Origin of the sequence: Flavobacterium sp. MR2016-29 (assembly GCF_015350695.1) — a bacterium.
In the GTDB taxonomy this organism is placed as follows: domain Bacteria; phylum Bacteroidota; class Bacteroidia; order Flavobacteriales; family Flavobacteriaceae; genus Flavobacterium.
Map to the genome: position 1 here is coordinate 519,042 of NZ_JADKPU010000002.1, position 57,671 is coordinate 576,712.

Consider the following 57,671-nt stretch of genomic DNA (forward strand, 5'->3'; position numbering starts at 1 on the left):
ATCATACGATTTAAAATAGGGATTTTGCAGCGAATCTTTTTGGGCAAAACACCCAAAAACGCTTGCAAAAAATACTATATAAATCAGTTTTAGATCCATTCGCGCGGATTTTCTAATACATTAACTAATTTTTCTTCCTTACTTCCTTTTTCGGCATGATGATCATAAACCCATTGCACATGCGGAGGCAGACTCATTAAAATACTTTCGATTCTTCCATTTGTTTTTAAACCGAATAAAGTGCCTTTATCATGAACCAGATTAAACTCAACATAACGTCCACGGCGGATTTCTTGCCAATTTCTGTTTTCTGAGGTATATTCTAAATTCTTTCTTTTCTCTACAATTGGAACATAAGCTTCAAGAAAACTATTTCCAACTTCAGATACAAAATTAAACCAATTTTCCATTGACATTGTTTCATTTGCTTTGCAATAATCAAAGAACAAACCGCCAATGCCACGTGCTTCGTTACGATGCGCATTCCAAAAATACGAATCACATTGTTTTTTATATTTGGGATAAAATTCCGGATTATGTTTGTCACAAGCTGTTTTACACGTTTTGTGAAAGTGGGTTGCATCTTCTTCAAACAAATAATAAGGCGTTAAATCTTGTCCGCCGCCAAACCATTGTTCTATTACTTTTCCGTGTTCATCATACATTTCGAAATATCGCCAATTGGCGTGCACAGTAGGAACCATCGGATTTTTAGGATGAATTACTAAACTTAATCCGCAGGCAAAAAAATCAGCTTCGCCAACGCCAAACATTTTTTGCATTGCTTCTGGCAGTTTACCGTGAACGGCAGAAATGTTTACACCGCCTTTTTCAAAAACTCCTGAGCCTTCGGGGCCGTTTTCAATAACGCGAGTTCTTCCGCCTCCGCCTTCAGGACGTTTCCAAAGATCTTCACGGAATTTTGTACTTCCGTCAACAGCTTCTAATCCGGCACAGATCTGGTCTTGTAATTTTTGTATGTAGGCGTAAAATTTATCTTTCATGAGTATTATATTCTGATTTAAGCAATCCGAAATAGACCGTGTTTTGCAATTCGCCATCACCATTTCTAAATTCGTCTCTTAAAATTCCTTCTTGTTTAAAATTGTGTTTTAATGCAATTCGCTGGCTTGCCATATTAATTTCTGAAGTGCAGATAAAAACTTTGTTCATTTTTAATTCGTTGAAACAAAAGTCCAGCGCATCAGAAACCATTTTTGATGTTACCCCTTTTCCCTGGTAATCTTCATCTGCAAAATAGCCCAATTCACATTTTAAAATGCGGTAATCAATCGTTTTTACACACAAATAACCAATTAAATCGTTGGTTTTAATGTCTCTTGCATAAAAATAAAATCCTTCATTGTTTTTTTCTTTATCAAGACTCACTGCCAGAAAATCTTCAGCTTTCTTTAATGAATCGGAATTGGCAAGTGTTACGGGGAAAGTTTTTCCAATATGATTCCTATTCTTATTGACTAGTTTATAAAACGCTTCGGGATGAACATGTTCAATTCGGTCTATTTTCCAAGCTGTAAAACTCATGTTATCTGTTTTTGGCCGAAGCAATTTTTGCGTTTATTCCAAATGAAAAAACCTTGCTTTCCTGTTGAATATATTGGTAAATAGCCAAAGCTTTATTTTTAAAATTATAATTTTCGACATGGGAAAAATCCATTAAAAAATCAGCAAATTGTTCCAATTGATTAAAATCTAAATGACATCGAATTAATAATGTTATCAATTCTTCATTTTGATAATCAACGAGAGTTTGAATATTTAAACCAAATTCTTTTAACTGATTTTCAATATCTAATTTTGTATCATCTGTCAAGGGATGAGGTACAAAGTCAAGCGAGCGCAATGTTTTCAGTACATTGTCAATTCTGATGCTTTCCTCGTCTCTTAAGCCTTTGTTTAGCATTATTTTTTGAGTTTTGAGTCCCAGTTTTCAGTTTTAAAGTGACCGAAAACTAAGACTGAATGCTTGTATACTATTGTCCGTATTCCTTAACCGCGTCAATAAACGCTTTTGCGTGATCTACAGGGATATTTGGCAAAATTCCGTGACCTAAATTTACAACATATTTATCTTTTCCGAACTCGTTTATCATTTCGTGAACCATTTTTTTGATGGTTGGAATTGGAGAAAGCAATCTTGACGGATCGAAATTTCCTTGTAAAGTAATATTTCCGCCAGACAAATAACGTGCATTTCTAGCCGAACAAGTCCAGTCTACACCTAAAGCAGAAGCCCTACTTTTACCCATTTCACCTAAAGCAAACCAACATCCTTTTCCGAAAACAATAACCGGAGCGTGATCTGCTAAAGCTTCAACGATTTGGTTGATGTATTTCCATGAAAACTCCTGATAATCAACCGGTGAAAGCATTCCGCCCCAAGAATCAAAAATCTGAACAGCATCAACTCCAGCTTTTACTTTTTCTTTTAAATATAAAATAGTAGTATCTGTGATTTTTTGTAATAATGTATGTGCTGCAACAGGATTTGAAAAACAGAAGCCTTTTGCGGTATCAAAACTCTTAGAACCTTTTCCTTCAACAGCATAACAAAAAATTGTCCATGGCGAACCGGCGAAACCTATTAACGGTACTTCGTCGTTCAGCATTTCTTTGGTTAATTTAATAGCATCCATTACATAACCAAGACTTTCCTGAATATCCGGAACATAAACGCGCTCAACATCTTCTAATGAACGAATCGGATTTGGTAAAAACGGGCCAAAATTCTCTTTCATTAAAACTTCGATTCCCATTGCTTGTGGCACAACTAAAATGTCTGAGAACAAAATCGCTGCATCTGGAGCAATTCTGCGAATTGGCTGAACAGTAATTTCTGCTGCCAATTCTGGCGTTTGACAACGTGTGAAGAAATCGTATTTATCACGTAAAGCGATAAATTCTGGCAAATATCTTCCGGCTTGGCGCATCATCCATACTGGCGGACGTTGAACAGTTTCTCCTTTTAATGCTTTTAAAAATAGGTCGTTTTTTAACATTTCTTATTTGTTTATCCTGCAAGTTTCAAAAACCTTGTAGGTATTGTTGTTGATTAATATATACCTACAAGGTTTTTGAAACTTTGCAGGAAACGTTTCTTATTATTTATATTCTTCTAAAACAGCTTCTAAAACATCTTCAACCGTTGGCTGATCTGCAATGAGTATGTTTTTTGTAATTTTATGTAAAACTTCGGCAGTGGTTTCTCCAATGCAAAAGCATTTTTCTTTCTTAATAGTGTTCTCTTTTAAATAACTTTCAACGCCAGACGGACTAAAAAATAGTATTGCATCAACTGCAGTTTTTATTTTTTGAGGTGTTAATGAAGTATTGTAAACCTGAATTTCGTTGAATTTTATATTGGCATCTTTTAGGGCTTTTGGCAAAGTTTCTCTACGAAGATTTCCGCTAAAAAAAGTATAGTTTTCGTTACGGTAAATCAAAGTGATAATTTCTGCCAAATCTGAAGCGTAACCGGTGTAAGCCACAACATTAAAACCGCTTTCAGATAAAAGGATTTTAGTTTTTAAGCCAACACAAAAAACATTCTTGCTTTTTAGCTCCTCTGATTTTGGATCTGCTAAAACGCTGTGAACGGCATTTTGGCTCGTAAAAATTAGATTCTCGTTAATATCTTTTAATTCGAAAGATTTATTTTGAGTTTGGATAAAATCTGCTTCAAGAACTTCAATGTTGGATTTTACCAATGCTTGTTTTTGTTCGCCTGAAAGCTTTTTTGTAGATAATATTTGAATTGATTTTGCCATTTATTTTTTTAAAGATTCTTTAATAGATGCCATCAATTCCGTTCCGCCGTTGTTCAGAATTTCCTGAGCCGAATGAAAACCTAATTTTTTCCATTCTGAAATATCAACAGTTTTATTGATTTCTAGTTTTTGTTTTCCATCAACAGAAAGCAAAACACCCTGAAAATGCAAAGTGTCTTCGTCTTCATTATATGTTACTAAAGCTCCAATTGGTGCAGTACAACCGCCTTCGAGTGTTCTTAAAAACTGGCGTTCTATATAAGTACAAATTTCAGTCTCAATATGATTTAGCTGCGAAAGTGCGTCAAGTGTATAATTGTCATTTTCCATTGCTACAACAAGCATTGCTCCTTGTGCCGGGGCGGGAATCATCCAGTCTAAATTAATGTAATTTTCTGGTTTTATGTTAATGCGCTCCAAACCTGCCGCGGCAAAAACAGCTCCGTCCCAATTATTGTCTTGTAATTTTTGCATGCGTGTGTTTACATTTCCACGTAAGTCAACCACAGTATGATTTGGATATTTATTAAACCAAAGTGCCTGGCGTCGTAAACTTCCGGTTGCAATGGTGCTTGGATTCGCAAAATCTGGATTTCCTTTATGAACTAAAATATCTAAAACATTTGCTCTTTCTAAAACAGCAGCCTGAACAATTCCTTTTGGCAATGCTGTTGGAACATCTTTCATCGAATGAACCGCAATGTCAACATCGCCATTAATCATGGCAATGTCTAAGGTTTTGGTAAAAATTCCGGTAATTCCCAATTCGTAAAGTGGTTTGTCCAAAATAATATCACCTTGAGATTTTACTGCAACAATTTCAGTTTTGTAACCTAAATCATTGAGTTTTTTTTCTACATTATGCGCTTGCCAAAGTGCTAGTTCGCTATCGCGAGTTCCAATTCTGATTGTTTTTTCAGCCATGTTTTGTTTTAAAACCAAGGTTTTTGTTTTTTACCATTAAGCTTAATTAGCTTAATATCTTAATGGTAAAATAAATTTAGGATGCTTTTATTTTGAAGACTTTTTCGATCCATTCGATGCTTTCATCTACCATGGTGTCGTCGTCTTTTAAGTGATTAGCAAAATGTGTAGTGATTTTTTGAATAATTCTGTTGCTGATGATTTCAGCTTGAGCTTCATTAAAATCTGCAATTTTTCTGCTTTGAAAATCCAATTCTGAAATTTTAATGGCATTCAGTTTTTCTTTTAAAGCATTAATTGTCGGTGCAAATTTTCGGCCTTTCATCCAAACTAAAAATTCTTCTTTGATTTCTTCGATGATAGCTTCAGCTGCTGGAATATGCAGTTTTCTATTTTCCAAGGTTTCATCTGTCAACTGAGACAAATAATCCATGTGAATTAAAGTTACGCCTTCTAATTCTTCTACGTTTTCGTGAACGTTTTTCGGAATCGATAAATCTAAAATCAATAAAGGTTTTTTTAGATTTAAAATCGCTTTGTCTACCGTTGGGTTTTGTGCGCCAGTTGCAACAACCACAACATCCGCTTTCTGAAGTTCTAAGTGTAATTCTGAATAATCTTTAACAATTAAATTCAGTTTTCCTGCTAATTTTTCAGCTTTATCCTTAGTTCGGTTGATTAAAGTAATATGTTCATTTTTAGTATGTTTTACTAAATTCTCACATGTGTTTCTTCCGATTTTTCCTGTTCCGAAAAGCAAAATATTTTTATTGCTGATGTCTTCTACATTTTTAAGAATGTATTGTACCGATGCAAAAGAAACTGAAGTCGCCCCAGAACTGATTTCTGTTTCGTTTTTGATTTTTTTGCTCGCCTGAATCACTGCATTCACCAATCTTTCCATAAAAGTATTGGCTAAATTCATTGATTTTGAATGGATAAAACTGGTTTTGATTTGAGAAATAATTTCAAAATCGCCTAAAATTTGGCTATCTAAACCTGTTCCTACACGAAACAAATGATTAATTGCTTCTTGATTTTTATACACGAAACCAACTTTCTGAAAAGCATCGACTGAACCGTTGCTGTTATCACAAATTAGTTTTATTAATTGAAATGGGTGTTCTGCAAAACCGTAGATCTCAGTTCTGTTGCATGTCGAAGTGACAATCAAACTTTCTATTCCTTCAGTTTTAGCTTGTTCCAGCAAACGCGTTTTGGCAATTGCATCCAAACTAAATTGACCTCTTACCTCAGCATCAGCTTTTTTATAACTCAGACCAACTGAGTAAAAATAAAGGTGTTTCGGTACGTTATTGTTTTCCATAAATTCACTTTCATAAAAGTGGAACAAAATTATCATTATAGTGTTTATAAAAGTAACGCTCAAAGTACTTTTTGTATCGCTGCATGTTTTTTTGATTCTAAAGAGCTGTTTTTATGCAAAAAGAAGTACTTTTGTAGCAAAATCAACTCGTTAGAAACTATTTGTTTAGAGTCATTCTAAATAACATTTCCAATTTGCATCGATTTTATTTTTAAAAAAACATCGCTATGAGTTCTCAAGAAATTATAAAAATTGAAGACGACTTTACGCTAATCCGTTTTCAAAACGACAGTTCAGAATCTTTTTATGCGCAACATGAAGTAGGTAGTGGCCTGATACAGTTTCACTTCGGAATAAAAGGCAATGCAAAATTTCTGTTTAATCAGGGTACTTATGCCTTAGATTTGAAGGAAGAAAAATCACTGCTTTTGTACAATCCGCAAAAAGAATTACCGCTCAATTTAGAGTTGGCTCCAAATTCATGGGTGATTTCTGTAATTGTTTCCATTAAAAAATTTCACGCGTTATTTTCTGCAGAAGCCGATTATATTACGTTTTTAAGTCCTGATAATAAGGATAAAAAGTATTATAACGAAGGAAATATTAGTCCGTCAATGGCGATTGTTTTGAGTCAGTTGTTTCATTACAATCTTCATCCATCCATAAAAAATCTTTATTATAAAGGAAAAGGGTACGAATTGTTGAGTTTATATTTTAACAGAACCGAAGATCCAAATGCAGAACAATGTCCGTTTTTGATTGATGAAGATAACGTTTTAAAGATCCGAAAAGCAAAAGAAATTATCATCGCTAATATGGCTGAACCGCCAGGATTACAAGAACTGGCAGATGAAATTGGTTTGAATTTGAAGAAACTCAAAATGGGTTTCAAACAAATTTACGGCGACACGGTTTATGGTTTTCTTTTCGACTACAAAATGGATTTCGCCCGAAAACTTCTAGACAGCGGATCTTATAATGTAAACGAAGTTGGATTGAAAATTGGCTACAGCACCGGAAGTCACTTTATCGCGGCATTCAAAAAGAAATTTGCTACAACTCCGAAAAAGTATTTGATGTCAATTAATACGAATGTTTAAACACAAATTTCACAAATTAACACCAATTAAAAATCTGCAAAATCTGCGGGAGAATTTTAAAAGAGATGTTTGCAAATCAATTTTCGATATTCAGCAATAAATAAAAAGTAATAATTATCATATTTCTAAAAAGCAGTAAATTCTACTTTTGACGAAAATTAAAATAAACAAAATGCTTAAAGCCTAAAGCTTAAAGCCTAAAGCAAAAAACAATAATGAAAGGCGTATTATTAGTAAACTTAGGATCTCCAGAAAGTCCAACACCAAAAGATGTAAAACCCTATTTAGACGAATTTTTAATGGATAAATACGTGATCGACGTTCCGTATTTATTAAGAGCGTTATTGGTTCGTGGAATCATTTTAAGAAAGAGACCAGAAGAATCAGCACACGCTTACGCGAAAATTTGGTGGGATGAAGGTTCTCCATTAGTAGTTCTTTCTGAAAGAATGCAGAAAAAAGTACAGCCTTTGGTAAATGTTCCGGTTGCGTTAGCAATGCGTTACGGAAGCATGACAATCGAAAAAGGACTTCAGGAATTGCACGATAAAGGTGTAGATGAAGTAATGCTTTTTCCTTTATATCCACAATATGCCATGGCTTCGACTTTGACGATTTTAGTAAAAGCAGAAGAAATCCGTAAAAAGAAATTTCCAAACATGAAATTTACAGATGTTCCGGCATTTTACAACAAACCAGATTACATCAAGAATTTAGCAGATTCGATTCAGAAACATTTAGTTGGATTTGATTACGATCATTTATTGTTCTCATATCACGGAATTCCAGAGCGTCATATTCGCAAAACAGATGTAACCAAATCACATTGCAAAATTGACGGTTCTTGCTGTAACACGCCTTCTGCGGCGCATGATTTTTGCTACCGCCACCAATGTTATGAAACTACAAAACAAGTTATTAAGTTATTAGGACTTCCAGAAGATAAATACAGTCTGACTTTTCAATCGCGTTTAGCGGGAGACAAATGGTTAGAGCCTTATACGGATGTTGAAATTGAAAATATGCCGGCTAAAGGAATCAAGAAATTGGCGGTTGTAACGCCAGCTTTCGTTTCTGACTGTTTAGAAACTTTAGAGGAAATCGCGATGCGCGCCAAAGAAGATTTCGAAAAAAATGGAGGAGAAGAGTTTTTAGCCATTCCATGTTTGAATGACGATGATGAATGGTGCCAGACAGTTTCTAATTGGATTAATGATTGGGCTAAATAAATTTTTGTTTCAGGTTTAAAGTTTCAAGTTATGTTCCACTGTGAGAAATAACCTGAAACCTGAAACCTGAAACCTGAAACTAAATATTAATGGAATATTATAACTACTTAAAATCACTGCATCTTATCTTTGTAATAACCTGGTTTGCTGGTTTGTTTTATATTGTGCGTTTGTTTGTGTATCAAATAGAAGCCAACGAAAAACCTTCCCCGGAAAAAGAGATTTTACAGGCGCAATACAAAATAATGGCCTACCGTTTGTGGTACATCATTACATGGCCGTCGGCGGTTTTGGCGAGTATTTTTGCTTTTTGGATGCTGTTTTTTACAGATGCAGGTCATGTATGGATGAAAATGCCATGGATGCACGTAAAATTATGCTTCGTTTTCCTTTTATATTTATATCACGGAAAATGCCATCAAATTTTTAAACAATTACAAAACGATGAGGTAAAATATACCAATAATTTTATGCGTTTGTGGAATGAAGGCGCAACGATTATTTTGTTTGCAGTTGTCTTTTTAGTAGTTTTAAAAAGTGCTATCAACTGGATTTTCGGTGTAATCGGAATTATTTTATTCTCGGTTTTAATAATGCTGGGATTTCGTTTTTATAAAAGAATTAGAGAAAAGAAATAGTTTTTAGTTTCAGGTTTCAAGTTTCAAGTTGCCAAAACGCAACCTAAACTGAACTTGAAACCTGAAACAAATAAAACAAAAACAGATGCAGAACTTCAAAATGTCAATGCTTTCACTTCGTACCAGGATTTTCCTGTCGATGATTGTATTGATTGTTGTAGCATCATTTTTATTAGCTTCGATTTCGATTATTCAGTTTAAAACGGAGGCCAAAGAATATCATCAGGAACGTTTAGAACGAAAAGAAAACGCGGTAAAAGAGCACATCAATTATGTGCTTTCAACTACAACTTATCCTTTAAAAACAGCAAATCTTGACCTGATTTTTAAAGACAAAATCCACGAGCTGGCACAAATTCATAAAATCGAAATCAATATTTACGGTCTTGACGGTAAATTATTAAAATCTTCAAAAGAATCTTTTGCAGTTGATAAGGTTGCACCGCCAATTCCGGAATACATTTTGAAATTGGTTCGGTCTTCAATCGAAAAGCGCTTCGTAGATATTAAAACGATCGATGGCGTTAAAAACAGATCGTCTTACAGTTTAATAAAAGATGAAAAATTCAAACCTCTTGGTGTTTTAAATCTCCCATATTTAGAAGACGACGGCTATTATGACAACGAGTTGAATACTTTTTTGATTCGGTTAAGCCAAGTTTACTCATTTATGCTGGTTGTGGCTTTTGCTTTGGCTTATTTTCTGTCAACTTATATTACGAAATCGCTAAAAACCATTTCAGACCGATTAGAAGAAACCAATTTAGATCAGAAGAACGAGAAAATTGTTTTAGAAGCCAACAGTAAAGAAGTCAACTTCCTGATAAAAGCGTATAACGGAATGGTGGACAAGCTCGAAACCAGCGCCATAAAACTGGCTCAAAGTGAGCGTGAAGAAGCTTGGCGCGAAATGGCAAAACAAGTAGCACACGAAATTAAAAATCCGCTTACGCCGATGCGATTGACGGTGCAGAGTTTTCAGCGAAAGTTTGACCCGACAGCGCCGGATGTTAAACAGAAATTAAATGATTATTCTGAAACTTTAATTCAGCAAATTGATACAATGACAGCCGTGGCTTCGGCATTTTCGAATTTTGCTTCGATGCCGGCACAGCAAAATGAAACGCTGAATGTTGTTGAGGTTGTAGAATTGGCGTTGGATATTTTCAACGAAGATTATATTGTTTTTGAAAAAGACGAAGAAGAAATCATTTCGAAAATGGACCGTACGCAGTTAATCCGAGTCATTACCAACTTGGTTAAAAATGCAACTCAGGCCATTCCGGAAAGCCAGTTTCAAAAATCAATTGTCGTTACGGTAAAGAGACGAAACAATAATGTTGAGATTGCTGTAAAAGACAACGGAATCGGGATTCAGAAACTAGATATCGGACGAATCTTCGAGCCAAAATTTACCACAAAAACAAGTGGAATGGGACTTGGCCTCGGAATTATAAAAAACATCATCGAAAATTACAAAGGAACAATTACCTTTGAATCAACTTACGGAAAAGGAACCACTTTTAGAGTTTCTTTGCCTATCACAAACTCATAAAACCAGCGTCATGAACTACGAAAATCTTTTAATCTCGATTGAAGAAAAAATTGCAACCGTAACCATAAACCGACCTACAAAACTGAATGCGTTAAACAAAGCAACCATCAGTGATCTTAATAAAGCAATTAAATTATTAGGTAAAAATGATGATGTACGCGTTATTATCCTGACCGGAAGCGGTGAGAAAGCTTTTGTGGCTGGAGCCGATATTTCGGAATTTGCAAATTATACTATTGTCGAAGGCGCACAATTAGCAGCCGAAGGTCAAGAAACAGTATTTGATTATATCGAAAATTTAAAGAAACCCGTTATTGCGGCCGTTAACGGTTTTGCACTTGGCGGTGGATTAGAATTGGCAATGGCGTGTCATTTTAGAGTAGCTTCGGATAATGCTAAAATGGGTTTGCCAGAAGTAACTTTAGGATTGATTCCGGGTTATGGAGGAACACAGCGTCTGCCGCAATTAGTGGGTAAAGGCCGTGCAATGGAAATGATCATGACCGCAGCAATGATTTCTGCAGAAGAAGCAAAAGAATATGGTTTAGTAAATCATGTTGTGCCACAAACAGAACTTATGTCATTCACGAATGTAATTGCTCAAAAAATAATCAAAAATGCGCCATTTGCAATCGGTAAAGCTATAAAAGCGATCAATGCCAACTTTGAAGACGGTAAAAACGGATTTGATACTGAGATAAAATCGTTCGGAAAATGTTTCGGAACTCAGGATTTTAAAGAAGGGACAACAGCATTTTTAGAAAAACGTAAAGCTGAATTTACAGGGAAATAATTTTCTTAACCGCAAAGTTCGCAAGGGATTGCGCAAAGCACACAAGGAAAGTTGAGAAATTTTGTGAACCTTGCGTAAATCTTTGCGAACTTTGCGGTTAAATTATAATACAAACATCATGTCCTACGAACCAATATTTGCCCTTTTTTGTGAACGAGTTAAAGAAAGTATTCAAGCTGGAACTTTCGCAAAATTGACTTTGGCCAAAACCATTGGCGATACTGAAATTAAAAACATTTATTTTCGTTTGGTTTTGAATGAAGATAATACCTTTTCGATTTCATTAACTTCACGTTATAAAACCGAAGAAATAGAAAGCATTCACACTCTTGATGAAGCTTTGATGGTTTTAGGAACTTATATCAAAAATCCTTTTTTAACAGCACTTTTGTTTACAACAGATAATGATGTAACTTTTAAAGTAAACAAGAAAAATGCAGGAAGTATTATCGAACAAGAACCAACGTTTAAAAATGCTTCTCCAGTAATGCTGGAAATGATAGAGAAAGGATTGCTGTAAAATTGTTAAAATTTATCATTTTTATTTTTTGTGAAGCACTTTAATTTTGTGATTATGTTTTAAAAACTCAATATAGTCAATAAATTTAAGCTTAATAAAATTTTGTTCTTTTGTCTTATCTTGTTGCTTTTAAGTTCTTTTCTGGTATGTTTCTTTTAAAGAGCTATAGTACTTTTACACTTTATAGTAAAAAAAATTAGCTTAAAATGAAAGTGTATAGAATATCTAAGACATGGAGGATAATTATTTATAGTATTTGCTCATTCACTTCTTTGTTTTATGGAATATTTGGAATAATATTACTTCTTCCCGCAGAATTAGCGCCCTTTCAAAACAATGAGGAACCATTAGTGAATAATTTGTTGGCAGTACTATTTCTTTTTGTAGTACCGTGTATGGTATTTTTAATTTTTAAAACATATAAAACAAGAATTGTAATTACACAAGATAGTTTTCAGCTCATAGGCGTGTTTAAAAAAAAAGAACTAAAGTTTAAGGATATAAAAGGTTTTGAGGTAAGCACCAATCCAAAACTTAATTTACAGAAATTTTTAGGCGTCGAATCCAAAACCAAAGGGGAAAAAGCGATTGTTGTTAGTAATTTATTTGAAAAATTTGACGAAATAAGATCTCAGTTAAGTTTTAAAGTCGCAGATCTAAATGCTGAAAAGATAAAAGTAATTGAAGAGAAGATCACGCAAGAAAAAAATGAAATTTTAAAAAATACTAATTTTGGATTTACAATTGAAGAACGGGAAGATAAATTAAAAAAAGCACAATTATTTGCCAAACTATTAAATGGTGTAACAGCTGTTGTTATTGCCTGGTTGTTTTTTTATCCAAGGCCTTATAAATATTTAGTAATTACTTGTGTTTGTCTGCCTTTAATTGGTCTTTTAACAGTAAAACTTTCGAAAGGTTTAATTAAAGTTGATGCTGAAAAAGAGAGTGTATATCCAACAGCAGTATTTCCTCTAATGTTTCCCGGCATGATACTTTTTTTAAGAGGAATTATAGATTTTTCAATAGATGACTATTCTAATGTATGGCTGCCTGCAATATTGATCTCAGTGATTTTTGTTGGTGTAATAATAGCATTAAGCAAAAAAAAGACTGTAAAAAAAGCTAAAGACTATTTTGAAATAGTAAGTTATGTCATTTTTGGATTTATTTATGGATATAGTACCGTTGTGGCGACAAATTGCGTATTTGATAATTCAAAACCAGAAATCTTTGCTTCAGAGGTTTTGAGTAAATCTATAAGTGGAGGCAGTAAAGGCAAATTTTATAATTTAAATTTATCTTCATGGGGAAAAAACAAAGAAGCGAAAAAAATTACCGTTGAAAGTGATTTATATAATAATGTTCAAGTTGGTGATGAAGTTTCAGTTTATCGATTTAAAGGAAGATTCGATATTCCTTGGGTTGTTGTTGATTATCCGAATTAAATTTGTAGATAAAACATCCGCTAAATGCAATGCACTTAGTGGATGTTTTTTTTAGGTTAATAATTTCTAAATCAGCTTCACAAACAAATTAGAAGCAATTTTATTAGAAATAGATAATTCTCTGCCATCAATTTTAATCTTAACAGATAAATCAAAAGACTCTTTGGATAGAAATTCAATTCTTGAACCCAAAGCGATTTCTTGTTTGTCTAGATATTTCAGAAACTCTGAAGAAGTATCTTTTACGCCCACGCAAACCCCAATTTGATTTTCTGTTAATTCAGAAAGTAAATATTTTTCGATTTTAATAATTCGGCCATTTGCATCCGGAATTGGATCGCCGTGAGGGTCTTCTGTAGGATTTCCCAAAAAGTCATCTAAACGGTTAATTAACTGTTCAGATTTGATATGTTCTAACTGCTCGGCAATATCGTGAACCTCATCCCAGCTGAAATTTAGTTTTTCTACTAAAAAAACTTCCCACAATCGATGCTTGCGAACAATCATTTTTGCGGCAAGTTTTCCATTTTCAGTCAATGAAACACCTTGATATTTTTTATAATTCACCAAATCTTTATCTGCCAGCTTTTTTAGCATATCCGTTACGGAAGAAGCTTTGGTCTCCATCATTTCAGCAATAGCGTTAGTGCTTACTTCAGTTTCCAAAGAAGCTGTAAGATGATATATTGATTTAAGATAGTTTTCTTCTGAAAAAGTCATTTTTTTATTTTTTGAGGCTCGAAGGTAGAAAGTGACAAAGGTTTAGAGTTATCAAAACTTTGTCCCTTTGTATCTCTGAACCTTTGTCCCTATTTTTTAACAATCAACAAAGGTATCGAAATTTTATGTCTCAATTTATCTACGGTTGTGCCAAAAAGAAGATCTTTTAATCCAGTATGGCCGTGGGTTCCCATTACGAGAATATCGAATTTCCCTGTGTTGATAATCTTTGGGATCACGGTGTTTGGTTTTCCAAACCCAAGTTCAGTTTCTATATTGAATCCCTTCTGCGAAAGCATTTCTTTATATTCTAATAATAATTTTTCGTCGATAGTTGTTTCATGATCATCTACATGACCTCCGTACATTAATGCGCCAACGGTTTCAACAATGTGAATTAAGGTGTATTGCGCTTCAATTCCGCCCAATTCGAAGGCATTATTTAATGCAGCTTCATCGGCTTTAGAAAAATCGACAGAAATCGCTATGTTTTTCTTGCTGTATGTTTCCTTTGGGGCATATTGTAATTTTAAATGATGAGGTGAATGATTTTCAATATGCGATTTTGCTCTTGCAATAAAGGGCTTGAATACGATATAAAGCAATAAACCTAAAAAGCCAAAAGCAATGGGAACCACGGTAACCCAAAGAAAGATAGGATGACTAGAGCTTACTAGCCAGGAAGTGATTTCGTCATAAACCAATTTGGCGTTAAGTGAAACAATGATCAAAGCGATAATCCAAGCAACGACTTGAGTGGTTTTTGAAATATGAAATCCCTTCATTTTGGTTTTATCACTTACAAAATGAATTAGCGGGATAATGGCAAATCCCAATTGCAGGCTCAAAATAACCTGACTTAAAATCAATAGCTTTCCTGTTACGCTTTCTCCGTAAATTAAAATTACAACCACGGCTGGAATAATCGCGATCAATCGTGTTATGATGCGACGAACCCAAGGTTGAATTCTTAAGTTCAAATAACCTTCCATAACGATCTGTCCTGCAAGAGTTCCCGTTACTGTCGAACTCTGTCCTGCAGCAATAAGGGCAACGGCAAAGAGAACTGGTGCCCATTTGGTTCCTAGTAATGGTTCTAAAAATTTGTGAGCATCTTGAATTTCAGCAACTTCAAACATTCCGTTTCTGTAAAACGTGGCTGCTGCTAAAATTAAAATGGCTGCATTTACAAAAAATGCTAGATTTAAGGCAATTGTTGAATCTATAAAATTGTATTTTAATGCTTGTTTAATGCCAGCTGGAGTTCTGTCGAATTTTCTAGTTTGTACTAAAGAAGAATGTAAATACAAATTGTGAGGCATTACCGTAGCACCAATAATTCCGATTGCGATGTATAATGCTGCAGAACTCGGTATAGACGGAACCAATCCGTAAATGACTTTATCAAGTTCTGGTTCTGCAAAAATCATTTCAAAAATAAAAGAAAAACCGATAATGGCTACCAATACAATAATAAAAGCTTCCATTTTGCGAATGCCTTTATTGATTAAGAAAAGCAAAAGAAAAGTATCTAAAACAGTAATTAAAACGCCTTCAATTAACGGAATATCAAAAAGAAGATTAATCCCAATTGCCATTCCCAAAACTTCGGCTAAATCACAAGCGGCGATAGCAATCTCTGCCAAAAAATATAAAACGTAATTGATGTATTTAGAATAGGTTTCTCTCGAAGCCTGCGCCAAATCGCGTTGTGTTACGATTCCAAGGCGCGCACTCAAGCTTTGAAGCAGTAAAGCCATTAAGTTGCTCATAAGCAAAACCCAAAGCAAAGAATATCCAAACTGACTTCCACCCGCGATATCTGTTGCCCAATTTCCGGGATCCATATAACCAACGCTGACTAAATAGGCTGGGCCTAAAAAGGCTAATATTTTTCTGAATCCTGTTTTTTTATGCTCTGTAGCAACCGATTGATGAACTTCTTCTAAAGAGTTGGTCATTGTAAAAAATGTTGTTTTAACAAATATAGCGATAAATTATATTCGCACAACAATATTTTTAGGCAAGTCTAAATCTTAAATGTTAGAATTTAAACAATTCGGGCATAATCCAGATAATGTAAAATTTATTTCCTTCACTTTATAATTATGTGGCATAATATAACTTGGCTTTACATTTTCGAGACAAGTAATTTCATGACAATTTTCACAGCTGAAATGCGCATGATTATGTATATGAACTCGATTCACATGATGGCATTTTGCGTACTTAACTGTTCCGTCAAGATTTGAAATTTTGTGAATTATATCATCATTTAATAAGCGATCAAGTATTCTGTAAATGGTGACACGGTCACAAACATCTTGCAATTGCTTTTGAATTTCGGTGTGTGAAAGTGCTGTTCTTGATTTCTCAAAAACCTCTAAAACGGCTGTCTTTGCTGTAGTGTTTCGTGATGTTTTCATTTTTTTAAATAAAAAATATTAAAGCAACAATGTTGCAATTGAAATTTAAATGTGTATTTGCAACAAAAGTGCATTAAGTAAATATACAAGAAATTAAACAACAACAACATCTTTTTACGATATTTTAGAATTTCGATCAAGGCTGTTTGTCTGGTGTATTTTATATTTTCCCTTATTGAAGATGATGCCTTTTAGTTAAGTAATAATCTATATTGATTTGCCTTTTGCACTTCTTTAGTCTTTTTGAAATTTTTAAAATTATTAAAAAATCGAGTCTTTTTTAATAGCTGCATTTTTATTATTAAATATTGGTTTTTTAAATCTTTTTTGAATAGACCCTAGCTTCAGCTAGGGGATGAAGATTGGATCGAAATGGCTTCAGCCAAATCTAAATCTGTCTGAAGCCATTAATTTTTCCCTATGTTCATCCAGATAAAGCTGAACGCTATTCACTCTTGTGTTTAATAAAGTCTAACATATTGAATTTAATGAGTTTGAAAATTTTTAGTTTTACAATCATTATTTGTCAAATTTAATTTTTAGTTTTGTCTAAATTTAATTTTATAATAATGAAAATCTCTTTTTTAATATTGATGTTGTTCTGTTTACAAAGTTCGTTTGCACAAGAAACAACTTCTGTTTCTGGTTTTGTTTCGGGTGAAGGCCAAAAAATAAACTTCGCTAACATTCATTTGTTGGGTACAAAACATAAAGCGGTTACTGATAGTTTGGGATATTTCAGATTAGAAAATGTCGCGGTTGGAAATTATACAATTCAAGTTTCTCAAATGGGGTTTCAAACCTTGAAAAGGAAAATTCAAATTATAAGAGATTCAATTCAAACTTTTGATTTAGAATTAACAGACAATCAAAATCAGCTTAATGAAGTGGTGGTTTCTGGAACTTTAAAAGCAGTAAAACGATTAGAAAGCGCTGTTCCGGTTGAGGTTTACTCGCCAGTTTTCTTCAAAAAGAATCCAACTGCCAGTATTTATGAGGCACTGCAAAATATAAATGGCGTTCGGCCTCAGCTGAATTGCGGGGTTTGCAATACGGGTGATATTCATATTAACGGTTTAGAAGGTCCGTACACTTTGGTTTTAATTGACGGAATGCCAATTGTCAGCAGTCTTTCTACAGTTTACGGTTTATCTGGAATTCCAAATTCTCTTGTTGAGCGAATTGAAATCGTAAAAGGTCCGGCTTCTTCTCTTTACGGAAGCGAGGCAGTTGGCGGTTTGATCAATATTATTACTAAAAATCCAACGAACGCACCTTTGTTTTCTGCAGACATTTTTACGACTTCGTATTTAGAAACCAATGTCGATTTGGGAATGAAATTTAATCCGAGTAAAAAGGCAACAACACTTTTGGGTCTGAATTATTTTAATTACAATCAAGTTATCGATAAAGACAAAGATAATTTTACGGATGTTACACTTTCTGAACGAATTTCAATTTTTAATAAATGGAATTTCAAACGAAATAATAATCGTCTCTTTACGATCGCAGCACGCGGTATGTATGAAGATCGTTGGGGCGGAGATGTGCGCTGGGAGAAAAAATTCCGCGGAGGCGATGAAATTTATGGTGAAAGTATTTATACCAAAAGAGGCGAATTAATTGGAAGTTATCAATTGCCTTTTGAAGAAAAATTAATGATTTCGTTTTCTGGAAATGTGCATTATCAAGACAGCCGTTACGGGACAACATCGTATATCGCGAATCAAAAAATTGGTTTTCTGCAACTGACTTGGGATAAAAAGCTTGGTCGAAATGATTTGCTAGCAGGAATTGCCAATCGATATTCGTATTACGACGACAATACAACCGCAACAAAAGAAGCTGAAAGTACTTGGTTGCCTGGGATTTTTGTTCAGGATGAGATAACGCTTTCGCCTAAAAGTCAGGTTTTGCTAGGAATGCGATACGATTATAACTCGATTCACGGCTCAATTTATACACCGCGAGTGGCATATCGATGGAAGAAAAATGAAAACACGATTTTCCGTTTGAATGCCGGAACCGGATTTCGAGTTGTAAATTTATTTACCGAAGATCACGCGGCGCTTACAGGTTCGCGAGATGTTGTAATCAAAAACGATTTGAAACCAGAACAATCTGTAAATGCGAATCTGAATTACATTCAAAAGATAAACTTTACAAATGGCACTTTTATCGGAATTGAAACAACGGCTTTTTATACTCGTTTCAGTAATAAAATCATCTCTGATTACGAAACGGATCCAAACAAAATCATTTACGACAATATCAACGGTTATGCTATAAGTCAAGGAATCAGTACAAATATTGACGTTAATTTCACAAACGGATTAAAAATGATTTTAGGTGCGACTTTCTTAGATAATAAAAATGTTGAAAACGGAATTTCAGAAAGACCTTTTCTAACAGAAAATTTTACCGCAACTTGGAGCATCTCTTATAAAATAGAAGCACTAAATTTAGTTTTGGATTATACTGGAAATGTTTACAGTCCGATGAAACTTCCTTTATTGAGCGATTTAGACCCGAGAAGTCCGAAATCGCCTTGGCACAGTATTCAGAATATTCAATTTACTTATCTCGGATGGAAGAATTTTGAGCTTTACGGCGGAATCAAGAATCTTTTGAATTTTACGCCTAAGCAAAATAATCCGTTTTTGATTTCGAGAACAAATGATCCCTTTGATAAAAATGTGCAATACGATTCGGCTGGAAAAGTCGTGGTAACGCCTGATAATCCCTATGGTTTGACTTTTGATACGACTTACGTTTATGGGCAAAATCAAACTATTCGTGGATTTTTTGGGTTGAGATACACTTTGAGATAATAACCCAACTAAAATTAAAATGAAAAAGCTAATTCTAATTTTCTTCTTCTTCTTATTAACTTCAACCGGATTTTCTCAGTTGAAAGGAATTTCTTTTGAAGAAATCGATAGTTTACAGCAAATTCAAAAACGAAAAATCATCATTTTTATTCATACCGATTGGTGTCAGTTTTGCCAAAGCATGAAAAATACAACTTTCAAAAGCCAAGAAATCATCGAAAAATTGAACTCTGATTTCTATTTTTTAGATTTGAATGCAGAAGAAAAACGTGATATTGCGTTTAATAATCAGGTTTTTAAATATCAGCCTTCTGGAAATAATGTTGGTGTTCATGAATTGGCTTTGCAGTTGGGAACATTGCACAATCAAATCGTGTATCCGGTTTTATGTGTTTTGAATGAAAAGAACGAAATCATTCTTCAGTACAGCAGTTATTTGAGTCCAAAGGATTTTAAACTGCTTTTAGAAAAATTGAAAGAATAAAATTCATTATTTTTGAGAATGAATTCTGCACAAATAAAACACTTCGATTACATTTTTACCGGAACAGGTTTAGCGTCTTTAATGACAGTTTATAAGATGTTGTTGTCTGGAAAATTTTCAGACAAAGCCATTTTGCTGTTAGATGAGAATTTAAAAAAAACAAACGACAGAACTTGGTGTTTTTGGGGAATAGAAGAATCAATATGGAATTCTGTAATCTCAAAAAAATGGGATTCGGCTTTGTTTGCCAACGAAAACTTTAAACGCGATTTGGCGTTGAAGCCTTATGAATACAATCAAATTCGCGGAGTAGAGTTTTACAATTTTGTTTTTGCAGAAATTTCAAAACATCAAAATATTACTTTTTTAAATGAAAAAGTAACAGATATCAATGAATTAGAAACCCATGTTTTTGTGGGAACAGAGTCGAATCGATATACTGGAGATTATTTGTTAAATAGTATTTACACGAAAGCTTTAGCCGAAAGGCAAACCAAATATCCTGTTTTGCAACAGCATTTTATCGGTTGGTTTGTAAAAACAACAAATGAAATCTTCAATCCAGAACAGGCAACTTTCATGGATTTTTCGATAGAACAGAGAAGCAACACAAGATTTATGTATGTTTTGCCAACTTCTAAAACTGAAGCATTGGTTGAATACACACTCTTTTCTGAAAATTTGCTCACAAAAGAAGAATACGAAAATGAAATTCAAATTTACCTTAAAAATTTAGGAGCAGCCCAGTATGAAATTATCGAAAAAGAGCAGGGAAGTATCCCGATGACATGCTATCCTTTTTGGAAAAAAAACACGAAAAGAGTTTTAAATATTGGCACTGCCGGAGGATGGACAAAGGCAAGTACGGGTTATACTTTTAAAAGCTCGGATAAAAAATCTTCTAAATTAGTTGAGTTTCTTCACTCTTCTTCTGAAAATTCTAAATTGCTCAGTATGTCTTCTTTTCATAAAAAAAGCCGATTTTGGTTTTATGATTTACTTCTTCTAGACATTCTTCATCGTCATAATGAATTGGGAAGTTCTATTTTTTCTTCATTATTCAAAAAAGGAAATCCTGCTTTGATTTTCAAATTTTTAGATGAAGAAACAAATTTGCTTGAAGATCTCCAAGTGATTTTAAAATGTCCGAAAATGCCATTTATTAAAGCATTGTTTCGAGCTTTATTCAATTAAATTATATTTTGATCGCTATTATTTAAATCTTGAACATCTGCCGAAGCCATATAGTCTGTGGGCAATGTTCATTTTGCGATCAGATGCTAATCAATTTTACTATTAAAATGTCTTATTCTTTTATTTTAATAATTTTTTGCGGCAGTTAGAAAGATGTTGCAATATTTAGATTTGCCTGCTATAATCGATCTTTTACGATAATAATTAATTGGCAAATTTATGGGAATGACAAAACGTTTAAATTTTGATACAGAAACTGAAGCAATAGGAAAAATTTGCAAAGCTCTCGGACATCCTACACGAATTGAGATTATGACGCTTTTATGGAAGAGAGACAATAGAACTTGTGGGGAAATTGTCGAATTAATTCCGTTGGCACAATCAACAATCTCTAAGCATTTATTAGAATTAAAAAAAGCAAATTTGGTCAATATTAAAAACGAAGGAAAAAAAACAATTTACTCTATTGATGTTGACAACATACAAATACTTAAAAAATATTTGACAAGTTATCTTTCAACCATTGAAATTTCAGAACAAAGCAAGTCAACTGTTTTAACAACCAAGCATAAAGCAGGAGGCAGAAATAGTCATTTGAAAAAATACAATTATCAATTTCCAGATAAAAAAATGGCAGTTTAAAGTTTTTCAAATTATTTTTAAAGATTGCTTTTCTGTTTGGTTCAAAATTTTATATCGAACTATAACAAAACTTTATACTTCAAATTAAGTTGTTGCGAGTAAACTTTGTAACTTTGCAGTTCAAAAGTAAAATTTAAAAATAAACAATATGTATCCAGAAGAAATGGTAAAACCAATGCAAGCTGAATTGACTGCTGCAGGTTTTCAAGATTTACATAGTGCTGACGCTGTAGATAATGCTATCAAAGCTGAAGGTACCACTTTAGTTGTTGTAAATTCAGTTTGCGGTTGTGCTGCTAGAAATGCACGTCCGGGAGCTAAAATGAGTTTAGAAGGCGCTAAAAAACCAGATCACTTAATTACAGTTTTCGCAGGTGTTGACAAAGAAGCTGTTGATGCCGCAAGACAACATATGTTTCCTTTTCCTCCATCATCGCCATCTATGGCTTTGTTCAAAAACGGAGAATTGGTTCACATGCTTGAGCGTCACCATATCGAAGGGCGCCCAGCTGAATTAATCGCTGAGAATTTGCAAGATGCGTTTAACGAGTATTGTTAATTAGGTTCAAAGAAGCAAAGGTACAGAGGTACAAAGATTAAGAGGGCTATTTCATTTTTTTGAAACAGCCCTCTTTTTATTTTTTATATTCTATGTTCCGGTGGAACATCTTCTGTAGAAAATTAAATTTAAAATCATACGATACTGCTTATATTATTTAATATTCCATGATTTTTATCATTTTTAAAATTGAATAGAAAAACTTATCTTTGCGCCCGAATTCAGTAAGATAAAAGAATTCAATACCCATTTATTTCTAAACTTAAAAACTGTTTATAGCATGCAACTGTATAACACTTTAAGCGCAGAAGAAAGAGCCATCATGATCGATGATGCCGGTAAACAACGACTAACGTTGTCTTTCTATGCGTATGCCAAAATTCAAGATCCCAAAAAATTTCGCGATGATTTATTTGTAGCCTGGAATAAGCTCGATGCTTTAGGCCGAATTTATGTTGCTAACGAAGGAATAAATGCTCAAATGAGTATTCCTGAAGAAAATTTGGAGGCTTTTAGAGCAACTCTTGAAGTTTATGATTTCATGAAAGGCATTCGTTTGAATGAAGCCGTAGAACATGATGACCATTCCTTTTTAAAATTAACAATTAAAGTACGTCACAAAATCGTTGCTGATGGTTTAAACGATGATACTTTTGATGTAACAGATATCGGTGTTCACTTAAAAGCCAAAGAGTTTAATGAAATATTAGATGATCCGAATACGATTGTGGTTGATTTTAGAAATCACTACGAAAGTGAAGTGGGGCACTTTAAAAATGCGATTACTCCAGACGTTGAAACGTTTAGAGAAAGTTTGCCAATTATCAATGAACAGCTTCAAAATCATAAAGAAGATAAAAACCTTGTAATGTACTGCACCGGCGGAATTCGCTGCGAAAAAGCAAGTGCTTATTTCAAACATCAAGGCTTTAAAAATGTTTTTCAATTAGAAGGCGGTATTATTAATTATGCGAAACAATTGAAAGAAGAAGGTTTAGAAAGTAAATTCATTGGTAAAAACTTCGTATTCGACAATCGCCTTGGCGAAAGAATTACCGAAGATATTATTTCGCAATGTCACCAATGTGGCAAACCTTGTGACAATCATACCAACTGCGAAAATGACGGATGCCATTTGTTGTTTATTCAATGTGATGAATGTAAGGCAGCTATGGAAAACTGCTGTTCTACTGAATGTCTGGAAATAGTACACATGCCTTTGGTTGATCAGGTAAGATTAAGAACCGGAAAACAAGTTGGAAACAAAGTGTTTAGAAAAGGAAAATCAGATAGTTTGAAATTCAAACATTCTGGAGAACTGCCAAACAGTGCTTTGGCTACAGCCGAAAAATCAGCAGATATCCGTCAAAAAATAAAAGTAAAAAAAGCATTGCTTGGAAAAGCGGAGCATTATTATGTAAAAGCAAAAGTGGGTCAATTTACTGTTGAAAATCAAGAGTTATCCATTGGCGATAAAATCTTAATCTCCGGACCAACAACAGGCGAGCAAGAATTGGTTTTAGATAGAATGATTGTAGACGGAGCAGAAACTGCAACAGCAAAAATTGGCGATAAAGTTACTTTTGAAGTGCCTTTTAGAATAAGATTGTCTGATAAAATTTATAAAATTTTGGGATAAATCCTTTTAAATAAAGTTAAAAAAGCAGATTTTGTGTCAAACAAAATCTGCTTTTTTTATTTAACAAGCCTTTAGTTTTAATCCATAAAAAGCAAACTAAAAAAAATACTATCTTTACCGATCAAACGTTTATGAACTTAAGTTGCTTTTATGCAACACTACATATATAATTATGGCATGTACAAGTTGTTCAACCTCAGATGGTGGTGCACCAAAAGGTTGTAAAAATAATGGGACTTGCGGCACCGATAGCTGCAATAAATTGACGGTTTTTGACTGGCTTGCGAACATGAGTCCGTCTAATGGAGAAGCAATTTTTGATTGTGTTGAGGTTCGTTTTAAAAACGGACGCAAGGAATTTTTTAGAAATTCAGAGAAATTAACTTTAAGTATTGGCGATATTGTAGCAACTGTTGCATCGCCAGGGCATGATATTGGAATCGTAACTTTGACAGGAGAATTGGTAAAAATTCAAATGAAGAAAAAAGGTGTAAATCACGAAAGCAATGAAGTGCCAAAAATTTACAGAAAAGCATCTCAAAAAGATATCGATATTTGGTCTGTAGCGCGTGATCGCGAAGAACCAATGAAAGTTCGAGCTCGAGAATTAGCGATTCAGCATAAATTAGAAATGAAAATTTCGGATATTGAATTTCAAGGAGACGGGTCAAAAGCTACGTTTTACTACACGGCAAATGACAGAGTCGATTTTAGGCTTTTAATTAAAGATTTTGCTAAAGAATTCAGTACAAGAGTCGAAATGAAACAAGTTGGTTTCCGTCAGGAAGCAGCTCGTTTAGGCGGCATTGGTTCGTGCGGAAGAGAACTTTGCTGTTCGACTTGGCTTACCGATTTTAGAAGTGTAAATACTTCGGCAGCTCGTTACCAACAGCTTTCGCTGAATCCACAAAAATTAGCAGGACAATGCGGAAAATTAAAGTGCTGCTTAAACTACGAGCTTGACACCTACATGGATGCATTGAAAGATTTTCCAGATTACGATACTAAATTAGTAACTGAAAAAGGTGATGCAATCTGCCAGAAACAAGATATTTTTAAAGGTTTAATGTGGTTTGCATACACAAATAATTTTGCAAACTGGCACGTTTTAAAAATTGATCAGGTAAAAGAAATTATTGCCGAAAATAAACAGAAAAACAAAGTGTCTTCACTTGAAGATTTTGCTATTGAAGTAGTTTCAGAACCTGAAAAAGACTTTAATAATGCAATGGGTCAAGAGAGCTTAACTCGTTTTGATCAGCCTAAAAGAAAGAAAAAACCAAACCGCAAACGCAAACCAAATGCAGAGGGCGCGGTTGTCGCAGCTCCGGCTCCAAATAAACCGCAACAAGGAAATAACAATAATAATAAACCAGCTGGAGGAAATCCGAATAAATCGAATAAACCGAACAACAAGCAAAATCAATCGAATAAACCAAATAATTCGAATGAAAACAAACCAGCTGAACCAAGAAAACCTATAATTATTACTAAAAATGAGAATAAAAAATAGCGGGATTCTTCTTTTGGTGGCAATACTTCTTTTTTCTTGTGATAAAAAAAGAGTATTTGATGAGTACAAATCTGTTGGAAGTGCTTGGCACAAAGACAGTGTTGTAACCTTTGATCTGCCAGTTTTAGATTCTACCAAAAAATACAATTTATTTGTAAATTTGAGAGACAATAACAATTATCCTTTCAATAATTTGTTTTTAATTGTTGCTATTGAAACGCCAAGCGGTTTCACGAAAGTGGATACTTTAGAATACCAAATGGCAAATCCTGACGGGACTTTATTAGGAAACGGTTTTACAGATATTAAAGAAAGTAAATTGTATTATAAAGAAGACGTTAAGTTTAAAGGAAAATACAAAGTACACATAAAACAAGCCGTTAGAGAAACAGGTAAAATTCCTGGTGTCGAGGCTTTAGAAGGTATTACAGACGTTGGTTTTAGAATAGAACAAAAAGATTAGAAAATAGTTATGGCTGCTAAAAAAAACAATCAAACAAATAGCGTTAAAGATATTAATTACTATAAAAAGAAGTTCTGGCGTGTTTTTGCGTACACACTGCTAGGTATTTTAGCTTTCTTTTTATTCGCCTCTTGGGGGTTATTCGGTTCAATGCCTTCTTTTGAAGATTTAGAAAATCCGGATTCTAACTTAGCTACCGAAATTATTTCTTCTGATGGAGTAGTTATTGGTAAATATTTTAAGACTAATAGATCGCAGCTTAAATATTCGGATTTGCCAAAAAGTTTGGTAGAAGCTTTGGTTGCCACCGAAGATGCCCGTTTTTACGAACATTCAGGAATTGACGGACGCGGAACTCTAAGAGCTGTTTTTACTTTAGGAACCAACGGTGGAGCAAGTACATTAACACAGCAATTAGCAAAACAATTATTTCACGGAGAAGGTTCTAAATTCCTTCCTTTCAGAATTGTACAAAAAATAAAAGAATGGATTATCGCCATTCGACTCGAAAGACAATATACGAAAAATGAAATTTTGGCAATGTATTGCAACGTTTATGATTTCGGAAATTATTCTGTTGGAGTAAGTTCTGCTGCTCAAACGTATTTCTCTAAAGATCCAAAAGATTTAACAATGGACGAATCGGCTATTTTAGTCGGGATGTTCAAAAATTCAGGTTTATACAATCCAGTTCGTAATCCGGAGGGAGTTAAAAACCGTAGAAATGTCGTGCTTTCTCAAATGGAAAAAGCAAAGATGATTTCTACTGCAGAGAAATTAAGATTACAGGCTTTGCCAATTGCTTTGAAATTTAAATTAGAAAGCCACCGCGAAGGAACTGCAACTTATTTTAGAGAATATCTTCGTGATTACATGAAAAAATGGGTAGCAGAAAACAAAAAACCAGACGGTTCTGATTATGATATATACAAAGATGGTCTGAAGATTTACACTACTATCGATTCTAGAATGCAGCAATATGCAGAAGAAGCAGTTTCAGAACACATGAAAAACTTACAGCAACAGTTTTTCATTGAAATGAAAACCAATAAAAATGCACCTTTCGTAAATATTACTCAAGCTGAGACAGAAAGAATTATGATGCAAGCCATGAAAAATTCTACGCGCTGGGCAATCATGAAAGATTTAGATAAAAGCGAAGATGAGATTATTGCTTCATTCAAAGTAAAAACACAAATGCGTGTATTTACTTGGAAAGGGGAACGCGATACCATTATGACGCCGTTAGATTCTATCCGTTATTACAAACACTTTTTGCAGTCAGGTTTAATGGCAATGGAGCCTCAAACCGGAAATATTAAAGCGTGGGTTGGAGGAATTAATTACAAATACTTTCAGTACGATCACGTAGGCCAGGGAGCAAGACAAGTAGGTTCTACCTTCAAGCCTTTTGTTTATGCAACTGCTATCGAACAACTAAATATGTCTCCTTGTGATTCAATTTTAGATGGACCTTTCATGATTCATAAAGGACGTCACCACGTTACGGAAGATTGGGAACCAAGAAACTCTGATAACAGATACCGCGGAATGGTAACATTAAAACAAGGTTTGGCAAACTCTATTAATACAGTTTCGGCTAAATTAATTGACAGAACTGGTCCAGAAGCTGTTGTAGAGTTAACGCAAAAGTTAGGAGTTAAAACTGAAATTCCGGTTCAGCCATCAATTGCTTTAGGAGCTGTTGATATTACAGTTGAAGATATGGTTGCTGCTTACAGCACTTTTGCAAATCAAGGAGTTTATGTAAAACCGCAATTTTTAAGCCGTATCGAGAATAAAAGCGGAGAGGTTATTTACGAACCAATTCCAGAATCGCACGACGTTTTAAATAAAGATATTGCTTTTGCTGTAATCAAATTATTAGAAGGAGTTACAGAAACTGGTTCTGGTGCACGTTTGCGTACGCAGGGCGGAGGAAGCGGTGATAACCGTTGGACAGGATATCCATACATGTTCAAAAATCCGATTGCGGGTAAAACAGGAACAACACAAAACCAGTCAGACGGTTGGTTTATGGGAATGGTTCCAAATTTAGTTACAGGAGTTTGGGTTGGTTGTGAAGACCGTTCAGCTCGTTTTAAAAGTTTAACCTACGGACAGGGAGCTACGGCAGCATTGCCAGTTTGGGCTTATTTTATGAAACTATGTTATGGAGATCCAGGACTTCAAGTTTCTAAATCAGAATTTGAGCGTCCGGCAAATCTTTCTATCAAGGTAGATTGTTACAGTCGACCAGCTGTTGTAAAAGATACTACTCAAACAGAACAAAATACAGACGAATTCGAATTATAAAGCGTAATTCAGGTTTAAATTAAAAATATCCCTTTATGCACTTCTCATTATGAAGTCATAAAGGGATCTTTTTTTGAAGTCAATTTTATTTTTTACGAAATCGTTATAATTTAATCTAAAAATCTTATTTTTATCAAAATTATACGGTAATAAAGACAGTTTGTTATGATAACAAAAAAAGTAAATAACGTGCAGGAAGCGATTAACGGAATCGAAAACAGCATGACCATTATGTTTGGCGGTTTCGGATTATGCGGTATTCCTGAAAATACGATTGCGGCATTGGTAAATACCTCAATTTCAGATTTAACTTGTATCTCAAATAATGCAGGTGTTGATGATTTTGGTTTGGGATTGCTGTTGAAGAAAAAACAAATAAGAAAAATGATTTCATCTTATGTGGGTGAAAATGCCGAGTTTGAACGCCAAATGCTTTCAGGAGAATTAGAAGTAGAGTTAACGCCACAAGGAACTTTAGCAGAACGCTGCCGTGCGGCTCAAGCGGGAATTCCTGCTTTCTTCACGCCAGCCGGTTACGGAACTGAAGTTGCTGAAGGAAAAGAAGCTCGTGAATTCAATGGGAAAATGCATATTATGGAACATGCTTTCAAAGCTGATTTTGCTATTGTCAAAGCATGGAAAGGCGACGAAGCGGGAAATCTTATTTTTAAAGGAACCGCCAGAAACTTTAATGCATGTATGGCAGGCGCAGCAAAAATTACAATTGCTGAGGTCGAAGAATTAGTTCCGGTTGGCACTTTAGATCCAAATCAAATTCACATTCCGGGAATTATGGTGCAGCGAATTTTTCAAGGAGAGAAATTCGAAAAGAGAATCGAGCAACGAACAGTAAGACAGAGAGCGTAAGTAGATAAGTAGAAAATGTGATAATTAGATAATTAATTTAGATTGTGCTGAAGCATTATCCAATTATCTAATTTCCAAATTGACACATTATAAATATGTTAACAAAAGAAGATATAGCAAAACGAATTGCTAAAGAAGTTAAAGACCGATATTTTGTCAATCTTGGAATCGGGATACCGACTTTGGTTGCGAATTACGTGAGAGAAGATATTGCGGTAGAGTTTCAAAGTGAAAACGGAGTTTTAGGCATGGGGCCTTTTCCTTTTGCGGGAGAAGAAGATGCCGATATTATTAACGCAGGAAAGCAAACGATTACTACACTTCCGGGTGCGAGTTTTTTTGATTCGGCTTTTAGTTTCGGAATGATCCGAAGTCAAAAAGTAGATTTGACGATTTTGGGTGCAATGGAAGTTTCAGAAAATGGAGATATCGCCAACTGGAAAATTCCAGGTAAAATGGTTAAAGGAATGGGAGGCGCAATGGATTTAGTGGCTTCCGCTGAAAATATCATTGTTGCGATGATGCATGTTAATAAAGCAGGAGAATCTAAAATTCTTAAAAAATGTACCTTACCATTAACAGGCGTAGGATGCGTAAAAAAGGTTGTAACGGAGTTAGCAGTTCTGGAAGTGACAGAAAACGGCTTTAAGCTCTTAGAACGTGCGCCAGGTGTTTCTGTTGAGCATATTATAGCTTCAACTGAAGCTGATCTAATAATTGAAGGAGAAATTCCAGAAATGAATATATAGTTAGTTTCTTTTTTAACTAACAACACGTCTTTAGGCTGGCTTTTAAAGCTAGCCTTTTTTTGTAAGATAAATCGAGATCGTGCTTTTTTAGGATTTTTAAATGATAGTTTTATTTGTAAGTATTAAATAAGTTTAAAATATTAAATATCAATAGTATAATTGGTTTTATGTGGTATTTATTGTAGGATTATTACAATTTGTTAAATAAAAGTAAATTTAGAATAAAAAGTGTTGCATTTTATCGATTAAAGGCAAATTTAATCGACTATCTGACAAATTTAAAATACTTTTATCCAAAAATAAAGTATTTACTTACTTTTAAATACTTTGTTGTAATCCAATTTAACCAATCTTAAACCAAACTTATTATGAAAAGAAAATTACCTAAAATTTTATTGGCCACAACTGTTATCCTTATTTCGCTCAATGTGTCTGCACAAGAAACAGACAAAAGAGTAAGCAAGAAAGATCTCTCCGAAAATGGTTTGCCTAGTTTAATTACATTTAATGATAAATCAGCCTACAAGGGTTCTGATTCACAAAAAGTTTTTAAAGAACAATTAGGCTTAAAAGACAATCAGTCTTTTTCAAAAATTAAAATAGAATCGGATAAGGAAGGTTTTACTCATGAAAAATTTCAATTGTACGAACAAGGAATTAAAGTGGAGTTTGCCAATTACACCTTACACTCAAAAGGCGGGAAATTAGTTTCGATGAATGGAGAATTTTATGCTCTTGAGAATGTCAATGTAACTCCAAAATTATCAAGTCAAGCTGCATTTGATAAAGCAATAGCCTACACAGGAGCAAAACAATATTTATGGGAAAAACCAGCAGATGCAGCTGCAATGGATTATGAAAAACCAACAGGCGAACTGGTTTTATTGCCAGCGATGGAAGAGCAGGGGCAATTAAGAAAAAGTGATAAAGTGCGATTGGCGTATAAATTTGATATTTATGCTACTGTACCTTTAAGTCGCGGCGATCTTTATATTGATGCTGAAACTGGAAAAGTTTTGTTTTACAATGCCACAATTAAACATCTTGGAGAATACAGTCACGGCAAATCGAATGCTGATGGAATTCAAAAGCAAAAAAATAATGTGTCTTCAAAAATGGCAGTTGTAGCAGCAAACGCAGCAACTCGTTACAGCGGCACTCAAACTATTCAAACTAGTTTAAGTGGCTCATCGTATATTTTGTCAGATGTTACTCGTGGAAATGGAGTTCAAACTTATAATTCTGCAAGAACGGCAACTTATCCAACAACAAATTTTACCGATGCTGATAACAACTGGACTGCTGCTGAATATAATAATACAAATAAAGATAACGGAGCACTTGATGCACATTGGGGAGCTGAAATGACGTATGATTATTGGTCGGCTGTTCACGGCAGAAACAGCTATGATAATGCTGGAGCAAAAATCAAAAGTTATGTGCATTATAATTTAATTGCAGCCGGATATTCAAGTAATAATAATGCTTTCTGGAACGGAAGTGTTATGACTTACGGAGACGGAAGCGGAACTGGAGGTTTTGATATCTTAACTTCTATAGATGTTGCAGGACACGAGATTGGGCATGCAGTATGTACATACACAGCAAATTTAGCATACCAAAAAGAATCTGGAGCGATGAACGAAGCTTTTTCGGATATTTGGGCAGCCTGTATTGAATATCGCGCAGCACCAACAAAATCAACATGGTTAGTAGGTGAAGATATTGAAAGAAGAACTGGACATTTGGCTTTACGTTCTATGAGCGATCCAAACTCTGAGGGTCAGCCAGATACTTATGGAGGAACGTATTGGGTAAATGTAAGCTGTACACCAACAAGCAACAATGATTATTGCGGTGTTCACACCAATTCAGGAGTATTAAACCATTGGTTTTATATTTTATCTGTTGGTAAATCAGGAACAAACGACATAGGAAGTGTTTATAACGTTACAGGAATTACAATCGATAAAGCGGCTAAAATTGCTTTCCGTTTAGAAAGCGTTTATTTAACCTCAAACTCGACTTATGCAAATGCGAGAACTTCAGGTATACAGTCTGCTATTGACTTATATGGCGCTGGTTCTGCAGAAGTTATTGCTACAACAAATGCATTTTATGCCGTTGGTATTGGAGCCGCTTATTCAGGACCTACAGATGCAGTGGCACCATCAGCACCAACCGCACTTGCTGCTTCTGGAACAACAGGAACAACAACAAATTTATCGTGGACGGCCTCTACAGATAATGTGGCAGTAACAGGATATGATATTTACCAAGGAACAACTTTAAAAGGTTCATCTACAACTACAAGTTACACGGTTACTGGATTAACTGCTTCAACTGCCTATACTTTTACGGTAAAGGCTAAAGATGCAGCAGGAAATGTTTCTGCAGCTAGTAATGCTGTAAATGTTACCACTACTGCGACTACAATAACGTATTGTACTTCTAAAGGAAATAGTGCAGCAGACGAAAGAATTGGCAAAGTAGTTTTGGGTACAATTAATAATACTTCTACTGGAACTACTGGGTACGAAAATTATACTTCAATTTCTACAAATGCAACAAGAGGAACAGCGTATACAATTACAATTACGCCAAGTTGGACTTCTTCTGTTTACAGTGAAGGATATGCTGTTTTTATAGATTACAATCAAGATGGCGATTTTGCAGATTCTGGTGAAACTGTATTTACAAAAGCCACATCAACTGCAACTCCAGCAACAGGTACAATTACAATTCCATCAACTGCAACACTTGGAACAACGAGATTAAGGGTTTCTATGAAGTATAACGGAACTCCAACATCTTGTGAGACTTTCTCATACGGTCAAGTGGAAGATTATTCTATAAATATAACGGCTTCTGGCGCAGTTGTCGATGAGGAAATTGTAGCAGGATTAGTTGAAACTACTGAAGCTTCAAGTTTTGCATTATATCCAAATCCAGTAGAAAATGAATTAAATGTTTCTTTTTCTAACAGCAGCGGTTATTCGTATAAAATTACAAATACATTAGGTCAGCAGCTTAGTTCTGGAGAAATCTCTGGAAGTGCTATCGATGTAAGCAAGTTGGCTACAGGATTTTATATTATTGAATTAAATAACGGCAACAAAAAGATTATCAAGAAATTCGTTAAAAAATAAATTGTAATTTTAGAAAAGGAAAAGCCTTGCAATTGCAAGGCTTTTTTTTATGAGAATTTATAAAATTTACAAATTAAAAGAAGCTCCCAAACTAAAAGTCGCCTGATTGTTTAGGTGGTCAAAATAATCATTTTTGTCACTGTATTTTGCAATTGGAAAACCAATTTCTGTAAAAACACCAAATCCTTCAGTAAAAAAATAACGACCGCCAACGTGACCGCCAAAATTGCGTAATCCTAAACTCAAACCAGGATAAATATCTAATTGATCAACACCAATAACACTGCTTAAGTTAGCATTGATTCTGGCTTTGGCATCAAAACGGTCACCAAAATCCGGAGATACTGTTCTAATTTGGTTATTAACAAAAACATTACGGTCTTCTACTCCTAATAAATAATTTGAAACAAATCCGAAAGAGAAATTTTCTCCCAAACCAAAATCTACAGAACCTTGAATTCCTGAACCACCATCTTGTATATTAGCACCAATATTAACTTTGACATCTCCTTTTCCTGTATAGGCATGCTGTGCATGAGTGAATCCAAATGATACTAAAAACAAAAGCGTAATTACTTTTTTCATAAACTTAAATATTAATTGTTTTAAAATGCAAAAATATATTTTTATACATTAATTCCTACCTTTTTCGTTGGCATATAATTCGTTTAAAGGATCACTTTGCCAGAATTCCTTGGTGTCAACATTCAAAATTGTCAAAGGACCTTTGAATGCTGCGCCTGTATCGACATTCCAGACACATGCTTTTTGAACCGGGACCGTTTTTCCAATTCTTGTAACCGGAGTATGCCCAATATAGATTTCTTTATACAATGTAAAACGTTTTGGGTAATAAGGATCATCTACACTTAAATTTGGATCTAAAGAAAGAGCGGTTTCCCAAAGTGTTCTGTCCCAATAAAACAGTTTCGGAAAATATTCCCACATTACACCACTTAAATTGGTAAAACCTGCGTGAACAAAAAGTCGGTTTTCATCGTCAAGATGATAATCCTGCAAAGATTCGAGAAAGGCAATATGCGTTTTCTTTTTTTCTTCAGAAAGTTTCGAATACCCTTCAACAGTAGCGCGTCCGCCATGTTTGTACCACATTTCTTCGTCAAAATTTTCATGTCTGTTCTCAAGCCAATCTAAGGCAAGCTGATCATGATTTCCTCTAATGCAAATACAGTTTTGTTTGCTTTTTAAATCAATAAGGTAATCGATAACTTCTGCAGACTGACTCCAACCGTCAACGTAATCGCCTAAAAATATAAGAGTATCTTTTGTAGTAATTTCGGCTTTTTTCATCACTTGTTCAAGCGCGAGTAATCCGCCGTGTATGTCGCCTATAACAAATGTTCGCATTTTATTTTATTTCGAGTAGAAGTACAAAAATAAAGAAAATGATTTGTTTGAGATCATTAAGTTGCTAATCTTTGCGAAACTGAAGATCGTTTTTGTTTTGAAGATCTTTAGAGCAAATCAATTGTATTAACTAAATCAAAACCAAAAAACCAATTTAACATGAAAAAAAATTTTACTATTTTATTTTTAATTCTTACGCTGGCGGGCTATTCGCAACAACTCTCTTATAAAAGTGGCGGAACAGTTTATAATGCTGAAAACAAACGACTTAATTCTAATGAAGTTCGAAGTTTGCTAGCCAATAATTCTGAAGCGTTAGCACTTTATAATGCAGGAAGAAGTAAAAAAACTTTTGGAAATGTTTTCTTTTATGGTGGTTTGGGACTTGTAACAGCTAATTTACTTTTTGGAATGAATAGTGACCCCAATTATTCATCAGGAGGCTATAATCCGAATCCTTCTGAAAAAACAAATATGACAGCTGCAATTATTGGTGGCGCTTTAATTGTCGCTTCAATACCAATAAAAATAGGATATCCAAAGAAAATCAAATCGGCTCTGGAAAAATACAACAGCGGTTTGGCCACTACTTATAAGCCAGCGCCTAAAACAACTTTAGTTGCAAGTGCAAATCAAATTGGTTTTAGAGTTGAATTTTAAGAATTTCAAAAGATAAAAAACAGAAAGCTATAATTGTAAAATTGTAGCTTTTTTTATGACTATTTTGATCCCATTTTGGTGTTTTCCTATTTAAATTTGTAACATGTCTGAATCGCCTACATATCGAAAAATTATCCATATTGATATGGATGCTTTTTACGCGTCTGTAGAACAGATGGACAATCCTGAATTACGCGGAAAACCTGTTGCTGTTGGAGGTTCAGAAAACAGAGGAGTAGTTTCGGCGGCGAGTTATGAAGCAAGAAAGTTTGGTGTTCGCAGTGCTTTGAGCGGGACATTGGCCAAAAAATACTGCCCAGAAATTATTTTTGTGCGTCCGCGTTTTGATCGCTATAAAGAGATTTCGTCTAAAATTCATAAAATCTTTCACGACTATACTGATTTGGTTGAACCGCTTTCGCTAGACGAAGCGTATCTCGATGTCACGCAAAATAAAAAAGGAAACCCAAGTGCCAGTTTGCTTGCACAGGAAATTAGACTCCGTATATTGAATGAAGTTGGGTTGACGGCTTCAGCGGGAATTTCTGTCAATAAATTTGTCGCTAAAATTGCGAGCGACATCAATAAACCCAACGGACAAAAAACAGTAAATCCAGATGAAGTTGAAGCTTTTTTAGAAGAATTGCCTATTCGAAAGTTTTATGGCGTTGGAAAAGTAACAACTGAAAAAATGTATCAGCTCGGAATATTTACCGGAACAGATTTAAAAAGCAAATCGTTAGAATTTCTAGAAAAACATTTCGGAAAGTCGGGCGCTTTTTATTATAAAGTGGTTCGAGGTATTCACAACAGCGAAGTAAAATCGCACCGAATCACCAAATCAGTTGCAGCAGAACATACTTTTGATGTAAATTTATCATCAGAAATTTTTATGCTAGAACAACTTGAAAGAATTGCAACATCACTAGAAAAACGACTGCAAAAGCATAAAATTTCTGGAAAAACAGTAACGCTTAAAATCAAATACAGCGATTTTACGCAACAGACCAGAAGTAAAACTTTACCTTATTTTATTTCAGATAAAAGCTTGATTTTAGAAACGGTTGAAGAATTATTGTATCAAGAAAAAATGAAGGATTCTGTTCGGTTACTCGGAATTTCATTAAATAATTTGAATACAGAAGAAAAAAAAGCGGTTGTTGTACAGCTGAAATTTTCGTTTTAATAAACTTCAACATACGTTAAATGAGGGTTTACGTAATTAAGTTTCCAATTTTCTCGCTATCTTTGAGATAACTGCAGTCTTTAAACTCTTTCAAAATGAAAAATACTAACTCTGAAGAAGCTTTGTTTCGTAATTCAGTACCAATTATGGCCTGGGATTTTCATTATGAATATGTAAATGAATTGAAAGCTGTTTTTGCTGATTTGAAAAAAGTAAATAAAATTTCAAGCCAGTTTTCCTGGGATGAAGAAGATTTGAAAATTGAGGAAAGAATTAAAGCCGAGGTTGTTGTGGTTACAGATTTGAATCTCAAAATCGTTTTTGCCTCTAACCGAATTAAAAGCATGACAGGTTATACAGAAGCTGAAATATTAGGGAAAACCCCAAGAATATTTCAAGGACCCACAACATGTCAGACTGTTTTAAAAGAGATAAGAGAAGCAATAAAAAGCCAAGTTCCGTTTGAAAAAATAATCGAAAATTATAAAAAAAATGGCAAACCGTACAGTTGTAAAATCAATGGTTTTCCTATTTATAATTTAAAAGGAGAAGTGTCGCATTTTATAGCTTTTGAGCAAAATGCCCTAAGCGCTTAATTAACGGCGGCAGTAAACAAGTTTTATATACAAAAAACCGCCCAAAAGGCGGTTTTTTGTATATAAAACTTAGAAACTCAAATTATAAATTTTCGAAAAAGTCATTTCCTTTATCGTCTGTAATAATAAACGCAGGGAAATCTTTAACCGTGATTTTGCGCACAGCTTCCATTCCTAATTCTTCAAAATCTACAACTTCAACTTTCAGGATGTTGTCTTGTGCTAAAATTGCTGCAGGACCACCAATAGAACCTAAATAAAATCCGCCATATTTGTTGCAGGCATCGGTAACTTGTTTGGTACGGTTTCCTTTGGCAAGCATAATCATACTGCCGCCATGTTTTTGAAATTCATCTACATAAACATCCATACGTCCAGCAGTTGTTGGTCCAAAACTTCCTGAAGCCATTCCCTCTGGCGTTTTTGCTGGACCTGCGTAATAAACAGGGTGATTTTTAAAGTATTCCGGCATTGGTTTGCCTGCTTCTAATAATTCCATGATTTTTGCATGCGCAATATCGCGGGCAACAATCACAGTTCCGTTCAATTTTAAACGTGTTTTAATAGGATATTGCGTTAATTTAGCTAAAATATCAGCCATTGGCATGTTCAAATCAATTTCAACTGGCGCTTCTAAATGCGGTGCGGTTTCTGGTAAAAATTGTTTTGGATTTACTTCTAACTGCTCAACGAAAATTCCATCTTTCGTAATTTTTCCTTTAATATTTCTGTCTGCAGAACAAGAAACTCCCAGTCCAACCGGGCAAGAAGCTGCATGGCGTGGCAAACGAATTACACGAACATCATGCGTGAAATATTTTCCGCCAAACTGAGCTCCAATAGCACTTTCCTGGCAAATTTGCTGTACGCGCTGTTCCCATTCGATATCACGGAAAGCCTGACCAGACATATTTCCAGTAGTTGGCAAATGATCGTAATATCCGGCAGACGCTTTTTTAACGGCGCTTAAGTTCGCTTCCGCAGAAGTTCCGCCAATTACTAAAGCCAAATGATAAGGAGGACAAGCCGAAGTTCCTAAATCTTTAATTTTTGCACGAACGAAAGCATCCATAGATTTTTCATTCAGCAACGATTTTGTCTGCTGGTATAAATAGGTTTTGTTTGCAGATCCACCGCCTTTTGCCATAAATAAGAACTCGTACGAACTTCCTTTTTTAGCATAAATATCAATTTGAGCCGGAAGATTCGAACCTGAATTTTTTTCTTCAAACATCGAAATCGGAACAATTTGCGAATATCTTAAATTACGTTTTTGATAGGTATTAAAAATTCCTCTGCTAAGCCATTCTGCATCATCAACACCTGTAAATATACTTTCGCCTTTTTTTGCCATTACAATCGCTGTTCCGGTATCCTGACAGCTTGGTAATTGTCCTTCGGCTGCGACCGAAGCATTTTGAAGTAAATTGTAAGCCACAAAACGATCGTTGTCTGTTGCTTCTGGATCGTCAAGAATCTTTCGTAGTTTTTGCAAATGTGATGTTCTTAGCATAAACGAAACATCTGTTAAAGCTTCTTCAGCTAATAATTCTAAACCTTTAGGATCAACGGTTAAAACTTCACGTTCTCCAAATTGCTCCACTTTTACAAAATCAGAGGTGATTTTGCGGTACTGCGTATCATCCTTTAAAATAGGATAAGGGTCTTGGTATATAAAATCAATCATTTCTTTGTTTTTGGCAAAGTTAAAAATTATTTACCTAAGAAAGAATTTGAATAAGGGCTATTAAAAGGGTTTAATTTTGTTTGTAAAAGTCATCAAAACTCATTTTCTTTTGGAAATAAGGCTTGTCTTTTGCAGAAAGTAATTGCTTTTCCCAATGATTTCCGCTTAAGCGAAAGACAATTGAGTCTGAGTATGTAACAGTTCCCATATTCTCATCATTATCATCAGGTCCAAAAGCAACTGTCTTGCAATAAAAAGATTCAGGATTGGCTTTCGCCGAAGGATTTTCGAATTCAACCCAGCTTCCCCAGCCACTATCAGACATCGTGTACCAATCGTAAACCAATTGTATATCATTGTTTTTTAAATAATACAAATAATGGCTCTGATTGTAACCACAGGCAGGATATCCAAAACTAATTTGGATAAAAGGAGAGCTGCTTTTGGTACTTTGTTCACCCAATCCGTAAACAACACTCCATTCTGATCCTTCTTCAATGCCTTTGATGGTAATTTTTGTTTCAGCAGTTTTAGTTTTATCAAAATAAAAATCAAGTCGGTATTTTCCCGTTATAACGCTGTCTTTATCCATTTTTTGATCTAACAGATATGCTAAAATATAATTACTCTTTGAAGTTTCTTCCTCAGTATTTACAATAACTGTGTCCACCTTTAAGAAGTTTTTTTCTATAGCAATTTTTTCTGTTTTTTCTTTAGAAAGAGAACTTGCTATTTGGGATTGATGTTTCGGTTTTTGGCAGCTTATCAACAGAAATAAAAAGAAAAGAGAGGAGATTTTCATAATGTAAAGATGCTTCTTATTTTAATTTTACAACGCTTAGTTTCTTTTGTTTGTAAAGTTCAGCAAGTGATATTTTTTCTCCATTCAAATAAAAAAGCTGATTCTCAAATTTAACTTCGTTAGGATCAATTAGAAAATAATAATTATCACGATCGTTAAGAATGCTCAAATTTTCATAGTTTAATGTTATCATTTCAACATAATTTATGATATTCAGTTTATAAGCTTCTTCTAGTGTTATTGGATTATCATTGTATCTAAGAGAGAGTTTGTCTCCTTCTCCGGGCATTCCAAACCACGGAATTGCTTTTGCAGAAACTAATGAAATATATTCAGGAAATTTATTAAAGACAAATAATTTCTTTTCAAAGTTTTCAAAAAACTCAGGCAAAGATTTTTTCTCAAACGGTTCGTTGTAATCCCAAAAAAAGATACCCTGATTTTGCCAGGACGGATCTTGAAGGTTTTTTTCAGTATTGCTATCCCAATAATGCATGTACAATTCGCGGGGCAGAAAAGTGAGGATCGAATCGTTAATCAACCAATCAATTCTATTAGGTTCGAATTTATTTTCTTCATGTTCAATTTTTTCAATAGGTTTAGTTTCCTCAGTAAATTGAACATTTTCAGTATTATTAACGATTTCAATTTCCTCTTTTTTACTAAAAAAGCTTTTAAATATATTCACGTTTTTTATTTTGATTAGATAAATTTAAAAAAACCAAGTCGCCACAAAAATTGCCGTTATCACACAAATAAGATCTACCAAAAGCATTGTTCCCAGTGCATAACGCGTATTTTTGATATTAATCGAACCAAAATAAACCGCAATTACATAAAAAGTACTTTCGGCACTGCACTGAAAAATACTGCTTAATCTTGCCGTTAAAGAATCTGCTCCAAACGTATTCATCGAATCGATTAAAAATCCGCGGGATCCGGCAGAACTAAAAGGACGAAGCATAGCAACCGGCAACGCATTTGTAATTTCTTTATTTACTCCCAAATTCGAAAAAACAAAAGCAATTCCGTCGCTGATAATTTCGAATAAACCACTGTTTCTGAAGAGCGAAATAGCAACTAACATTCCCAATACATAAGGAAAAATAGTAACTCCGGTTTTTACGCCATTATTAGCGCCTACCACAAATGTTTCAAAAACTGTCGTATTTGCCTCAGTAAATTTCTTTTCGTTTATGAATGAAAAAATCAAGGTGAAGGCAATAATTCCAATTAATATTAGTCCAGAAAGATTAGAGGTAAAGTAATTTTTTCCAATTAAATCCAAATGATTTACATACATCAAAAGCCCAACAATTGCAGCTATTAATCCCATTAAAACGATAAGAAGAGAAGCACTTTTGAAGTTGATTTTTTGTTTAATTCCCACAATTAAAAAAGCAGCAATAGTACCAATAAAAGAAGTAATGATACATGGAAGCATAACATCGGCAGGATTACTTGCGTTTGCAGCCGCGCGATATCCAATAATTGAAGTTGCGATTAAGGTTAAACCAGAGGCATGAAGACACATAAACATAATTTGCGCATCACTTGCCCTGTCTTTGTCCGGATTTATTTCCTGTAAACTTTCCATAGCTTTTAGTCCAAATGGCGTTGCAGCCGAATCCAATCCCAAGAAATTGGCAGCAAAGTTTAAAGTCATGTACGATATCGAAGGATGATTTTCTGGAATACTTGGAAAAACCTTTACAAAAACGGGACTCAAAGCTTTAGCTAATTTTCCAGATGCTCCAGAAATAATTAAAAGTTCCATTAAGCCACAGAAAAAGGCTAAATAAGCAATAAGCGGTAAAATTAAATCGAGTAAAGTTGTTTTGCAGGTAGGTAATAAACCATCAGATTTTTGAAGCCCGCTGTAAACTTTTACGGTTTTGTTTTTAAAAACATAAGTTGTGTCAGCATTAAGAGTATCACGATTGATAGTCATGCTCTGATCTGGTGCTTTTTTAATACTGTCTTTAATAAATGCAGGAAGCTGATCAATGTATTTTTCTGAGACTAAAACAGGATCATCTTTCTTGCCATTTAGTACAGAATCAATAGTATAAGTGTTGGCAGTAAATAAACTGACAGCAATAAAGAAAATTGAAGATATAAAAATCACTAACCAAAATCTGCTTAATACCATAATGCTAATATTTTTTGTAAATATAATTATTTAGCGATAGTATGCGCAAAGATTTTATTGATCAAACTAGAAGTATCTATTAGAAAACACAACATTTTAATGAAAAACCGATTTATTCAATAATGATTTTGGTTTCCAGATAATTTTCAAAAGCTTTGATTCCTTTAAACAAAACTTCTTTTTTATGTTTTTGGGTTTCGTTAAAAAAATCGGTTTCTATTTTTGCGTACTCTTTTTTGATGGTTCTTTTCCAAGTTCCAATAACTTTTCCGTTTTCAAGAATAATGGGTTTGAAAATGCCGTTATTAGTAAAAGCTTTAGCTTGATGCTCAACTAAAATTGAAGCTTCACGAGTTTTATAAGAAATTAAAATCTCATCAAATGCGGGTAGAAAGTGTACACTTTCGCGGAAGTTGTCTTCATCAGAAAATTGATTTCCGAAGTAATAAGTTTGATTTTCAATTGCAACAGAAGTCAATTGCAACTCAATTGCATTAACTGCATTTTTGCAGGTTGTAGGTGGAAATCCGGACCACCACGAAAAGTCAAGAAGTGTAGCAGGGCCGTGACTTTCGAAATATTTGAGGGCTAATTTTGCAAGACCTTCTTCTATAGTTAATTTAGATTTTGGTTTTAAAACTCGCTCTTCGAGTAAAGCATACGTAATTTGTTTGCCTTTCATTCTTCCATTACAAACCAAACCGTCAAGTTCTGCATTCATCATAATTGCAGCACTTAAAAAATCTGCAGAGGACGTTTTTTTAATATCGAGTTCCTGCATAATCTCCTCTCGTGTCAAATGATTGTTTCGGGCTAAAAGCTTTGCAATTTTAGAATTTGCCTGATCGAGTTTTTTGGCATCATAACCGTATTTTTTGCCCGCAGCAACCGTGAATTTTTTCACTTGCGGAGCAGAAATATCCAGCATCCAGTAAATATCTTCAGCAGAAACAAAATGCCAAGTTGGACGCAAAATATGAGTTCGGATTATCTTTGCGGAATTTACAGCTTCTTCAATCTCTTTTTCAGTAGCGTTACAACGGGAACCAATTGCCCATTTTGCCATCGCATAATCCTGAGCCTGCATGGCACCTAAATGATGTACGATTTGTTGTGGAGAATTGTGATTCTTTTCAAGAAGTTTTTGTGCTGCAAGTCGATAATATGAAATTTCCTGATGCGTCATTTTCTAAACAATTTAAATTCTGGAATTTATAAGGAGCTAACCTTTGTACCGCTGCATCTTTTCGCTTTGTAACTTAAAAAAACTCATACATGAATAATCTCCTCATCAATCAGTAAATCTTCTCTGCGCAAGCGAAGAAAAATCTGTGCCACAGCAATTGTATCTTTTTCACAATAGGTTACAATTCGGTCAATATCTTTTTCGACGTAAAAAACATGTGCAACCTGACTTCCGTCAATATCGCCTTTTGGCGATGGGATGCCGAGAATCTTTGTCAACAGTTTCAAAGAAGTAAAATGTTTGTAATCGCCAAACTTCCATAACTCTAAAGTATCCAAATGCGGAATTTCCCAAGGTTTTTTGCCGAATAAATTCAGTTTGTCTGGAATGGCAATTTGGTTGATAATCATACGGCGTGCAATAAACGGGATATCAAATTCTTTCGCATTATGCCCGCACAACAAATGTTGAGGTTGATTAAAATGATTATTCAGCAGATTATTAAAGTCTTTTAAAATCTTTTTTTCTTCTCCAAAAAAGGAAGTAACTCTAAAATTTCGAATATCGCCTTTGATGGTGAAATACCCAACAGAAATACAAATAATTTTTCCGAACTCTGCCCAAATACCGGCGCGGTCATAGAATTCTTCTGGCGTAAAATCGTCTTTTCGCTGATATTGTGTTTTATGATCCCAAAGCGATTGCATTTCCGCGTCAAGCAAATTGAAATTTTCTTCTTCAGGAACGGTTTCAATATCTAAGAACAGGATATTATTAAGATTTATTTTTTCAATCATATTTTTAATTTAAACACAGATTACACTAATTAGCACAGCTGTTTTGAGTAAAACAATTATATAGAATCTTCTGTTTTGTAAATATAAAGTTATAATTTTAATTCGTGCAAATCTGTGAAATTTGTGTTTTAAAACAAACTCTGCTGTATACTTGGATTTTCATGCTCGAGCAACCATTTTTTGCGGAACAAGCCACCGGCGTAACCTGTTAAGGATCCGTTTGTACCAATAACACGATGACACGGAACTACAATCCAAAGCGGATTTTTTCCATTTGCGGAAGCAACCGCGCGAATTGCTTTTATATCGCCTAGTTTTTTGGTTTGGTCCATATAACTTACCGTTTTCCCGTACGGAATCTCCAATAAAGATTTCCATACTTTCTGCTGGAATTCTGTGCCTTTTGGATTTAGCCTTAAATCGAAATCGGTTCTTTTTCCTTCAAAATATTCATTTAACTGGCAAACAGCTTCTTTTAAAACTTCCGGAATTTCTTTAGAAACTTCGTTTAAACCAACATCCGAAACAGAAATAACAGCAATACCGTTTTCGTCTCCAATGATTTTGGTGATTCCTAAAGGTGAATTGATGTAAACTGTTTCCATTTTTTAACCGCAAAGGCACTAAGGTTTATCGCAAAGTTCGCAAAGTTTTTGTTTTAAACCATAAAAGTCGTGTATGTAAATTTAAGGTTTCGGAATTTACTGTTAATCCCACAATGTTAGATTTAAATGAACTTATATCAATTATATGGTTTAATACTTATCTAACGTAAATTGAAAATTTAAATCAGATTCTACCTTTTCGCTTGAAATGGTTTTTTTGACATTCGATTTTTCAAAGTTGAATCTCGGTAAATCAAGATTTTGCAATTTCGCTTTTTGCGTATAATATTCCTCTCTTGTGGGATGAAAAGGCGCAACAGCATTAAAAACTTCATTCCACTTGGATTGGTTGATGATTTCTTCAATGATTCTGACACAATCATTTTGATGAATTAAGTTGACAGGCGCATCTGGATTTTCAAGATTTTCTTTGCCGGCTAAGAACTTTACAGGATGGCGGTCTTCACCAATCAATCCGCCGAAACGAAGAATTGTAGTTTCAAAATTTTTATTTTTTTGAAGAATAGCTTCTGCCAAAAGCAATTGTTTGCCGCTTTCAGTTTCTGGATTCGGAATCGTTTTTTCTGTAACCCATTCGTTGTCATCCCCATAAACAGAAGTCGAACTCACAAAAAGCACTTTTTTTATAGTTGATTGCTCTATAAACGGAATCAAGGTTTGAATTTTTTCTACAAAGATTTTTCTCGAAGAATTTGATGAATCCGAATTGTTTCCACGCAATTTTGGCGGAATATCAATGATTAAAATTTCGCTTTCCGCTAAAAAATCAGCTATGTTTTCTGAAACAGATTCACTTTCAAGCACAACCAAAAATGGATTTATTCCAGCGTCTTTTAAAACAGAAAGTTTATTTTCCGAAGTAGTTGATCCGTTTACCGAATGTCCATTTTCAATTAATTTTTTTGCTAAAGGCAAACCTAGCCAACCACATCCTAATATGCTTATTTTGCTCATTTTTTGTTTTTTAGGTGAAAAGATACAAAGGTACAAAGGTGAAGGAGCAAAGTTAGGATTATGTACACAAACTTGTCATCCTGAGGAACGAAGGATCACACAAGTAGCTCCGCATACTAAATCGCCAATCGTTGTCGAGTTTCAAGTGCGATCCTTCGTTCCTCAGCATGACAAAAAACTCTGCTACTTTGCGAGATTAAATAACTCTTGTTTTAGTTATATCACAAATTCAAAGTAAACCGAACTTTGTCTTTTCCTTTTGCACCAATTCTATTATAAAATTTAATGGCTCTTTCGTTAAATTCAGGCGTTTGCCATTGTATGTTGATGCAATTTTTGGCAATACCAATTTGTTTTAGTTTTTCAATTAAAACTTCCCCAATTCCAAAACTTCTGGCGCTTTCTTCCAAAAACAGACAATCCATGTAAATAAAAGTTCCAGCGTCCCACGTTGAAAAGTCAAAAGTATATGAAACGTAGCCTAAAATGTCCTTATCCGTGGCAACAACCAAGCAATATAATTTCGGATGTTCATCAAATAATGCTTTTTCTAAAAGTTCTTGTTTTCCTTCTGGAGAAAAAGAAGCTTTTTCGTATGCAGCATGTTTTTGGCATAAAACAACGAGCTTAGGCAAATCAGCCACTTCGCAGTTTCTTATTGAATATTCCATTGCAAGTTGATTTCGGTTTGTAAAAAAGTTATAAAATGATGAAAATAAGCCGGATATTCCTGATTGTCTCTAACTGCAATAAAATGTTTTCTTTTTAAACCGTTTTTGCCAATTTTAATCGCTTTTATGGGATTGTTTTTTAAATGTGGCAACAATGCCCATTTAGCCATCGACATCACGCCCATATCAGCCTTAACCATTTCTAGAGAAGCTTCGGTAAGTGGCAACGCAGTTATTTTTTTGGGAGTTACTTTGGCTGGAGCCAAAACAAACTGATGAATCGTCACAGTTTCCATCGGAAGTGAGTGAATTAGCAAATGTTCGTTTATAAAATCTTCAGCAACGACATACTTTTTGTTCGTCCAAGCATGATTTTCAGAAACGGCCATAACAACTTCGTCCTGAAAAAGTTCTAAATATTTGATGTTATTATCATTAATCTGATCGCTGATAATCGCAATATCAATTGTGTTTTCAAGTAATTTTTGCAGCGGCATATGAGTGGCTTCGGTCACAATTTTTAAATCAACATTCGGATACAGCAAATGAAACTGCTTCATAACCGAAGGAAGCCAATGATAACTCGAAAAACATTCGGTACTAATTCTGATTTCGCCATGTTCTCCAAAAACCATTTGTTTAATCTGAGTTTCAGTCTGCGAAAGTTTGTCTAGAATTTCATTAGCCAATTCATAGATTTTTTCGCCAGCTTTTGTCAAAACCAGCTTTTTATTGGTTCTCAAAAAAATAGCAGTTCCCAATTGATATTCAGCTTCTTTAAGCTGATGACTCAAAGCTGATTGCGTCAAATGCAATTTGTCAATCGCTTTGGTAATGCTACCTTCTTCAACAATTGCTTTTATTAATCGTAAGTGACGTATTTCCATTTTTTGAGAATTAGTATACAAAGGAACAAAATTTTAGAATGGCTTTTCTATGAAAAAAAGTAATCAAGTTGATGAATTCTTTTCGTTTTTACGGGAGTTATGGCTGCATTACTTTTGAAAAAACAAAATCATAAAAACTAAAAAACATGGAAGCACAAATTAAACATTATGAAAACAAATTGGCATTTGAAATGGATCCGTCAGATTTGTTTGATGCCTTGAATAACGGAGAAAAAGTAATTGCTTTAGATGCAAGAAAAGCATTTGGATTTGAAGCAGAGCATATTCCAACAGCGATTAATATGCCGCATCGCGAAATGACGGCTGAAAGTACACAACACCTTGATAAAGAAGTTTTGTATGTAACCTATTGCGACGGAATTGGCTGTAACGCTTCAACAAAAGCGGCGTTGAACATGACAAAATTAGGTTTTAAAGTCAAAGAATTAATTGGCGGAATAGAGTGGTGGAAGTTTGATGGTTATGCAACCGAAGGAACAAAAGGGGTTAAATCTGGTTTAAAAATAGAATGTGCTTGTTAGAGGTACAGAGGTTCAAAGGTTCAAAGGTTCAGAGGTTTTCGGCATATATTAAAAAAATAAAAACACAATAAAAATAGTGCTTTTTAATCTTTGTGACTCTGAACCTTTGAACCTTTGTACCTAATTTTAAGATTCGATTAAAGCTTTTAAACTTTGAAGAATCGGGTTTTCTTCGCCTTGCGGTTCTTCTTGAACTGCGCCCGGACGATTGTCTTCCTGAATTATTTCGAGCTTGGTTTTCTGATTTTCTTCAGATAAAACATAGCTCATAATAAAATAATTTTCTGGTTTGTCTTCTAATTCCGGTCTTGGAAAAAACAAAGAATATTTGATTTTCTGATTCGGAACAACTTCTAAAACGGTTCCCCATTGTTCGAAAACCTGACCTTCCCATTCATTTCTAAACCTGATTTCATTGCCAACTTTCCAATCAGTAATCAAATCACTTCCATATTGCCATTGTTTAACCAGATCTGGCTGTGTCAAAGTTTTCCAAACTTTTTCACTGGATGCATTCAGGACGATTGTAGAAATATTAGTTGCCATATCATTCTAGTTTAATGTTGTTCTTTCTGCTATTTTTTTGAACAGCTCTTCTTTATTTTCAGATTTCATTTTTTGATAAATGGCTCCCAAAAGCTGTTCAGAATCTTTTACATATTCTGATTTTTCGCTTGTATAGATAATGTGAGCAATAAAAATATTGTCAAGCGCCTTTTCGTCATCATTTAGAAGAAAATAATTTTTTCCGGCACCAAAGTAACCCTCAGCATTATTTGGCTGATATTGAATTAGTTTTTCGTAATATCCAACAGCAGTTTTAAAATCTGATTTTAAGCTATACGCTGTTCCAATATTCATTAAGGCCATATCACCTTCTGGAAAAATTTCCAGCGATTTTTTATAATATTTTATGGCATTATCAAAATCATCTAATTGTCTATAGCAAACCGCGATATCATCAAGCGCCAAAACAAAATTTGGATCTTCTTTTAAGGAAAGTTGTAAACTTTCAATCGCCATTTTGTAATTCTTGTTGCGCATTAAATCTTTGGCAATTGTATACGAATTCTGTGCATTTTTATTTTTAGAATTGACATAAAAAGCGGCGCTTTTGTCTTTTGGTGCTTCAGGTACAAATTTTGGACAGTTTTTAATTACTAAATCTTGTACTTTTTGAATCATGCCCTGAATTCCCTCAACTGTATTAAGCGATTCTCTCACTTTTGGATCTTTGTCATTCAATATGATTTCTGACATTGAAGCGGTTAGACAATCTCTAAAAGCATTTTCGGTAATTATTCCTGAACTTTTACTTAAGCAATCGCACGATTTAGTTGCTATTTTCTCTTCGACAGCTTGCGCATATAAGGTTGGAAAGCTTGCAATTGCTATAAAAAGCAGGAATTTATTCTTCATATTAAAATTATAAACGTTTATTATTAATGAAATTAAATTTATTGAGGCTTAACAGGTGATATCAAGCTGTCTTTTGCAATAATAGCACTGTCTTTTGCCACTACTGCTGGTGCAAGCGGCGTTACTGGCGCTGTATATTTTTTTATTTTTTGATGAATTAAAACAGCATCATTCAAAACAAATGGCGTTGGCATCATCCAGTCGCTTCTTGGTTTGATTTGAAACAATGGATTAGTCATCAAATCGAAAGAACTTTCGATTAAATCCATATCAAAAACAGATGATTTGTTGATGTAGAAATCTAGGACCAAAGGCTCATTTCCAACTACATAATAGCATAGAATTTTCATTCCTTCTCGTTCCAGGCGATTTCCTTTTTCGCCTGAAGTTGAAACGCCGTTTGCCTTAAAGTTGAAAAACGTCATTTTAGGATTGGCAAAAATGTCGTAACGATTAACTTTTCGATTTGGCGTAATTTTTATTTTTAGATATCTATTATTTCCTATTACGCTGTCTTTTAAGAAAGCAATTGTCGGCTTAGGAACATCTACAACTGGCGCGATCGCACTGTACGTAAAACTTGAATTGTATTTGCTCGCTATTGGCAGACTATTTAAACCAACTGCTTTTTGATTTTTGTCACCTAAATAAGTTCTAGTCCATTCGTCTAAATTAACATCATAAGTAGTCCAAACTGCAGAGTTTGTGTTTGCATTGTAAACGTATAACAAACTATTTGATTTTGCTTTGCCAGGTTCGTAGCCAGAATTGTAACCGGCATAGATGAAAAAGGCTAGGGAAAATGCAAAAAACAGCATAGTCCAACTTCCCTTTTTAATAAAAGCTCCAAATATTGGAAGTAATAATCCGAAGAGCAAAACCGTCAAAATTGCGCTTCCAAAAAGTATTTTTAACCCTAACCCAATAGGGAACATTACGATAAATGGCGCTATAATAGCCAAAGCCGGAATACTTAATATTAAGTTTAAGCCAAGACTGTAATGTGAAGTCAAAACATAAATTCCGAATAAAATAACTCCGAAATAAACAGGTATAATTAAGAAACCAGCTCCTGTTAAATTATTCGCTAAAAAAGCATTAATGACAATCCAAAGCAATAATGGCGATACAAAATGATTCATTGTCGCTCTTGTTTCAGAGAAATGATGATAAAACGCAAAACAAATAGCAATGCTTAACATTACAAACGCTCCAATATAAGCATGTCCGTTATAAGTAAATCCGTTTAGTAAATCAGAATATTGAGGATAAGCTTCTAAAACTATTTTCCATCCTAAAAAAGTAACCAATCCGGCAATTATCAAAGAACCTAAAAGTGGCACAAAACCTCTGAAAATTTCTCTGAAAGTGATAATGTGTTTTGCTTTTCCAATAAAAATGAAAAGAATCAATAATCCTAACGCAATAATTGTCATTGGCATAACCCATGTAAAGGGATAACTTATAAAAGAAAACGGAACACTAAAATAAACATCGTCTTGTGTAGAATCTGTTGCGTTTAAATCGATATTCGAAAAATATTTTAATAAAGGCATTAAATACGTTCCCTGATGCGCAAGAGTCATTTTGTTTAAATGCTGTACGTCGTCTTGCTGTGTGTGGTAATTGTAATGTCCGTCTATAAAAGCAAAATTGAATCCCTGAATGTTTCCTTGTTTTCTAAAAACGGTCAAATCAGTATCGTTTGGAAGCATTTTGTAAATACTGTACATCAACGAATTTGAAACAGGATAAGGTGCTTTTGCTTTACTGAATTCTTTAACGAGCTCTTTATTTCCTTTGTTGGTTTCCATCAGCATATAACTTGGCCCAGAAGAACCTCTTGCTTCAAAATTGATAACCAAACCAACGTCTTTTGCCCAAGGATGCTTATTTACGAAAAGTGCGGCACCGTTTAAGCCTAATTCTTCAGCATCAGAAAACAAAATAATAATGTCATTTTTATGAGGTTGTTTAGCGTATAAAAATGCACGGATTCCTTCGAGTATAGTAGCAACTCCAGAAGCATCATCACTTGCACCTTTAGAAAAAGAATGCGGAGCACTGTCATAATGAGAAAGCAGTAAAAGTGCTTTTGAGTTATTGGTTCCTTTTATTCTGGCCAGAATATTTTTTGATTTTACTAAAAGTCCTTTATCGTTTAAAGTAAATCCTTCTTGAGTTGAGGTTTCTAAACCAATTCGGTTTAGCTCAAGTTTTAAGTAATTTGCAACTAATTCATGATTGGTAGATCCCACATAATGTGGCTTTTGGGCAATAATTTCTACTTGATTTAATGCCCTTTCTGTAGAGAATTCAGCGAGTGCTTCTTCTTCTTTAGAAATATATTGAGGCATCATAGTGGCATAAATAATGCCGAGTATTGCTAAGACACAAATGAAAGCAAGAATTGAGGTGGGGTTTTTTTTCATGATGAATGGTCTATATTTCTTTTTTAACAAGCATAAAATAATCGTTGTCTAGAGAACGGTATCCTTGGTCATACAGGAAATAGTAGGTATTTCCTGTTTTCGTTTGCAAGATATTGGTAAAGAAATCAAAATCAAAACCTTTATTAATCATTTTATCCCTCGTTGCTTTCGATTTTCCTTCTGTATTTAATTCAGCCAAAATACGGTAATTTTTGCGTAATTTATTGTTTACATTGCGCATAAAATTAGTGCTGTCTTTGTTTATTTTATTATTGTAGGCATTTCGGCAGCTGTCTGAACAAAATTTCTTGTCTTCGCGGCCTACAAGTTTTTCGGAGCATTCCAGGCATGTTTTCATTGCTCAATTTTTTTTATTTCATATAAATCAGTTCTTCTGTCTTTTAATATTCGCACACTTCCATGTTCGTGAAGCTGTTTTAATAAATTCAAATCAACATCTACAATTAATGTCATTTCAGTATTTGGAGTAGCTTCGGCCTTAATTCCATTACTTGGAAAAGCAAAATCAGAAGGCGTAAACACAGAAGCCTGCGCATACTGAATGTCCATGTTATTTACTTTTGGTAAGTTACCAACACAGCCTGCAATTGCTACATAACATTCATTTTCGATTGCGCGTGCCTGCGAGCAGTGTTTTACGCGTGTATAAGCATTTTGAGTATCCGTTAAAAAAGGCACAAACAAAATATTCATTCCTTCGTTGGCCAATATTCGAGAGAGTTCTGGAAACTCAACATCATAACAAATTAAGATTCCAATTTTACCGCAGTCAGTATCAAAGGTCTTAAATTGTGATCCGCCTTTCATTCCCCAATGTTGAACTTCGTTTGGCGTGATGTGAATTTTGGTATACATTTCAGAAGTCCCGTCTCTTTTGCATAAAAACCCAACGTTGAAAAGATTACCGTTTTCTAAATGAGGCATGCTTCCGGTAATAATATTGATGTTGTATGAAATGGCAAATTCCTGAAAACGCTTTCTAATCGGGTCAGAATAACGGGCTAATTCACGAATCGCCTCAGCTTCAGATAAATGATTGTAATCGGCCATTAAAGGTGCAATGAAAAGTTCTGGAAACAAAGCAAAGTCAGCTCCATAACCAGAAACAACATCAATAAAAAATTCAGATTGCTCAAAAAATTCTTCTAAATTGTTTAATTGACGCATTTGCCACTGCACTAAGCCTAGGCGTATTACACTTTTTTCAAGATTAATCAGTTTTGGACTTTCATCATAATAAACATTGTTCCATTCAAGCAAAACGGCAAATTCTTTTGATTCTTCGTCGCCTTCGAGGTAATTTTTGATAATTCTTAAAACGTGAAAATCATTGCTCAACTGAAAAGAAAGTACAGGATCGTGCAATTCTTTATGTTTTACTTTATCAATGTAAACTTTTGGAGTCATTTTTTTTGCATGTTGAGAATAATTTGGAATTCTTCCTGCAAAAACAATCGCTTTAAGGTTTAATTGTTCGCAAAGTTCTTTACGCGTATCATATAAACGGCGGCCTAAACGCAAACCTCTATAATTTGGATGTATAAAAACATCGATACCGTACAAAATTTCCCCATTTGGATTATGGGTTGAAAAAGTATAGTCGCCTATAATTTGTCTGTAATTATGCCTTTTGTCTACTAATTTTTCGTCTACTATTAAGGATAGGGCAGAGCCTACAACAATGCCGTCGACCAATATTACAAGTTGGCCTTCAGGAAATATAGAAAGTAATTTTTTAATATCGTTAGGCCTCCAGTATGAATTCGCCATTTCTGGATACGATTCGACCATTGAATTTTTTAATTGCTGATAATCGTCGAACTCTAGATTTCGTAGTTCAACTTTATTAATTTTTGTCTGCATGTAGTAAGATTTGTGTTAAATATACGAAAAATTTTTCCATTTACAAACGTTTACAAATAGTTACAACCGAAAGTAAATAGATGTTAACCGAATATTCTCTGCCTTCCTTCACATCTTTGCACCGTTGAATTTGATAAACGAATTCAAATTATAAGCACATCTAAAAAATATACGCCATGAATGCAATGAAAAACAGAGTACAATTAATTGGAAAAGTAGGGAATGATCCAGAAATCAAAACATTAGAAAACGGAAAAAAATTAGCACAATTAACTATTGCAACACACGATTATTACAAAAACGACAAGGGGGAGAAAATAGAGCAAACCGAATGGCATCGTATTACTGCTTGGGGAAAAGTGGTTGAAATTATCGAAAAATATGTGGTAAAAGGCAAAGATGTTGCGATCGATGGAAAATTAACCCACAGAAGCTACGACGACAAAAACGGGGAAAAAAGATTTATTACAGAAGTTGTAGTCAATGAGATTTTGCTTTTGAGTAAATAATGAGAAAATTAAAGCCCGATAACTTGAGAAGTTATCGGGCTTTTTGTTTGAATCAGTTGTAATTATAAAACCGAAGCGCCATTAACATCGGTTGAAAGTACTTCGCTCATATAATCAAAAAAAGGCCTCATATTTTTACATGTTTCCAAAGCTTGTTTTAAAAAAATCGGACTTAAAACTTCTTCATCTGTAAAACGCTTAATAATCAAAAACTGTTTGTAACGAAGCAGATCGATAGCTTCATGATTTACATCAAAACCCTTTGGTGTGGTTTTAAGCTGTTCGCCCTGCAAAGTTCCAAAAGTGTTTACAAAAGATTTTGACTGCAATATTTTTCTAAATAATTCAGGATCTTGGGCAAATTCGTTTCTAATACGTTTTAAATCTCCAGCATTTGGTCCCCAAAAACCGCCGGCAAAAAAACTGTTTCCTTTTTCGAGATGAAAATAATAGCCGCCGCGTCTTGCGCTTGTTGCTCGTGTAAAACTGCCTCCCCAAAAAGTTTTAAAAGGAGTTTTGTCTTTTGCAAAACGAATATCACGATATATTCGGTACACACTTTTTTTTCCAGAGGGTGTTTCTAAAACATCGGTTTTAGAAAGTTCTTGAAGCAGCGCACCAGCAAAAGTTTCAATATGATTTAATTCTTTTAAGTATTCTGGCTTATTAGCTTCAAACCAAGGTTTGTTATTGTTTTCTTTAAGTAGAACCAAAAAATCAAGGCTTGATTTAGGTATAGTAATTGGGTTGTTCATAATTGAAAATTGATTCTTTAAATATCAGAAGAAACTAAAAACCCACCAAATATCTTGGTGGGTTTGTATATATTTTGTTAAGCCGTTTTTTTGAATAAGTCAAACATAGGACAACGCGAGCAACGTTTTTTTTCGCTTTTTTTATATTTCTCACAGCACGAAGACTTACAGTTTTCAATCTTCTTAATTTTATCAAGGATATCTTTGTTTTTCTTTTTCTTTTTATCCTTTTTCTTGTCCTTGTCTTTTTCTTTCTTGCTCAATTTTCCTCAGTATTAAAACAGAGGCAAATATAAAAGAATAAAAGTTATTTTTAAGTATTCTAAATAAACTTTAACTTTTTTATTTTGGATTAATTGCAATTGAACTTGTAACTGTTAATTGCTGAATATCACGATCAAACAAATAAAGTCCGCCTTTGTCATCGCCAATTAAGTTGATTTTATCTAAGATAGATTTAGCTGTAGCTTCTTCCTCGATTTGTTCAGATACATACCATTGCAAGAAATTATGAGTTGCATAATCTTTTTCTTCAAAAGTAATGTGTACCAATTCGTTGATAGATTCTGAAACAAAAATTTCATGACTGTACAGTGCTTCAAACATTTCTTTAAATGTAGAATAAGAAGTTTTAGGTGCTTTAAGATCTGTAACTTGAGCATGACCTCCACGTTCGTTCACATATTTTACTAGTTTGAGCATATGTGCACGCTCTTCATCTGACTGTGTGTACATAAATTGAGCGATTCCCTCTAATCCGTGTACTTCAGCCCAGCAAGCCATAGAAAGATAAGTTTGCGAAGATTCTGCTTCTATGCGAATTTGCTTGTTTAAAGCTGTTTCAATATTTTTTGATAGCATAATGATGTCTTTTTTGTAAAGTTAAAAAAAATAATTCAAACCATTTTTTTTAACCTAGAAACAAGCCACATTTGTATTAATTCTCAATAAAGATTAATTTCTGTTTAACGGAATAGATTTAGAAAATATCGCTTTATTCATAATTGGATTTCCAAAACCTTGATCCATAAAACCATCTGTAAATTTGCGCATAGTATAGCTTTTTGTATCTACGTCGTAATATCCTAAAATATAAAAATCGGTCAATTTAATAATACTCACCATTAAAATATTCTTACTATTGCTCATAAAATAGTTAAGATTATCAATTGCCAGCGGTTCAGCCTGGCTATTATTTATAAATTCAAAATCGGAGTTTAATGCAGCGTCAAAAAACACCATTTTGCTTGAATCCTGAATATTATTTTGCCCGTAATTGTAACTTATGCCAAATGATTGATAAGAAGCAAATCCACCGAAAGTAATAAACGTAATTTGCTTGTTTTTAAAAGCCGAGAGAGTTGCATTAACAGTCGATAATTGTTTCAAAAACTTACTGGTAGTTTTTAACTTCTGAGGTTTTTCTTCGTTTATCTGTAAAAACATAGGTGAATTTTTAAAACTGATGGTATCATTTTTTGTAACAGAAATGGTTTTTATGTCTTTACCGGAATAAAAATCTTTTATGCTGAACAAAAATTGCTCGCTGTTTGCACTAAGTTGATAAAGTTTGTTTTCTAGATAAAAAGAGTTTGTACTTTTTGATGCTGTTTGAGTAACAGGGGTATCAAAAATTTTCTCCGTAACTTCACTAGTCTGCAGATTTAGATTAAAAACTTGTGTATGATTTATGTTATAATCAAATGTTAGAATAATACGGTCATCGAACACATACATCTTGCTTTTCTTTTCGGTTTTATCTAAAGTAGAAAAATCGTCAGTTTCAATTTTTTCGATTGGGTAATGATATTGAACAAGTGCGCTAAACGAAAGATTTTGAGCTTTTTCATTTTTAAAAGAAAACGAGGTGAAATCGAACATTTTTATTTCACATTTATCGTTTCGGAATTCAAATAATAGCAAATGCTCCTGATCTTTTTCTTTTGACAGCACATAAAAGGCATTATTTTTTTGAAAAGATGTTATAATGTTTCCTGTATTTGCCGGAAAATCAAAATTCAAGGAGGTTGATTTTTTAGTTTCCAGATTATATTTTATTATACGGATACTTTTGTGGTTTTCAGAATCCCAATAAAGTGTTGGGTTTTCATCTTCACCAAAACTATAACCCATCAAAACCCTCTTTTTTTCAGCTCGGAGCGTGTCTTTGAATTGGTTCGCAAGAAACAGAGATTTATTAAACTTTAAAATATTGATGGCTTTATTATCAGAAGCAAAAACATAAACTTCATGAGTTTTTGTGTTTTCAGCATTAATAAGCTGGCCACTTTCTGCTGGCTTGCTCAAATTTAAAACAGAAGAATTTAATATGGTCTGGCTTATCAATATTGATTGCGAGAATAGAAGGAAGAAAAGCAGTAGTTTTTTCATTAGGATTTGCTCAGATATATTTTCAAAATTAATGAAATAAATGAGTTTTTGAAAAGGAAAACAAGAATACACAAAAACAATTTTCTATTTGGGGAATCATAAAAACAGTTTAATTTGTTTTAAAAAAAAACTCTTCTTGTTAAGCTTTTAATTTTTAGTACTCGTTTTGGATTGATACATTGGTGCTGATGAATTGAAGTTAATCCGAGTAAAGTCAACGCCTATTTTTTGAGAATGACTTCGAAAAACTAGACGGCGTATCGAGCGGGTCAATGGCATCGTCAGTTTCAAATCCATCCTGAAATTTTCGCATTATATATTGTTTTGTGCCTTTGTCATAATAACCTAAAATGTAGTAATCTTTAAATTTCATTATGCTTTGTAAGGTTACTTTTTTGTTTATATCTAAAAAATAGGAAATATTATCAATGGCAAGCGGTTGTGGTTCGGGGTTTACAAATTCATGATTATCATTCAGTTCAGTTTCAAAATAAACACTTTTTGAATGTATCTCAGCTGGATAACCGCCTTGGTAAAAATTGGCTTCTGGAAAATCTTGCGTGAAAGGATCATAAAAATTATTAAACATCGAAGAGGGTTTTTCTATTTCTGAAGCTCCTCCCAACATAATAAAAGTATTTTGATCATTTTTGAAAACAGATAAACCAATATCTAATTTAGATAAATGCTGTAGAAACACATTGGTTTTCTCAAATTCTTTTGGCTTTGCACCATCTCGTTCTAGAAAAAAAGATGAGATTTTAAAATTGATGTTTTCATCTTTAGAGACTTTAAAACTCTTTATAGTCTGATTTGAATTAAAATCTTTTATATCAAGAAACATTTGTGATTTATCAGCAGTTATCTGATAGAGTTTATTTTGGTGATAAAAAGAATTACTTACTATTTTGGGGTTTTGGATAATTGATTGTGTAAAGTTTTTTTCTTTTATTTCTTCACTTTCCATACTAATTTCAAATACCTGAGTTTTTTTAGGATTATAATCTAAGGTCAAAATAAATTTGTCATCCAGAACATAAAATTTACTCTTTTTCGCGCTTTTGTACAAAGAATTGTAATCACCAGCTTCAATTTTTTCAATTGGATTTTCTTTGATAAGCTGTGTGAAAGTTAATAAATGTGTGCTTTTATCTTGAAAAGTAAAGGGTGAGAAATCAAATATTTTTTCTTCAACTGTCCCGTTTTTAAAAGCGTAAACATTTAATGTTGGCTTAGAGACATCTTTTGAAAGAATGTAAAATGAATTGTTTTTTTGAAATATATCTACAACGT

Annotated in this window: 57 protein-coding genes (2 of these 57 cut by a window edge); 24 read left to right on the plus strand and 33 right to left on the minus strand. The window is 34.0% G+C overall.

Translation table 11 applies throughout. The features are described 5' to 3' along the window. From IR010_RS08115 to hemA, 8 genes are all read right to left on the minus strand, one after another. A protein-coding gene (locus tag IR010_RS08115; RefSeq protein WP_194602976.1) for a DUF4421 family protein crosses the window boundary here: on the minus strand, window positions 1-99 show its beginning. It extends 843 nt beyond the left edge of the window; only the first 99 of its 942 coding nucleotides appear in the window; it begins with the start codon at window positions 97-99; the stop codon falls past the left edge of the window. After that, window positions 90-1,004 (minus strand): oxygen-dependent coproporphyrinogen oxidase, encoded by a 915-nt coding sequence (gene hemF, locus IR010_RS08120; RefSeq protein WP_194602977.1) that lies wholly within the window; start codon window positions 1,002-1,004, stop codon window positions 90-92. The genes IR010_RS08115 and hemF overlap by 10 nt, the downstream gene beginning before the upstream one ends. Beyond that, window positions 994-1,545, minus strand: a complete 552-nt coding sequence (locus IR010_RS08125) for a GNAT family N-acetyltransferase (protein ID WP_194567511.1) — start codon at window positions 1,543-1,545, stop codon at window positions 994-996. Before IR010_RS08125 ends, hemF begins: the two co-directional genes overlap by 11 nt. Before the next feature lies 1 nt (window position 1,546). Beyond that, window positions 1,547-1,924 (minus strand): hypothetical protein, encoded by a 378-nt coding sequence (locus IR010_RS08130; protein ID WP_194567509.1) that lies wholly within the window; start codon window positions 1,922-1,924, stop codon window positions 1,547-1,549. A 70-nt stretch (window positions 1,925-1,994) separates the two neighbouring features. Beyond that, window positions 1,995-3,020, minus strand: a complete 1,026-nt coding sequence (hemE, locus tag IR010_RS08135; protein ID WP_029271239.1) for a uroporphyrinogen decarboxylase — start codon at window positions 3,018-3,020, stop codon at window positions 1,995-1,997. A gap of 102 nt (window positions 3,021-3,122) precedes the next feature. Beyond that, window positions 3,123-3,788 (minus strand): uroporphyrinogen-III synthase, encoded by a 666-nt coding sequence (locus IR010_RS08140; protein WP_194567505.1) that lies wholly within the window; start codon window positions 3,786-3,788, stop codon window positions 3,123-3,125. Beyond that, window positions 3,789-4,712 (minus strand): hydroxymethylbilane synthase, encoded by a 924-nt coding sequence (hemC, locus tag IR010_RS08145; RefSeq protein ID WP_194567503.1) that lies wholly within the window; start codon window positions 4,710-4,712, stop codon window positions 3,789-3,791. Between the two features lie 76 nt (window positions 4,713-4,788). After that, window positions 4,789-6,039, minus strand: coding sequence for a glutamyl-tRNA reductase (gene hemA, locus IR010_RS08150; protein WP_029271233.1), 1,251 nt, complete (start codon window positions 6,037-6,039; stop codon window positions 4,789-4,791). 227 nt (window positions 6,040-6,266) lie between these two features. Here hemA and IR010_RS08155 point away from each other — a divergent pair, with 227 nt between their 5' ends. From IR010_RS08155 to IR010_RS08185, 7 genes are all read left to right on the plus strand, one after another. Next, window positions 6,267-7,139: a helix-turn-helix domain-containing protein gene (locus tag IR010_RS08155; protein ID WP_029271231.1), complete on the plus strand. Its 873-nt coding sequence runs from the start codon at window positions 6,267-6,269 to the stop codon at window positions 7,137-7,139. Between the two features lie 215 nt (window positions 7,140-7,354). Further along, window positions 7,355-8,368, plus strand: a complete 1,014-nt coding sequence (gene hemH, locus IR010_RS08160; protein ID WP_194602978.1) for a ferrochelatase — start codon at window positions 7,355-7,357, stop codon at window positions 8,366-8,368. Window positions 8,369-8,457: 89 nt separating this feature from the next. After that, entirely contained in the window at window positions 8,458-9,006 is a 549-nt protein-coding gene (locus IR010_RS08165) for a CopD family protein (RefSeq protein ID WP_057115399.1), read from the plus strand. 139 nt (window positions 9,007-9,145) lie between these two features. Beyond that, window positions 9,146-10,561 carry an ATP-binding protein gene (locus IR010_RS08170; RefSeq protein WP_035666932.1) on the plus strand — a complete coding sequence of 472 codons (1,416 nt, stop codon included), beginning with the start codon at window positions 9,146-9,148 and terminating at the stop codon, window positions 10,559-10,561. Window positions 10,562-10,571: 10 nt separating this feature from the next. After that, a complete protein-coding gene (locus tag IR010_RS08175) occupies window positions 10,572-11,354 on the plus strand; it encodes an enoyl-CoA hydratase/isomerase family protein (RefSeq protein WP_029271225.1) in 783 nt (260 codons plus the stop codon). 118 nt (window positions 11,355-11,472) lie between these two features. Then, window positions 11,473-11,874, plus strand: a complete 402-nt coding sequence (locus tag IR010_RS08180; RefSeq protein WP_029271224.1) for a hypothetical protein — start codon at window positions 11,473-11,475, stop codon at window positions 11,872-11,874. 206 nt (window positions 11,875-12,080) lie between these two features. Then, window positions 12,081-13,322 (plus strand): hypothetical protein, encoded by a 1,242-nt coding sequence (locus IR010_RS08185; RefSeq protein WP_194602979.1) that lies wholly within the window; start codon window positions 12,081-12,083, stop codon window positions 13,320-13,322. A 66-nt stretch (window positions 13,323-13,388) separates the two neighbouring features. On the opposite strand, the gene IR010_RS08190 is transcribed toward IR010_RS08185, so the two are convergent. From IR010_RS08190 to IR010_RS08200, 3 genes are all read right to left on the minus strand, one after another. Beyond that, window positions 13,389-14,042, minus strand: coding sequence for a metal-dependent transcriptional regulator (locus IR010_RS08190; RefSeq protein WP_194602980.1), 654 nt, complete (start codon window positions 14,040-14,042; stop codon window positions 13,389-13,391). Window positions 14,043-14,131: 89 nt separating this feature from the next. After that, a complete protein-coding gene (locus IR010_RS08195; RefSeq protein WP_194602981.1) occupies window positions 14,132-16,003 on the minus strand; it encodes an Nramp family divalent metal transporter in 1,872 nt (623 codons plus the stop codon). Between the two features lie 75 nt (window positions 16,004-16,078). Then, a complete protein-coding gene (locus tag IR010_RS08200) occupies window positions 16,079-16,468 on the minus strand; it encodes a Fur family transcriptional regulator (RefSeq protein WP_194602982.1) in 390 nt (129 codons plus the stop codon). A 569-nt stretch (window positions 16,469-17,037) separates the two neighbouring features. On the opposite strand from IR010_RS08200, the gene IR010_RS08205 reads away from it, so the two are divergent. From IR010_RS08205 to IR010_RS08260, 12 genes are all read left to right on the plus strand, one after another. Then, the gene (locus IR010_RS08205) at window positions 17,038-19,299 is read left to right on the plus strand and encodes a TonB-dependent receptor (RefSeq protein ID WP_194602983.1); all 2,262 of its coding nucleotides are present in this window, start codon (window positions 17,038-17,040) and stop codon (window positions 19,297-19,299) included. Between the two features lie 19 nt (window positions 19,300-19,318). Beyond that, window positions 19,319-19,783, plus strand: a complete 465-nt coding sequence (locus tag IR010_RS08210) for a thioredoxin family protein (protein ID WP_194602985.1) — start codon at window positions 19,319-19,321, stop codon at window positions 19,781-19,783. An 18-nt stretch (window positions 19,784-19,801) separates the two neighbouring features. After that, window positions 19,802-20,977, plus strand: a complete 1,176-nt coding sequence (locus tag IR010_RS08215; RefSeq protein ID WP_194602987.1) for a lycopene cyclase family protein — start codon at window positions 19,802-19,804, stop codon at window positions 20,975-20,977. A gap of 225 nt (window positions 20,978-21,202) precedes the next feature. Further along, entirely contained in the window at window positions 21,203-21,619 is a 417-nt protein-coding gene (locus tag IR010_RS08220; RefSeq protein ID WP_194567483.1) for an ArsR/SmtB family transcription factor, read from the plus strand. A 148-nt stretch (window positions 21,620-21,767) separates the two neighbouring features. Further along, a complete protein-coding gene (locus tag IR010_RS08225; RefSeq protein ID WP_029271207.1) occupies window positions 21,768-22,178 on the plus strand; it encodes a BrxA/BrxB family bacilliredoxin in 411 nt (136 codons plus the stop codon). Between the two features lie 280 nt (window positions 22,179-22,458). Beyond that, window positions 22,459-23,817 (plus strand): rhodanese-related sulfurtransferase, encoded by a 1,359-nt coding sequence (locus tag IR010_RS08230; RefSeq protein ID WP_194602989.1) that lies wholly within the window; start codon window positions 22,459-22,461, stop codon window positions 23,815-23,817. A 172-nt stretch (window positions 23,818-23,989) separates the two neighbouring features. After that, window positions 23,990-25,330: a stage 0 sporulation family protein gene (locus tag IR010_RS08235; RefSeq protein ID WP_029271203.1), complete on the plus strand. Its 1,341-nt coding sequence runs from the start codon at window positions 23,990-23,992 to the stop codon at window positions 25,328-25,330. Further along, window positions 25,314-25,793 carry a gliding motility lipoprotein GldH gene (locus tag IR010_RS08240; RefSeq protein ID WP_194567481.1) on the plus strand — a complete coding sequence of 160 codons (480 nt, stop codon included), beginning with the start codon at window positions 25,314-25,316 and terminating at the stop codon, window positions 25,791-25,793. Before IR010_RS08235 ends, IR010_RS08240 begins: the two co-directional genes overlap by 17 nt. Before the next feature lie 9 nt (window positions 25,794-25,802). Continuing rightward, window positions 25,803-28,109, plus strand: coding sequence for a penicillin-binding protein 1A (locus IR010_RS08245; RefSeq protein WP_194567479.1), 2,307 nt, complete (start codon window positions 25,803-25,805; stop codon window positions 28,107-28,109). Between the two features lie 165 nt (window positions 28,110-28,274). Further along, window positions 28,275-28,976 (plus strand): CoA transferase subunit A, encoded by a 702-nt coding sequence (locus IR010_RS08250; RefSeq protein ID WP_029271197.1) that lies wholly within the window; start codon window positions 28,275-28,277, stop codon window positions 28,974-28,976. A gap of 95 nt (window positions 28,977-29,071) precedes the next feature. Continuing rightward, window positions 29,072-29,725 (plus strand): CoA transferase subunit B, encoded by a 654-nt coding sequence (locus tag IR010_RS08255; RefSeq protein ID WP_194567477.1) that lies wholly within the window; start codon window positions 29,072-29,074, stop codon window positions 29,723-29,725. A gap of 368 nt (window positions 29,726-30,093) precedes the next feature. Further along, window positions 30,094-32,874: a M4 family metallopeptidase gene (locus IR010_RS08260; protein WP_194602990.1), complete on the plus strand. Its 2,781-nt coding sequence runs from the start codon at window positions 30,094-30,096 to the stop codon at window positions 32,872-32,874. Between the two features lie 66 nt (window positions 32,875-32,940). Here IR010_RS08260 and IR010_RS08265 read toward each other — a convergent pair whose 3' ends face one another. Together IR010_RS08265 and IR010_RS08270 are read right to left on the minus strand one after the other, a co-directional pair. Next, window positions 32,941-33,459 carry a DUF6646 family protein gene (locus tag IR010_RS08265; RefSeq protein WP_029271191.1) on the minus strand — a complete coding sequence of 173 codons (519 nt, stop codon included), beginning with the start codon at window positions 33,457-33,459 and terminating at the stop codon, window positions 32,941-32,943. A gap of 48 nt (window positions 33,460-33,507) precedes the next feature. Continuing rightward, window positions 33,508-34,242: a metallophosphoesterase family protein gene (locus IR010_RS08270; RefSeq protein WP_029271189.1), complete on the minus strand. Its 735-nt coding sequence runs from the start codon at window positions 34,240-34,242 to the stop codon at window positions 33,508-33,510. A 159-nt stretch (window positions 34,243-34,401) separates the two neighbouring features. Between IR010_RS08270 and IR010_RS08275 the strand changes: the two genes are divergently transcribed. The 3 genes from IR010_RS08275 (at window position 34,402) to IR010_RS08285 (ending at window position 36,684) form a co-directional block, all read left to right on the plus strand. Further along, window positions 34,402-34,902, plus strand: coding sequence for a hypothetical protein (locus IR010_RS08275; protein WP_194602993.1), 501 nt, complete (start codon window positions 34,402-34,404; stop codon window positions 34,900-34,902). Between the two features lie 103 nt (window positions 34,903-35,005). Beyond that, window positions 35,006-36,088 (plus strand): DNA polymerase IV, encoded by a 1,083-nt coding sequence (dinB, locus tag IR010_RS08280; protein ID WP_029271185.1) that lies wholly within the window; start codon window positions 35,006-35,008, stop codon window positions 36,086-36,088. 95 nt (window positions 36,089-36,183) lie between these two features. Next, window positions 36,184-36,684, plus strand: coding sequence for a PAS domain-containing protein (locus tag IR010_RS08285; RefSeq protein ID WP_029271183.1), 501 nt, complete (start codon window positions 36,184-36,186; stop codon window positions 36,682-36,684). An 82-nt stretch (window positions 36,685-36,766) separates the two neighbouring features. Here the strand turns inward: IR010_RS08285 and IR010_RS08290 are convergent, their stop codons facing one another. The 10 genes from IR010_RS08290 to IR010_RS08335 all read right to left on the minus strand — a co-directional run bounded on the left by IR010_RS08290 (window position 36,767) and on the right by IR010_RS08335 (window position 46,446). Next, the gene (locus IR010_RS08290) at window positions 36,767-38,371 is read right to left on the minus strand and encodes a fumarate hydratase (protein ID WP_194567469.1); all 1,605 of its coding nucleotides are present in this window, start codon (window positions 38,369-38,371) and stop codon (window positions 36,767-36,769) included. Between the two features lie 70 nt (window positions 38,372-38,441). Continuing rightward, window positions 38,442-39,041 carry a hypothetical protein gene (locus IR010_RS08295; protein ID WP_317174440.1) on the minus strand — a complete coding sequence of 200 codons (600 nt, stop codon included), beginning with the start codon at window positions 39,039-39,041 and terminating at the stop codon, window positions 38,442-38,444. Window positions 39,042-39,189: 148 nt separating this feature from the next. Further along, window positions 39,190-39,861: a hypothetical protein gene (locus tag IR010_RS08300; RefSeq protein WP_194602997.1), complete on the minus strand. Its 672-nt coding sequence runs from the start codon at window positions 39,859-39,861 to the stop codon at window positions 39,190-39,192. 24 nt (window positions 39,862-39,885) lie between these two features. After that, a complete protein-coding gene (locus IR010_RS08305) occupies window positions 39,886-41,325 on the minus strand; it encodes a nucleoside recognition domain-containing protein (RefSeq protein ID WP_194602998.1) in 1,440 nt (479 codons plus the stop codon). A 112-nt stretch (window positions 41,326-41,437) separates the two neighbouring features. Further along, complete coding sequence (locus tag IR010_RS08310) at window positions 41,438-42,511, minus strand: winged helix DNA-binding domain-containing protein (RefSeq protein ID WP_194603000.1); 1,074 nt, start codon at window positions 42,509-42,511, stop codon at window positions 41,438-41,440. Between the two features lie 83 nt (window positions 42,512-42,594). Then, a complete protein-coding gene (locus tag IR010_RS08315) occupies window positions 42,595-43,308 on the minus strand; it encodes a 3'-5' exonuclease (protein WP_194567463.1) in 714 nt (237 codons plus the stop codon). Window positions 43,309-43,436: 128 nt separating this feature from the next. Next, window positions 43,437-43,913 (minus strand): methylated-DNA--[protein]-cysteine S-methyltransferase, encoded by a 477-nt coding sequence (locus tag IR010_RS08320; protein WP_194603002.1) that lies wholly within the window; start codon window positions 43,911-43,913, stop codon window positions 43,437-43,439. Between the two features lie 150 nt (window positions 43,914-44,063). Next, window positions 44,064-44,888 (minus strand): SDR family oxidoreductase, encoded by an 825-nt coding sequence (locus IR010_RS08325; protein ID WP_194603005.1) that lies wholly within the window; start codon window positions 44,886-44,888, stop codon window positions 44,064-44,066. A gap of 221 nt (window positions 44,889-45,109) precedes the next feature. Further along, the gene (locus IR010_RS08330) at window positions 45,110-45,559 is read right to left on the minus strand and encodes a GNAT family N-acetyltransferase (protein WP_194603009.1); all 450 of its coding nucleotides are present in this window, start codon (window positions 45,557-45,559) and stop codon (window positions 45,110-45,112) included. Continuing rightward, the gene (locus IR010_RS08335; protein WP_029271168.1) at window positions 45,544-46,446 is read right to left on the minus strand and encodes a LysR family transcriptional regulator; all 903 of its coding nucleotides are present in this window, start codon (window positions 46,444-46,446) and stop codon (window positions 45,544-45,546) included. Before IR010_RS08335 ends, IR010_RS08330 begins: the two co-directional genes overlap by 16 nt. A 146-nt stretch (window positions 46,447-46,592) precedes the next feature. Between IR010_RS08335 and IR010_RS08340 the strand changes: the two genes are divergently transcribed. Further along, window positions 46,593-46,988: a rhodanese-like domain-containing protein gene (locus IR010_RS08340; RefSeq protein WP_194603012.1), complete on the plus strand. Its 396-nt coding sequence runs from the start codon at window positions 46,593-46,595 to the stop codon at window positions 46,986-46,988. 126 nt (window positions 46,989-47,114) lie between these two features. Here the strand turns inward: IR010_RS08340 and IR010_RS08345 are convergent, their stop codons facing one another. From IR010_RS08345 to IR010_RS08365, 5 genes are read right to left on the minus strand one after another with little or no spacing between them, the layout of a single operon-like run. Next, on the minus strand, window positions 47,115-47,534 hold the full coding sequence (locus IR010_RS08345; protein WP_029271164.1) for an SRPBCC family protein: 420 nt from the start codon (window positions 47,532-47,534) through the stop codon (window positions 47,115-47,117). A gap of 6 nt (window positions 47,535-47,540) precedes the next feature. Beyond that, window positions 47,541-48,407 carry a tetratricopeptide repeat protein gene (locus IR010_RS08350; protein ID WP_194603015.1) on the minus strand — a complete coding sequence of 289 codons (867 nt, stop codon included), beginning with the start codon at window positions 48,405-48,407 and terminating at the stop codon, window positions 47,541-47,543. A 38-nt stretch (window positions 48,408-48,445) separates the two neighbouring features. Beyond that, the gene (locus tag IR010_RS08355; RefSeq protein ID WP_194603018.1) at window positions 48,446-50,839 is read right to left on the minus strand and encodes a M28 family peptidase; all 2,394 of its coding nucleotides are present in this window, start codon (window positions 50,837-50,839) and stop codon (window positions 48,446-48,448) included. A gap of 10 nt (window positions 50,840-50,849) precedes the next feature. Next, complete coding sequence (locus IR010_RS08360) at window positions 50,850-51,197, minus strand: hypothetical protein (RefSeq protein ID WP_029271158.1); 348 nt, start codon at window positions 51,195-51,197, stop codon at window positions 50,850-50,852. Beyond that, entirely contained in the window at window positions 51,194-52,723 is a 1,530-nt protein-coding gene (locus IR010_RS08365; RefSeq protein WP_194567449.1) for a bifunctional GNAT family N-acetyltransferase/carbon-nitrogen hydrolase family protein, read from the minus strand. Before IR010_RS08365 ends, IR010_RS08360 begins: the two co-directional genes overlap by 4 nt. A gap of 176 nt (window positions 52,724-52,899) precedes the next feature. Between IR010_RS08365 and IR010_RS08370 the strand changes: the two genes are divergently transcribed. Further along, complete coding sequence (locus IR010_RS08370; protein WP_194567447.1) at window positions 52,900-53,232, plus strand: single-stranded DNA-binding protein; 333 nt, start codon at window positions 52,900-52,902, stop codon at window positions 53,230-53,232. Window positions 53,233-53,294: 62 nt separating this feature from the next. On the opposite strand, the gene IR010_RS08375 is transcribed toward IR010_RS08370, so the two are convergent. The 5 genes from IR010_RS08375 to IR010_RS08395 form a co-directional block, all read right to left on the minus strand. Beyond that, entirely contained in the window at window positions 53,295-53,987 is a 693-nt protein-coding gene (locus tag IR010_RS08375; RefSeq protein ID WP_194567445.1) for a DUF2461 domain-containing protein, read from the minus strand. A 77-nt stretch (window positions 53,988-54,064) separates the two neighbouring features. After that, window positions 54,065-54,250, minus strand: coding sequence for a hypothetical protein (locus IR010_RS08380; RefSeq protein WP_029271150.1), 186 nt, complete (start codon window positions 54,248-54,250; stop codon window positions 54,065-54,067). A gap of 79 nt (window positions 54,251-54,329) precedes the next feature. Beyond that, complete coding sequence (locus IR010_RS08385; RefSeq protein ID WP_029271149.1) at window positions 54,330-54,848, minus strand: ferritin; 519 nt, start codon at window positions 54,846-54,848, stop codon at window positions 54,330-54,332. 93 nt (window positions 54,849-54,941) lie between these two features. Further along, a complete protein-coding gene (locus IR010_RS08390; RefSeq protein ID WP_194567443.1) occupies window positions 54,942-56,378 on the minus strand; it encodes a hypothetical protein in 1,437 nt (478 codons plus the stop codon). Window positions 56,379-56,592: 214 nt separating this feature from the next. Beyond that, on the minus strand, window positions 56,593-57,671 hold the 3' portion of the coding sequence (locus tag IR010_RS08395) for a hypothetical protein (protein WP_194567441.1). Its footprint extends 400 nt past the window's final position; 1,079 of the gene's 1,479 nt are visible here — the last part of the coding sequence; its start codon lies off the right edge, out of view; it ends in the stop codon at window positions 56,593-56,595.

What these genes read in the sequence shown, in the direction of transcription:
- IR010_RS08200 (WP_194602982.1), bottom strand. Translation starts at nt 16,468, where the DNA reads ATGAAAACATCACGAAACACTACAGCAAAGACAGCCGTTTTAGAGGTT.
- IR010_RS08320 (WP_194603002.1), bottom strand. Translation starts at nt 43,913, where the DNA reads ATGGAAACAGTTTACATCAATTCACCTTTAGGAATCACCAAAATCATT.
- IR010_RS08195 (WP_194602981.1), bottom strand. Translation starts at nt 16,003, where the DNA reads ATGACCAACTCTTTAGAAGAAGTTCATCAATCGGTTGCTACAGAGCAT.
- IR010_RS08360 (WP_029271158.1), bottom strand. Translation starts at nt 51,197, where the DNA reads ATGAAAACATGCCTGGAATGCTCCGAAAAACTTGTAGGCCGCGAAGAC.
- IR010_RS08190 (WP_194602980.1), bottom strand. Translation starts at nt 14,042, where the DNA reads ATGACTTTTTCAGAAGAAAACTATCTTAAATCAATATATCATCTTACA.
- hemA (WP_029271233.1), bottom strand. Translation starts at nt 6,039, where the DNA reads ATGGAAAACAATAACGTACCGAAACACCTTTATTTTTACTCAGTTGGT.
- IR010_RS08175 (WP_029271225.1), top strand. Translation starts at nt 10,572, where the DNA reads ATGAACTACGAAAATCTTTTAATCTCGATTGAAGAAAAAATTGCAACC.
- IR010_RS08365 (WP_194567449.1), bottom strand. Translation starts at nt 52,723, where the DNA reads ATGCAGACAAAAATTAATAAAGTTGAACTACGAAATCTAGAGTTCGAC.
- IR010_RS08185 (WP_194602979.1), top strand. Translation starts at nt 12,081, where the DNA reads ATGAAAGTGTATAGAATATCTAAGACATGGAGGATAATTATTTATAGT.
- IR010_RS08370 (WP_194567447.1), top strand. Translation starts at nt 52,900, where the DNA reads ATGAATGCAATGAAAAACAGAGTACAATTAATTGGAAAAGTAGGGAAT.
- IR010_RS08255 (WP_194567477.1), top strand. Translation starts at nt 29,072, where the DNA reads ATGTTAACAAAAGAAGATATAGCAAAACGAATTGCTAAAGAAGTTAAA.
- IR010_RS08285 (WP_029271183.1), top strand. Translation starts at nt 36,184, where the DNA reads ATGAAAAATACTAACTCTGAAGAAGCTTTGTTTCGTAATTCAGTACCA.
- dinB (WP_029271185.1), top strand. Translation starts at nt 35,006, where the DNA reads ATGTCTGAATCGCCTACATATCGAAAAATTATCCATATTGATATGGAT.
- IR010_RS08155 (WP_029271231.1), top strand. Translation starts at nt 6,267, where the DNA reads ATGAGTTCTCAAGAAATTATAAAAATTGAAGACGACTTTACGCTAATC.
- IR010_RS08235 (WP_029271203.1), top strand. Translation starts at nt 23,990, where the DNA reads ATGGCATGTACAAGTTGTTCAACCTCAGATGGTGGTGCACCAAAAGGT.
- IR010_RS08125 (WP_194567511.1), bottom strand. Translation starts at nt 1,545, where the DNA reads ATGAGTTTTACAGCTTGGAAAATAGACCGAATTGAACATGTTCATCCC.
- IR010_RS08340 (WP_194603012.1), top strand. Translation starts at nt 46,593, where the DNA reads ATGGAAGCACAAATTAAACATTATGAAAACAAATTGGCATTTGAAATG.
- IR010_RS08250 (WP_029271197.1), top strand. Translation starts at nt 28,275, where the DNA reads ATGATAACAAAAAAAGTAAATAACGTGCAGGAAGCGATTAACGGAATC.
- IR010_RS08170 (WP_035666932.1), top strand. Translation starts at nt 9,146, where the DNA reads ATGATTGTATTGATTGTTGTAGCATCATTTTTATTAGCTTCGATTTCG.
- hemC (WP_194567503.1), bottom strand. Translation starts at nt 4,712, where the DNA reads ATGGCTGAAAAAACAATCAGAATTGGAACTCGCGATAGCGAACTAGCA.
- IR010_RS08330 (WP_194603009.1), bottom strand. Translation starts at nt 45,559, where the DNA reads ATGGAATATTCAATAAGAAACTGCGAAGTGGCTGATTTGCCTAAGCTC.
- IR010_RS08390 (WP_194567443.1), bottom strand. Translation starts at nt 56,378, where the DNA reads ATGAAAAAACTACTGCTTTTCTTCCTTCTATTCTCGCAATCAATATTG.
- IR010_RS08220 (WP_194567483.1), top strand. Translation starts at nt 21,203, where the DNA reads ATGACAAAACGTTTAAATTTTGATACAGAAACTGAAGCAATAGGAAAA.
- IR010_RS08140 (WP_194567505.1), bottom strand. Translation starts at nt 3,788, where the DNA reads ATGGCAAAATCAATTCAAATATTATCTACAAAAAAGCTTTCAGGCGAA.
- IR010_RS08385 (WP_029271149.1), bottom strand. Translation starts at nt 54,848, where the DNA reads ATGCTATCAAAAAATATTGAAACAGCTTTAAACAAGCAAATTCGCATA.
- IR010_RS08355 (WP_194603018.1), bottom strand. Translation starts at nt 50,839, where the DNA reads ATGAAAAAAAACCCCACCTCAATTCTTGCTTTCATTTGTGTCTTAGCA.
- IR010_RS08375 (WP_194567445.1), bottom strand. Translation starts at nt 53,987, where the DNA reads ATGAACAACCCAATTACTATACCTAAATCAAGCCTTGATTTTTTGGTT.
- IR010_RS08350 (WP_194603015.1), bottom strand. Translation starts at nt 48,407, where the DNA reads ATGAAGAATAAATTCCTGCTTTTTATAGCAATTGCAAGCTTTCCAACC.
- IR010_RS08290 (WP_194567469.1), bottom strand. Translation starts at nt 38,371, where the DNA reads ATGATTGATTTTATATACCAAGACCCTTATCCTATTTTAAAGGATGAT.
- IR010_RS08275 (WP_194602993.1), top strand. Translation starts at nt 34,402, where the DNA reads ATGAAAAAAAATTTTACTATTTTATTTTTAATTCTTACGCTGGCGGGC.
- IR010_RS08130 (WP_194567509.1), bottom strand. Translation starts at nt 1,924, where the DNA reads ATGCTAAACAAAGGCTTAAGAGACGAGGAAAGCATCAGAATTGACAAT.
- IR010_RS08205 (WP_194602983.1), top strand. Translation starts at nt 17,038, where the DNA reads ATGAAAATCTCTTTTTTAATATTGATGTTGTTCTGTTTACAAAGTTCG.
- IR010_RS08245 (WP_194567479.1), top strand. Translation starts at nt 25,803, where the DNA reads ATGGCTGCTAAAAAAAACAATCAAACAAATAGCGTTAAAGATATTAAT.
- IR010_RS08310 (WP_194603000.1), bottom strand. Translation starts at nt 42,511, where the DNA reads ATGACGCATCAGGAAATTTCATATTATCGACTTGCAGCACAAAAACTT.
- IR010_RS08210 (WP_194602985.1), top strand. Translation starts at nt 19,319, where the DNA reads ATGAAAAAGCTAATTCTAATTTTCTTCTTCTTCTTATTAACTTCAACC.
- hemF (WP_194602977.1), bottom strand. Translation starts at nt 1,004, where the DNA reads ATGAAAGATAAATTTTACGCCTACATACAAAAATTACAAGACCAGATC.
- hemH (WP_194602978.1), top strand. Translation starts at nt 7,355, where the DNA reads ATGAAAGGCGTATTATTAGTAAACTTAGGATCTCCAGAAAGTCCAACA.
- IR010_RS08180 (WP_029271224.1), top strand. Translation starts at nt 11,473, where the DNA reads ATGTCCTACGAACCAATATTTGCCCTTTTTTGTGAACGAGTTAAAGAA.
- IR010_RS08315 (WP_194567463.1), bottom strand. Translation starts at nt 43,308, where the DNA reads ATGATTGAAAAAATAAATCTTAATAATATCCTGTTCTTAGATATTGAA.
- IR010_RS08265 (WP_029271191.1), bottom strand. Translation starts at nt 33,459, where the DNA reads ATGAAAAAAGTAATTACGCTTTTGTTTTTAGTATCATTTGGATTCACT.
- IR010_RS08325 (WP_194603005.1), bottom strand. Translation starts at nt 44,888, where the DNA reads ATGAGCAAAATAAGCATATTAGGATGTGGTTGGCTAGGTTTGCCTTTA.
- IR010_RS08345 (WP_029271164.1), bottom strand. Translation starts at nt 47,534, where the DNA reads ATGGCAACTAATATTTCTACAATCGTCCTGAATGCATCCAGTGAAAAA.
- IR010_RS08225 (WP_029271207.1), top strand. Translation starts at nt 21,768, where the DNA reads ATGTATCCAGAAGAAATGGTAAAACCAATGCAAGCTGAATTGACTGCT.
- IR010_RS08230 (WP_194602989.1), top strand. Translation starts at nt 22,459, where the DNA reads ATGCAACTGTATAACACTTTAAGCGCAGAAGAAAGAGCCATCATGATC.
- IR010_RS08270 (WP_029271189.1), bottom strand. Translation starts at nt 34,242, where the DNA reads ATGCGAACATTTGTTATAGGCGACATACACGGCGGATTACTCGCGCTT.
- IR010_RS08260 (WP_194602990.1), top strand. Translation starts at nt 30,094, where the DNA reads ATGAAAAGAAAATTACCTAAAATTTTATTGGCCACAACTGTTATCCTT.
- hemE (WP_029271239.1), bottom strand. Translation starts at nt 3,020, where the DNA reads ATGTTAAAAAACGACCTATTTTTAAAAGCATTAAAAGGAGAAACTGTT.
- IR010_RS08305 (WP_194602998.1), bottom strand. Translation starts at nt 41,325, where the DNA reads ATGGTATTAAGCAGATTTTGGTTAGTGATTTTTATATCTTCAATTTTC.
- IR010_RS08215 (WP_194602987.1), top strand. Translation starts at nt 19,802, where the DNA reads ATGAATTCTGCACAAATAAAACACTTCGATTACATTTTTACCGGAACA.
- IR010_RS08335 (WP_029271168.1), bottom strand. Translation starts at nt 46,446, where the DNA reads ATGGAAATACGTCACTTACGATTAATAAAAGCAATTGTTGAAGAAGGT.
- IR010_RS08165 (WP_057115399.1), top strand. Translation starts at nt 8,458, where the DNA reads ATGGAATATTATAACTACTTAAAATCACTGCATCTTATCTTTGTAATA.
- IR010_RS08240 (WP_194567481.1), top strand. Translation starts at nt 25,314, where the DNA reads ATGAGAATAAAAAATAGCGGGATTCTTCTTTTGGTGGCAATACTTCTT.